This window comes from Glutamicibacter sp. MCAF14 (assembly GCF_052114325.1).
In the GTDB taxonomy this organism is placed as follows: Bacteria; Actinomycetota; Actinomycetes; order Actinomycetales; family Micrococcaceae; genus Glutamicibacter; species Glutamicibacter arilaitensis.
Map to the genome: position 1 here is coordinate 108,677 of NZ_JBFREO010000005.1, position 56,825 is coordinate 165,501.

Below are 56,825 nucleotides of genomic sequence, written 5' to 3' on the forward strand. Positions count from 1 at the left end.
ATTGCCCTTCTGGCACGGTGATGGCCTGGGCCGCCCGGTAGAACTCGGGGCGGCACTAGGCGAATTCACCACTAGCTTGCTGGCCAGCGAACGCGCCGAAGCGGCCGAAGTGCTGCACGGCAGCGGGCTGGATCCGTTCGCCGCGAACAATCTGCTGAACTACCTGGGCGAGCAGCGCCGGGCCACCGGCCAGGTGCCCAACCACCAGAATTTCGTGGTCGAGCGCTTCCACGACGAGCTGGGCGATTGGCGCGTGATCCTGCACTCCCCGTTCGGCTTGGCCGTGCACGCCCCGTGGGCGCTGGCCGTCGGCGCGCGGGTCCGCGAACGCTGGGGGCTGGACGCCTCGGCGATGGCCGCCGACGACGGGATCGTGCTGCGCATCCCCGCCATGGACGATGAGCCGCCCGGGGCGGATCTCTTCGCCTTCGAAGCCGACGAGATCATCGAGGTGGTCACCTCCCAGGTGGCCAATTCCGCGTTGTTCGCCTCCCGCTTCCGCGAATGCGCCGCCCGCGCGCTGCTGCTGCCGCGGATCAACCCGACCAAGCGCACCCCGCTATGGCAGCAGCGCCAGCGCGCCAGCCAGCTGCTGGACGTGGCCCGCAACTACCCGGATTTCCCGATCATCCTGGAAACCGTGCGCGAATGCCTGAACGATGTCTACGATCTGCCGGCACTGTCCCAGATCCTCTCCCAGATCTCCTCACGCGCCATCCGCCTGGTGGAAGTCACCACCGAACTGCCCTCGCCCTTCGCCCAGTCCCTGCTCTTCGGCTACGTCGCGCAGTTCCTCTACGAGTCCGATGCGCCGCTGGCCGAACGCCGCGCCGCCGCGCTGAGCCTGGATCCTGTGCTGCTCGGCGAGCTGCTGGGCCGCAACGATGTCCGCGAAGTCCTGGATCCCAAGGTCATTGCAACCTTGCAGGAGCAGCTGCAGCATCTGGCGCCGAACCGGCGTCTGGCCGGCATGGAAGGCTGCGCAGATCTGCTGCGCCTGCTCGGTCCCTTGAGCGCTGAACAACTGGCGCAAAGGCTGCGCGATCCCGCCGACGAGGAAACGGCACTGTATATCGACAGCGCCCGCGCACATGCCGAAGCCCTGGTCTCTACCCGCCGCGCTTTCACCCTGCGCCAATCAGGAGAACTGGCTTACGCGGCAATCGAAGATGCCGGCAAGCTGCGCGATGCGCTGGGCACGCCCCTGCCAACCGGCATCCCTGCGGCATTCCTGGAGCCAGCAGCCTCACCAATCCAAGATCTGGCCTCTCGATTCGCCCGCACCCATGGTCCCTTCACGATTGGTGAAATGGCCGCGCAGCTGGGACTCGGCGTGGCCGTCCTGCGCCCGGTGCTCGACCAGCTGGTAGCCGCTGGACGCTTGTCCTTGGGAGCGTTCCGTCCATTGGAGATCGTTCCCGCTGGCGTGAGCGGTGATGAATACTGCGATGTCCAAGTCCTGCGCACCATCCGCACCCGTTCGCTGGCCGCGCTGCGAGCCGAGGTGGAACCGGTGGACCAGGACACCTACGGGCGCTTCCTGCCAGCCTGGCAGCAGATCGGTTCTTCGCTGCAGGGCGCCGACGGCGCCTATGAAATCGTTGCCCAGCTCGCCGGCGCCGAGGTCCCCGCCTCCGCCCTGGAATCCTTCGTGCTCCCGGCAAGGATGAAGGGCTACCAGAATTCCTGGCTGGACGAGCTGTGCAGCTCCGGGGACATTCTTATCTGCGGAGCCGGGGCCGCGGGCGGCAAGGACGGCTGGCTGTCGCTGCACACAGCCGAGCATGCAGCGCTGAGCCTTCCCCACCCCGATGCCAGCACGCTGCAGGCTCTTGACCTGCGCGTACTCCAGGCCTTCGAGTCCACCGGCGCCTACTTCGCCGAGGAACTGGCCGGGCGCATCCACCGCAGCGATGAGCCGGCGGCCAGCAGCCACGAGGTCGCCGAATCCTGCTGGAGGCTGTTCTGGGCCGGGTACATTTCACCGGATACCATGGCGCCGATCCGCGGCTACCTGGCCGGCGGGTCAACCGCGCACAAGATCGCCAAGCCTGCACCACGGGCCCGCGCCGCACGATTGAACCGCCTGTCCGGACTGAACCGGCTGGCCCGGGAACAAGCCGGCGGGCCGGCGCGCGGCTCGCGCGGCGCGGCCCGCTGGTCGCTGCTGCCCGCACCGGTAGCGGACCCCACGATCAGCGCCCACGCCACCGCGGAAATCATGCTGGAACGCTACGGGGTGCTCACCCGCGGCTCGGTGGCCGCCGAGTCGGTGCCCGGCGGCTTCGGCCAGCTCTACCGGGTGCTCTCGAAGCTGGAAGAAGCTGGCCATGCCCGGCGCGGCTACTTCGTGGAGAAGCTCGGCGCCGCCCAGTTCTCCACCTCCACCACCATTGACCGGCTGCGCGGATTCCAGCTGGCCGATGACCCGCGGCGCCAGCCGGTGGCCACGGTGCTGGCTTCCACCGATCCGGCGAACCCCTATGGCGCGGCGCTGGCTTGGCCTGCCACCGAAACCGGGCACCGCCCCGGGCGCAAGGCCGGCGCAATCGTCGGGCTGCTCGATGGGGCCCTGAGCCTCTATCTGGAGCGTGGCGGACGCACCGTGCTGACTTTCGGCGAGCTTTCCGAACCGGCATGGAACATCATTGCCATGCAGCTGGTGGCCACGCTGCGCACCGCCCAGGTCGACAAGATAGCCATCGCCACGGTGGACGGACAGCCGGTGCAGGACCATCCGGTTGGCATCGCGCTGCAGGGAGCCGGGTTCTATTCCACACCCCAAGGCATCCGTTTCCGCCGCTGACCCACCGATCAAGGAGCGCTCCCCATGCCCGAAGGCGATTCCGTCTACCGTGCCACCGCCCGGCTGCACCAGGCCCTGGCCGGCGAGGTCCTGCTGGCCTCCGATTTCCGCGTCCCGGCCCTGGCTACCGTGGATGTTGCCGGGTATGAGGTGCGCGAGGTCATCCCCCGGGGCAAGCATCTGCTGATGCGGCTTCAGCCGCCAACTCGTGCGAATCCGGATTTCGCGCAGCCTGCGCTGACCTTGCATTCCCATCTGCTGATGGAAGGCCGCTGGGATCTCTACGCACCGGGCGAACGCTGGAAACGCCCAGCCCACACCGCCCGAGTCGTACTTCAAACAGCACGGATTACAGCAGTGGGCTTCGATATCGCCCAGGTGAAGCTGCTGCCCACAGAGCAGGAGGCCGATGTAGTGGGCCACCTGGGACCAGACCTGCTCGGAGTCGACTGGGATGCGCAAGTGGCGCTGGAAAACCTGCGGGCCGAACCGCAGCTGGGCATCGGCCAAGCACTGCTGGACCAGCGGATCATGGCCGGGGTGGGCAACGTCTACCGCAGCGAGATCCTGTTCTTGAGCCGAGTGCATCCGCTTACCGCGGTACGCGAGGTCCAGAATCTTCCTGCGCTGATCGATCTGGCCCATCGCTTGCTGGTGGTGAACAAGGACCGTCCACGACGGGTGACCACCGGGCAGCCAGGTACCCGCGACCCCTTGTGGGTGTACGGCCGGGCCGCAAAGCCCTGCCTGCGCTGCGGAACGCGCATTGAGCTGCTGCGCATCGCCTCGACGCCCACCGGGATCGAACGGGACTGCTATTTGTGCCCTTCCTGCCAGCCGGCAGGCTAAGCGGACGCCCCCATTCCAGAACTAGAGGTCCACCTCGCCTTGCACACAGCTGGACACATCGCCGCCCACCCAGATGCCACCGTTCTCGACGCGGATATGCACCCGGCCCTGGTAGCCGATAGCGGTGCCCTGTGCGGCGACGTAGCGCTCAGGGGCCATCCCGGAATCGGTGAGCCAGCGGGCCAGCCCCGCATTGAGGCTGCCGGTGACGGGATCTTCCCAGACCGGGTCCCCGCCGACAAAGGCACGCACCTCGAATTGGGTTTCAGCCCCCGGTTGATGCGGGCCTGTCACCCCGATGGCCAGCTCCCCCAGGGCGTTGGGGTCAGGGGCCAGCTCAAGCACCTGCTGTGCGCTGGCTAGGAGCACTCCGATCCATTCCGGGCCGTTGGCCAGCCACGAAGTGTCTTGGATCTGTTCCCGGGATACCCCCAAAATCTCGGCAATGCGCTGCACCAACGATTCGGCAACCGGTTCATAGCGGGTCAATCGCGGGGCAGCGAACCAAAGCCGCTGCTGCTCAACGCGCACTTCCACCAGCCCCGCACCGCATTCTTGGATGATGCGTCCCGGGTCCTTCGCCACGCCTCCGGCCTTCAGCCAGGCAAAGGCGGAACCCAGCGTCGGGTGCCCGGCAAAGGGGAATTCCTGGGTGGCCGAGAAGATCCTCACCCGGTAGTCGGCGGCGGGATTCTCCGGTTGCACCAGAAACGTCGTCTCGGCCAAGTTGGTCCACTTGGCGAAGCCCTGCATCTGCTCGCTGGTCAGCCCTTGTGCTTCGTGGACGACAGCCAAGGGGTTGCCCCGGTATGCAGTGGGGGAAAAGACATCGACTTCGCTGTAATTACGCAGAACCATTGAACCGACCTAGCAGGCGCAGTCCTGCACCCCTGCGGCGAAGATGGGAGAATAGCCCTTATGGCTATGCAATCCCCGCTTCCCGTTCGCAACGGCGTCAATGCAACTCGTCTGCGTCTTCCGCGGACCGGTTCGTGGGCAACTGTCGCCGAGTACTTACTGGAGCGCTTCGGCCACGTTGATCCAGAAGGCATCCTGCGCCGCTTCGATGATCAGCAAATCGTCGGCTTGGGCGGGGTTCCCCTCACCCGCCAGACGCCCTTGGGAGAGCACGAATTCATTTGGTACTACCGGTCTCTGCCGGTAGAAGCACCGATTCCCTTTGAAGCAAAAATCTTGCATCAAGATGAGCACCTCCTGGTCGTGGACAAGCCGCATTTCTTGCCAACCACTCCAGGTGGGCGCTTCATCCAGGAATCGGCGCTGGTTCGCTTGCGCAACCAGACCGGCATTGATGACTTGGTGCCGATGCACCGGCTGGACCGGGCCACGGCTGGAGTCATTCTGTTCGCGGTGAATCCGCAGACCCGCGGCGACTACCAGATGCTTTTCGAGCGCCGTGAAATTGCCAAGCGATACAAGGCGGTTGTCGCTTTGCAACCGGGCGAAGGCCTGGAAACCGGACGGGTGCTGCAACCCAACGGCGAGCATTCGCAGGTCAAGTCTCAGTCCGAGCTGCGAGAGCTGCTCGCTGGGATGCCACTGGCCTTTGAAAATCGGATGACCAAGGTCAAGGGCCAGCTGCGTTCGGTGGTCGAGGATGGCCACCCGAACGCCCAGACCTTGATCAATGTCGAAGCGATCGGCACAAGCAGCGGCTTCCATGCGGGCTTGGAAGTTGCGTTGATGGATCTGGAACCGCGATCAGGAAAGACCCATCAGCTGCGCGTCCACCTGGCTTCCTTGGGCCTGGGCATCATCAATGATGCTTTCTACCCACGTCTATGGGACTTGGCTCCCGACGATTACCAGCGTCCGCTGCAGTTGCTGGCGCACACGATTTCCTTCACTGACCCCTTGACCGGCATTGAGCGTAGTTTCAGCTCGGAACAGCAGTTGCTGGAATCTCCGCAACTATCCTCAGCGCTTCTCAACGGCGGTGAATTGCCATAGGCTGGAGCCTATTATCCGGTGACCTATAAGGACGGAAGAAAGATGGCCGAGCAACAGCCGACCCCGCAACTTAAATCACTCGTGGAGTCCGCTCAGGAGGCGCTGTCCGCCGGGTCCCGGCAACCGACCTTCGAATTGCCCTACGCGGCACCGGATCTTCGGCCCAACCCTGCGGTAGAACCCTTTGACAAGGTCCGCTCATACCTCTTTGGCGCTTCGTCGGTACTGCTGCTGTGCACCTCGCTGGCCTTTTCCTTCGGCCTGGATGGCCGCAGCCGGCAGAACCTGCTCGATCCCAGTTTGGTGCAATCGATTCTGTGGCCAGCAATAGCCATCGCACTGATTCTCAGCGCAGCGTTTTCGCTACGCCGCGACCAGCGCTCAGCTCGCAGGCAACGCAAGGTCGCCATCATCGCTACTGCTGCAGTTGCCCTGATGGCGTGCGCAATTACCCTGGCATTCAGCTTCCTCACCGCAGGTTCTGCAGTGCTGGCCACGATATCTGCCCTGTTGGCTTTATATTGCGTGCATCAGCTGAATCAGCACACCGCACGAACCAAGTTCGAGCGTTGGGCTACCGATGCGCCCTTGGGTTTCTTCGCTGGATTCAGCATGGTTTACGCTTTGCAGCTGTGGTTCGCCACAGCGGGGTGGACCGGCCGCGAACATGCCATGCAAGTTACGTTGGTGGCGGTGGGAGTATCCCTGATTGCTGCCGGTTTCGCCCATACCGAGCGTGGCCGCCATGCCCTGGCAAGCGGCTTCGGCATCAGCATGGTTGCCGCCGCCATCCAGGGGTGGTTCCATGAGTCGACCCCGCTTTGGGTTTCGGCGGTCTGGATCTTCATGGCCTTGCTGGTATTCCTCCTGGCTGAGAATCGCCGCTTCCAGATCAGCCATGCAGAACACCGCGCGCAGCGCGGCAAGCCCATCGAATTCTAGGCTCGCCGCACCGGCAGCTGGTGTCTAGCGCGGAGCCATGCGAATGGCGCCATCAAGGCGAATGGTCTCACCATTGAGCATCGGGTTAGCCACGATGTGCTCTACCAATGCCGCGTACTCCTCCGGACGTCCCAGACGCGATGGATGCGGCACCTGGGCACCCAGGGAATTCTGGGCAGCCTGCGGCAGGCCAGCCATCATCGGGGTGTGGAAGATGCCAGGAGCGATGGTCATGACGCGGATCTGGTGGCTTGCCAGCTCGCGTGCCAGCGGCAGGGTCATGGCAGCTACTGCGCCCTTGGACGCCGCATAGGCAGGCTGTCCGATCTGGCCGTCAAAGGCAGCCACGGATGCGGTATTGATAATGACACCACGCTCGGAAGTTCCGTGCTCATCGACTTCCGCCTCGCTGTGCGCCATGGCTTCAGCAGCCAAGCGGATGACGTTGAACGTTCCGTTGACGTTGATCTCCAGCACCTTCGAGAAGCGCTCCAACGGCAGCACGCCTTCACGTCCCAGCACCTTGCCCGGGGTTGCCACGCCGGCACAATTGACCAGCACCCGCAGAGTTCCTAGTTCCTTGGCGCGTTCAATGGCGGTGGCAACCTGCTGAGCGTCGGTGACGTCGGCTGGCACGAAACGGACATTCGCCCCGATCTGAGCGGCAATTTCATCGCCGTCATCCCGTGGCAAGTCCAGGACCAGTACATGTTTAGCCTGACTGGCTAATTTCTGTGCGGTGGCTCGGCCCAGACCTGACAGTCCACCGGTAACCAGGGCGACTGAATCCTGCAACTGCATGTGTACTCCCTTATAGAAAACAATCTTGTGACCTACATTACTGGCCAGTTGCCTTCTGCAGAAGTAACCGCTGGAGGCAAAGACGCCGTTGGATGCTCTGGGGAGCGTCCAACGGCGTCTTTGTTCTTCAGTGCCTAGCGGCTAGTGCCTAGTGGCTTGGAACCTTTGAAGGTTCAGCTTCTGCGGCCACAGCTTGCTTCCGGCCTCCGAGCAGGAAACCGATCACAACGATGCCGACACTGCAGGCAGCGCCAATCAGGAAGCCTGGCTGGAAGCCTTCAACCATGGCCGTGAGCTCATCGGTTCCCGCTGCAATCTTCGCGGCGGTAGCAGAAGCAACGACGCCAACGAGCAGCGCGGTGCCCATGGCTCCTGCCAACTGCTGCAAGGTGGACAGCAACGCCGAACCGTGCGAGTGCAGGTGGTGGGGCAGTGGATTCAGCGCGGTGGTGAAAGCAGGAGTGAAGATGAACGCCAATCCCAAGCTCATCACCAGATGCAGCACGACCAGCAGCCAGATCGGGGTGTCCGCGTCAAGGATCATCGCGTAGCCCAGCAACGAAGCCAGCAGCACCAAAGCGCCAGGGACGATCAGCGGGCGGGCACCGACCTTGTCGTAGAGCTTGCCGACCATTGGGGCCAAGATACCCATCAGCAGTCCGCCAGGAAGCATGATCAGGCCGGTGGTCAAAGTTTCAATACCCAGCACGTTGGTGAAGAACATCGGCAGCAAGATGATCACGCCGAACAAGGCGATCATCGAGAACATCATCAGCACCAGCGACAGGCTGAAGCTCTTGTAGCCCAGTGGACGCAGGTCCAGCAGAGCCTTGTCTTCCTTCTGCAGGTTCAGCTGCAGGAAGACGAATGCCAGCAGGCAGAGCACCGCGCCAATGAGGATGCCCAAGTTCAATGGGGTCACCCCGGCCGACAGGCCGCTCAGTGCGTACACCAGGCCGCCGAAGCCCGGGATTGCCAGAATCAAGGAAGGAACGGACAGCGGGGTCGACACGCCTTCGACGTCCCTAGGCAGGCGCGGTGAACCAACCAGCAGCGCCACGACAGCGATCGGAACGATCACGATGAACATGAAGCGCCACGACAGGTACTGCAGGATCAGGCCAGACAGGGTGGGGCCGATAGCCGGAGCAACAGAGATCACGATGGATACGTTGCCCATCAGCACGCCGCGGCGTGCTGGCGGCACCAGGTGCAAGATGGTGGTCATCAGCAGTGGCATCATGATGGCTGTGCCGCTGGCCTGGATAACTCGGGCGACCAGCAAAACGGTCAAGCCCGGAGCGGCCGCTGCCAGGATGGTGCCCACGGTAAACAGTCCCATGGCCAGGATAAAGACCTTGTGGATGCTCATTCGCTGCAGCAGGAAGCCAGTCATTGGAATAACGACGGCCATGGTCAGCATGAAGATAGTCGACAGCCACTGAATTGCATCAGCGGTGACATTGAATTCGTTCATCAAGACTGGCAAGGCCACGTTCATGATGGTTTCATTCAAGATCACTACAAAGCTGGAAACAATCAGCACCGCAATTGTGGTGAAGTTTTGCTTGCTCAATCGTTCTGGAGCGTTCGTCACGGCGGGAATCTGCTTCCATGAGGATTTGGGAAAAGGAAATGCTATCCGAATGCCCGCAGGATCTTGCCAGACAAAACTTGAAATAGCTCAACCAATTTTATCTCCTACGGCTGTTGCGCACTAGAGCCGCAGTTAGGCTGCGAGGTGAGTTCCGCAACACAGATTCAGCTTCATGGAATGTCGGAGGTTTGTGTACCAAGATAGAACCATGAACGTGCGCACTCCTGACCCATATCCTGGATGGCTCTCCGAAGAGGACCTCTACGAGGCACGACAGCGCCTGCCGATCCTTTACGTTGAAGCTATTCCCGTGCGCTTGGACCCGCTGGGCTATGTCAATGAAGTAGGGCTGCTGCTGACCGGCGATGATGACGGGCGGATGCTGCGGACCTTCGTCTCTGGCCGAGTCATGTACCGGGAAACCATTCGAGCTGCCTTGATCCGCCATATCGAAAAGGATCTGGGCACCATGGTGCTCCCGCAGCTGCCCGCGTCCCCAGTGCCTTTCACTGTGGCTGAATACTTCCCTGCGCCAAGCGAAACAGGTCTGACCGATGACCGCCAGCACGCCGTTTCCATGTGCTACATCGTGCCGGTGCGTGGCGAATCCAGCCCGCGTTCGGATGCTTTGGAACTGACCTGGCTCTCGCCAAGCGAGGCTTTGAGCTCAGACATCCAGGGCGAGTTCGCTGGCGGACGTGAAAATATTCTCCGACAGGCATTAGCCCATGTCGGAGTGAATATCTAAATTTCAGTTTCACGCTTTGGAACAATCCCCCGCCGACGTTTGAGGATCGTTCCGACCCAGCTTCCGAGCAGCACGCCGAGCATGCCCACCGCACAGCCGATCAACGTCTCGATGACGCGGTCGTACATGACGGCACCGCTGAGGCCCGTGACCAGCGAGACGCCGACCAACGCCATCGGGGTAATAAATATCTGCGCCAAGAAGTAATTGCGCATGACCAGCATCTCTGCCATGAATTGGCACAGTGCGATGAAGGCGAGCAAGACCCACACCTGCGGGTTCAGGAAGATCAAGATCGCCATCAAGATCATGCCTGCCAGTGTGCCCAGCATTCGATGCATGCCGCGGCGGATGCGCAAGGTCGTGGTGTGCCCGACCAGTGGCACTACCGCTGCCACCATGGCCCAGTAGTTGTGCCCTGCTTCCAAGCGGCTGCCCACGGTGTTGGCCAAGGCGCCTGCCACGCCGGCAGACAGGATGTAGAACAGCCCTTCCCACCAGATCGCTCTGCGGACGTTATCGGAAAGCGGCGGCAACGGGGTTCGTTTCCAAACGTTTGCCCACTGGCCTAGCGCTCCGGCAGCTCCAATCGCGATGGAAAGCAAGACTGTCAGCGCGGAAACCAACAAGGCCTCCCCGAAGGGAGCCGGTTCAGGGATCGAAGCGATCGCGGCAAAGGCGAAGATGTGGAACAGCGAGCCGCCAGGACGCAACCGCATGAAGCCCACCAGAACCGAGCATGCTCCGGCGACCAGCGTGGTGGCGCCAACGATCTGCCACTGCTTGACCTCGGGGTTTGCATGGTCAATCCACCAGTAGGAAGCAGCCAACGCCAGCGCGATCACTACGAAGAACAGGGCTCCGGAACGAACCTGCATGCGCAGTCGGTTCCAATAGCCATCCACACGGCCATAGACCCCGGTAAAAGCGCCGAAAACGGCGAAGACAACAAGGTCTAACCGGTCAACCGCGAATAGCGTGATCAGCGGTGCGAAGACACCAACACCGGTGCGCAGCCCAATCCAGTGGTCCTTGCGAGCCGGCCCCAGCGTAACCAGTGCCGCAACCGAGTCCTTCAGTTTTTCCAGGCCCACGTTTTCCTTTCGTCGCGTTGGACACAACACGTACTGTTCATTATTCGCGCTTTGCCTTGTGAAGCGTTAGGTTTCGGCGCACATTAGGGCTGTCGTTTTCCTCACCGAGCTGTTAATACGGCACACTTGGTACGTGCCCGAAAAGAACTTTGACCCCAGTGCCCCGCATGCCCGCCAGGATGAATTCGGTTTTGAAGTAGGAACCCGGCTCACCGCTACCGACGGTTCACCAATGCTAGGACGCACTGGCGTTATCCGAACTCCTCACGGAGAGATCAAGACTCCTGCGTTCATCGCCGTTGGCACCAAAGCAACGGTGAAGGCTGTCACCCCAGTGCAGGTAGAGCAGCTCGGTGCCCAAGCGGTACTTTCCAATGCTTATCACCTGTACCTTCAGCCAGGCGCCGATATCCTCGATGAGGCTGGTGGCTTGGGCAAGTTCATGGGCTGGCGGGGCCCTACCTTCACCGATTCCGGCGGATTCCAGGTCATGAGCTTGGGTTCAGGATTCAAGAAGGTCATCGACATGAAATCGGTTGACCAGTCCGGCCCCGATGATGCAGTTGCTCCGGGCAAGGAGCGTCTGGCTAATGTGGATGAAGACGGCGTTTGGTTCAAGTCCCATCTCGATGGCAACAAGCACCGTTTCTCCCCCGAAATCTCCATGGGCGTGCAGCACCAGATTGGCGCGGACGTCATGTTCGCCTTTGACGAGCTGACCACCTTGCAGAACTCGCGCGGCTACCAGGTCGAGTCCCTTGAACGTACTCGCCGTTGGGCTGAGCGGTGCATTGCCGAGCATTTCTCGCTGACTGATTCGCGCGTAGGCAAGGACTACCAGGCACTGTTCGGCGTCATCCAGGGTGCCCAGTATGAAGATCTGCGCCGCAAGGCCTGCCAGGATCTTGGTGCCATGGCGTTTGACGGTTTCGGTATTGGCGGTGCACTGGAAAAGGAAAACCTGGGCACCATCGTCGGCTGGTGCTCCGAGGAGTTGCCTGAGAACAAGCCACGTCACCTGCTAGGCATTTCCGAGCCAGACGATATCTTCACCGCAATTGAGAATGGCGCAGATACCTTTGACTGCGTTTCGCCTACCCGCGTGGCACGCAATTCGGCGTTCTACACCCCATGGGGCCGTTTCAACCTTTCTGGTGCACGCTACAAGCGCGACTTCACCCCGCTGGTGGAAGGTTGCCCGTGCTATGCCTGCGAGAACTTCAGCCGTGCCTACATTCACCACTTGTACAAGGCCAAAGAATTGCTCAGCCACACCCTGATCTCAATTCACAACGAACATTTCACTGTTTCGCTGGTTGAGTCGGCACGTCAGGCGATCGAAGACGGTACGTTCTTCGAACTCAAGGACAAGGTGCTTTCCAGCTACTACGCTGGCACGCCAGATCCACAGGGCAAGCCGGCAACCGCATAAGCTTCAGGGCATAAAGCGTTCAAGGCCTCGATTCGTCACCGCCAGGTGCAGAATCGAGGCCTTGCTTTGTCTTAGAGTGAGGCTTTTCCGCCGTCGCGAATCATCGGCAGATGCATGATCCCGTCATCGTCATAGTCGGCTCCGGAGCGCTGGAACCCAAATTTCCCGTACCAGCTTTCGAGCTGGGTCTGTGCGCTGAGCTGGATTTGAGCGTGGGGCTGGCAGAGCCCCACCGCTTGTTTCATCAATTCTCCGGCTAGCCCACGCCCCCTGGCACTGCTGGCTGTGGCAACTCGCCCAATCCGCGGACTCGGGCTGCCGATTTCCATGATCCGTACCGTGCACAGCACTTTTCCGTCTTCCAACGCGCACAGGTGGACCGTGTCCTCATCTAGATCATGCCCGTCGATGTCCGGATAGCAGGACTGCTGTTCCACAATGAAGACATCGGCACGTAATTTCAGCACGGCATAGAACAGCTGTTGCGGCAGCTCGGCGGGTTTGAATATGGAAATCGAGACGGTCATGTTCCAAGTCTACCTACCGTCGGACTCGTCAGTTCTTTCGGAATATCTGAAGCAGTGCGCTTCCTCCGAAGAGCAACGCGCAGGCCCACAACACCCATGAGATCGTTGCCGCCGGATTCAAAGCCAGAACGACGAGCGGCGAGAACGTAGCAGCCACTCGGATGTAGGTCACCGCTTCCAAGAAAAGTACGGTGGCAATCGTCATCTCATTGGATGCTGAGCCAAGCAATGTTCCCCAATCGCGTTCTCCACGCTGGGCATGTGCGCTGCTCGCTGCTGCACAGCCCAAGGATGCAATAGAAAGCGCGGCACCCCATTGCCAGGGATGGACTATCTGGATCATGTCCAGAATTCCCAGTCCGCCGGTGAGGAAGACAAGTGCTGTTGCTGCGAAGAGGAGCGCAAAACAGGTCGCTGCTCGCGCGAGTTGCGATTCAGAGAGTCCTAGCATCTGGGTTAGCTGCTGTTCGCCCAAAAGCGGTGCAACAATCCGGGAAATGCTCAGCGGCAGCACCACGCACAAAAGCAAGTAGAAAGCCGCGGCGCTGAGCGGGTTGGCGATTTGCTGGACCGCAGCGGCCAGGAGCAGCATCAGAGTCAGGCAAAGCGCCGTCGTTTGCCACCGGCCGCCGCGCAGCAACCGCAGTATAAGGATGCGCCAGGCGACCGGCAGTTTGGCCGTGAGCCTTGCTCCGTGTGGACGTCGTCGATGAATCGCAGTTTGCGCCGGCGCAGCTAGGCCTCGGGAATCCAACTGCATCAAGGTGCCCATGGCGAATTGCTGCTGATGGCCGGCAACGCGCAACGCTTGGCCTGTGATCTGCTCAAATTGGCGATAGGCCCAGTAGCTGCTCGCAACACAGAGCACTACAAGGACCAGAAGCACGTTGAGCCAAGCCTGCTGGTTCAAGGTCGCGGACGATAGTTCTTCGACCAGTGCCTGCGCCCATTGAACCTTTCCCATCATCAGCAGCCACAACACGACCAAGACCAGCGCAATAGTGGACATCGCCCAACCGCTGATTCGTCGAGCCGTAGCGTGCATATTCAGGCTTTGAATCACGGTAGCCACATTGGCAATGCCAATTCCCATCACCGCAAAGCTGCCCAGTGCCAAGCCCGCTACTGGCAATTGAAGAGAACCGGCCAAACCCAACATGATGATCAGCCACAGTGCTCCGAGAAAACTGCCGGCAAAAAGCCCTGCGAGCACCGCGTTGCGCCATGTTGACCTGCGGATGTTTCGCAGCCTAATCGGCAAAGGCAACCACCAGTGGGCTTTAGCGGCGCTGAGCCCGCATGGCCCGATGAACAGCATGACCCTGAATATCGCCAAGGCCGCAAGAACTAAGAGCACCAGCGACAGATCCCGCATGCCCCAAACAGCCGTCGGCAGCTCTTGGTGCGGCACCCCTTCGCCCAGAAGCACGAACAAGACACCAAAGAGTGCACTGAATAGATATGCGAGAGCAACCAGCGCGCTGAGCACCCAGATATAGGCGTCGGAAAAGCTGTCGAAGCGTTCGGAGAAATTCCTTCGGCTCCTAGCCCGAGCGAGCAGTTCCTTGGGGTTGAATTCAATGAGCTGGGGCATCTCCTTCTCAGCGTTCAAGCCACTGCGCTCCAGAGTCCGGATCAAGTAGCTGGCCCTCATCTTCATCCAGAAGTAGCACCTGCTCCATGCAGCTTCGCAGCATCAGCGGATCGTGGGTGACTGCAAAAACGCTTGTCCCGTTTGCGCGGATGGCAGCGAGCCGCTGATACAGCTTATTCCTGATACGCAGGTCCAGACGCTGTTCCGGTTCGTCTAAAATCACCAGTTCTGCTGGTCTGATCAGGCAGGCCGCCAGCAATACCTTGCGTCGTTGACCAGAGGACAACTCATTGGGCAGGTGGTCGGATACGGTAGAAAATTCGAAAAAGTCGAGTTCGTTTTGGACCGCTTGGCCCCATTCGGCAACACCATGTCCGCGGGCCACCATTTCGAGGTGTTCGTGCACGGTGAGTTCTTCAAAGAACGCGCCGTCGGTGACTTGTACTGCGACTGTACGTCGAAAATGTGCCGAGCTGTCATCCACCGGAAGCCCTTGGAATTCGACGGTGCCTTCAATCGGGGGAAGGTGTCCCAGGATCGTGCGCACCAAAGTCGACTTGCCGCTGCCGTTTGCACCAATAATTCCCAAACCGGTGCCCCGAGCCAGTTGCAGGTTTATCGGCCCGCAAATCACGCGGTTGGGATAGCCGATGGTCAAGCTGTGTACTTCTAATTGCCCTTTAGCGCGTTGACCCATCTGCATATCGCTAACTTTATTCGCTGGGTACAGCAGTGGGCATCGCCCTTACGGATGATGCCCACTGGAAAATTAGCTGGTGGCTACCGTTTCGCCATAGCTTGGTTCACGCTTTTTGAACCATCTGATGACTACTGACGTCACCGGCACAAATATAATCTCCACGGCTGTCTTATAAACAAAGCCCACCGCGACATAGTTAATGAAGCTGGGTGCATCGGCGATGCCGATTACCGGCGCAGCAATAGCGCAGAAAATCAGGGTGTCGAGGAATTCGCCCACGCCGCTGGATCCGATCAATCGGAGAATCAGTCCGCGCTCCCCCGAGCGTTCCTTGAGTTTAACCAGCACCCAGGAGTTGGCAAGCTGGCCCACCAGGAATCCGCAAGCGGAGGCAACGACAATTTGCCAGATTGGGCCAAGGGTCCGTTCCAGGGCTTCTTGCCCGTCATAGAACTCAGCCGAGGGCAGCTGGATCATGACCCAGAAACAGAACACGGCGAAGAACGCCAAAGCAAAAGTCACCAGAATTGAGCGACGCGCTGCCTTCAATCCATAGACTTCGGAAATGACGTCGCCCAGAATGTAGGCCAGCGGGAAGAGGAAGAACCCGCCGTCAGTAATGAGTGGTCCGAAGCTGACGCCTTTCGAAGCGCCAATATTCGAAAGAATCACGACCGCACCCATCATGGTGAGGACCGTGGAGAAGTAGGGAGAACCGGCAGAAGCGAATACCGCACTCTTGGTTCGGATCAGGTTGTTGTCGGCGTTGGAGTCGCCCATGAATTTTTCCTTGTCAAAGTGGTTCGCCAGAACGTCGCTAAAGGGGCACAACCCAGCCCAAGTTTTAAAAGGGGTGAGGGTGCTATGCCTACGCGCTGTCCCGCTGTATTAGCACTTACGCAACAAGTATCCCATGCATCACTATGTACACAGATCTCGCCTTTATCCGTCAACCATGTTTCAGAAATCAAATAATTGTTAAATTGGTATCTCACTTGTGAATCTTCGAACCATAAAATCGAGGAAACAAATAATGCAGTGACTGCTCTCCCATACTTCAGCATGAATTTTTTCATTTTTTGAACGCGTTCAAATTATTGCTAGAATCGAATTCAAGTTCTCCTGTCCAAAAGGCCACATGACCACGCAACCTCGCACCGAAAAAGGTCGTCAGACCCAAGCCAAGCTTTTAGCGACCGCTCTGGAGTGCTTCGCCCAGGACGGCTACAAAGCTTCGAGCATGCGCGCCATTGCCTCAAACGCAGGGGTTTCCCTGTCCCATGCGTACTACTACTTCAAGTCCAAAGAGGACATTGTGGCTCAGCTGCTGCTGAACCTGCGCAAGGAGCAATACGACCAATGCTCTGGAATCCTCGATGAGGGAAACACCCTGGAAACCAACATCCGCACAGTACTCGACGCCGGTGTACGAACACTTTCCGGCTACCACGATTTCGGCCCGCCATTCCTGCGCCTGTTGCTCTCACGCGATCTAAGCGATGACGAAATTTCAAGCATTGAATTAGAACTATGGGAGAAGGTTGTGTCCGGGTCCCGCCCGCTGCCCCCGTTGGGCATCCGCCGTGACTTGCCAAAGTTCTTGTTACTGGTCTCCCGCCAGGTCTTTTCAGCGTGGGCCTTCGACCAGTCCCCGCAGCAACGACGTTCCAGACTTCTCATGAAGAACATGGCTCCAGTGGTGGCCAAATTTGCGGTGCTCTGCCGCTTACCAGTAGTGCGTTCCCTTTTTGAAGATGTCCTGGCACTCATGGACCCTGGACCTGCAGAAATTGCTGAAGCTGCGGTCCCGAAACCGGTACCGCTGAGAAAGCAAAAAGCCTCTTAGGAATCAGTGCGTCCTGCTTACTGGCTGTCCCCCGGACACAGAGTTCCGTATCACAGTGTTTTAAGGCGTAAAGTCGAAGGTGCCGATAGCCACTAGAAGGTCACTTAGCGAACCAAAAGGAGAACGCAGCACTATGAGCCCAATGGCGCGAGAACTGCCTAGCTGGACCCACGACTACGCCACCGTGCGTGATCGTCTTGCTTCCTTTCCGAATCAATATGAGATTCGTTCGGTCAATCAGGACGGCGACGACGTGGAAATATTGCGCTACTGGCCTGAGGCGTCATGGACCGCACCGGCCGACGCCCAGCGGCTGATCTTCTTGGGCGCACCGAACGACAGTACCGCTGCGGCATTATCCGAGTCCGGCTGGCAGCCGGTGACCACCATGCATCTGCTGGCAGGAAAACCAGATGACGTTGAACAGGTCGTCAAGCTCGCAGATACATCCGGGCTCTTTGAAGCGCCGATGGATAATTATGACGTCGTTGAAGTCACTGACTTCGACCGCCCGGTAGCCCGAGGCCGCATGCATTACGGTGAAAACTACGCGCTACTCACCGACCCGGACCTTTTCGCTCCTGCCGACCCCGATACCGCACGCCGCGCAGTTCTCGCTAACTTCGCGGGTGCCGCTTTTGGCCACGGACTTCCTTGGCTACTGTTAGTAGCCAATGCCGAACATGCCGACCAGCTTCCTGAAGGCTGGTCCAAAGCAACCATGCTCAGCTTCTGGCAACATAGCTAACCCCGCCCCTTCCCCTACCCGCTCTATCCACAATTGAGACTATGACTAATACAAACACTGCCTCCCCAGCCATGACCTTGACTATCGCTGGGTCCGAAGCCACCGGTGGCGCAGGCGCCCAGGCCGACTTGAAGACATTCCAGGAACTGGGAACCTACGGCATCGTGGCCTTAACCTGCATCGTCTCCTTTGACCCTAAGGATTCGTGGAACCATCGCTTCGTCCCTGTTGAGCAGCAGGTCATCGCAGACCAGCTGGAAGCTATCCAGACCTGCTACGAAGACAAGTTGGGGACCGTAAAGTTGGGCATGATGGGCTCGCCCGCAACGATTAATACCGTTGCTACCGCACTGAAATCCCAGAAATGGGATAACGTCCTGCTCGATCCCGTGCTGATCTGCAAGGGCCAGGAACCAGGCCACGCACTGGATACCGACGAAGCGCTCAAGGCAAACCTGTTGCCGCTGGCTACCTTCGTCACCCCAAACCACTTCGAAGCGGAACAGCTTTCGGGAATCAAGATCACCACCGAAAGTGATCTGATCGAGGCTGCCAAGAAGATCCATGAGGTCTCCGGCGCAGCTGTCCTGGCCAAGGGCGGGGTTCGTATCGCGGGCGAAGATGCCATCGATGTCTTCTACGATGGCACCACCTTGGAAGTTCTGCGTGAAAAGAAGATCGGCGAAGTCGCGGTCTCAGGTGCAGGTTGTTCGCTAGCTGCTGCAGTAACTGCAGAGCTGGCCAAGGGAGCTACCCCATTGGCGGCTGCCCGCACTGCCAAGGCTTTTGTTACTGAAGGCATCCGAAATCGCGTTTCTGGCAATACCCCGTTTGATGCGCTCTGGCAGGGCGGACGCCGCTAAGCGTTCGCGGTTGCGCAGTTTGCTGGCCAATTTCGTTGGGAATTGGCCAGCAAACTGCTTTAACTGTGGGCTAAGCCATTGGTCTGGGCCAAGCGCACTTGTTATGGTTGTTCTGGAATTATCCAGAATTAATGCGTGGACATCCACGGGGAAGGGCGGTCGGCTATGCAAGCCACTTTGACGCTCTGCCCGTTCGTCTGCGTATCGAACGGGGTTGGCACCGGAATCTCGGCTTAGGGTCTGTACCCTGGGCAATTCTTCTGCACCCACTAATTCCTCGACTCACGGCAGACCTCATCTCTTTTTGAAAACTAATGATTCCGCGCGCCCGAAAGTTCGCGCGGACTATTTGAGGATTTTCCATGCAGCCATTAACCGAAAAAACCATTCGCTCTTCCTTCGTCAACGCCAGCCGTCAGGAAGCCAAGAAACTGACGTTGCCCGAAAACTTCGACTCCCTCGACTGGGACTCCTTGGAGTACCTGGGCTGGCGGGATCCGAAGATGGTCCAGCGCGGCTATCTTTTCCACACCGATGACTCGGGCCGAACCCGCGGCATCCTGCTGCGTCCCACCGATGGCGGCCGCAAGCCGACCAACGCCGCCATGTGCGAAATGTGCCGTGACGTGAACATCCCTTGCGCCGTAGGAATGTGGACGACTAAGCGCGCCGGCCAAGCCGGACGTGACGGCGACACGCTGGGAACGCTGATCTGCTTGAACTTCGAGTGCTCGCGAAATGTGCGCATTCCGCCTCCGAAGAATCCGATCTATCCGGATCCGATGGTGGTCGTTGCCCAGCGCATTGAGCTGCTCGACGAGCGAGTGCAGAGCTTCTTGAGCCGACTCTAAGCGGATAATTCGAGCAACCTGATTTCCTTGCGACCCGCCCAGCAAATAGTGAACTGGTGAGTAACAAAGTGTTTAATTTTTCTAAAAATTATGCACCCCCACCAGGCCTTGCTGGGCGGGTTTGTTGCGGTGGTGCGCGGAATTTATTGTGAAACACCCAAGCCAGCACGGTATCTAATCAAAGATAACTGTTCAATAACCCCTTGATATATGAGCTAGGTCACCTAAGATTCCAGCTAGAGGTATACGCACCAGCGGACGTTTACCCCGGACGATCTTCAAAGCTCGCACCGCTTTAATATCGGCCGCCCATGACGGGAGCAGTACCGCTATCCAGCCCAGCTAGGAGAATCATGGTCACTCGCCGCACGCAGAAGGTGCCGCACCTGATTTTGGGATCAGCCACTGCACTTGCATTGGCTGTTACCTTGTCAGGACCGGCAAGCGCAGCAGGAATCCCCCAACCAGGTGACGGTGAAAACGCCGCATCTTTGCCAATCACCAGCTCATCAGCACTTTCCAACCTGAAAGTCTCCGGACCGCTGGCCAAAGCCACCGGTGAAGTCTCTGTCTACGTCCAGCTCCAAGGCGATGGCGCCTTCGAGACTGTAGAGAAGTCAGGCAAGAAGAAGGACGCCGCCAAGGTCAAGAAGATCGGCAAGGAGGTCAAGGCCAAGGGCAAGCAGCTGGCGGCCGAGGCCAACTCCAAGGTCATCTACACCACGCACAATGCACTGAAGGGTGTAGCCCTGACCGGTGATGCCGCTGACCTGCGAAAGCTTGCACAGCGTAGCGACGTTGCCAAGATCAGCTCCATCGTTCCCAAGAAGCCTTCAAACCGCAGCTCGGTAGTTGATACCGGTGCTCTGGAATCATGGAAGTCCCTGGACAAGACCGGCGACGGCGTGAAGGTAGCTGTCTTGGATACCGGCGTGGACTACACCCACGCAAGCTTCGGCGGCCCAGGCACCTTGGAAGGCTACAAGGAAGCGCAGGCTTCTGAAGAACTGCCAAGCGCAGACTCCGGTCTGATCGATAGCAACAAGTTCATTGGCGGCTGGGACTTGGTTGGCGATGACTACAACGCTGATTCCTCCGCCGATACCTACCAGCCAATCCCTCATCCAGACCCTAACCCGCTGGACTGCCAGGCTGCCGGACACGGTTCCCACGTTGCCGGCACCACCGCAGGCTACGGCGTCAATGCCGATGGATCGACTTTCACCGGGGATTACTCCTCGCTGGATGCCGATGCATTGTCAGAGATGAAGGTCGGCCCGGGCTCGGCTCCTAACGCTCAGCTCATCGGCATCCGCGTCTTCGGTTGCGGCGGTTCTTCCTCGGTCGTGGGCCAGGCACTGGACTACGTGCTGGATCCAAACGGCGACGGCGATTTCTCCGACCGTGCAGACGTGGTCAACATGTCTCTTGGTTCCGATCATTCCCCTACGGAAGACCCTGAAAACGACATTGTCGATGCCTTGAGCGCGGCCGGCATCCTTTCGGTTGTCGCCTCCGGCAACGCCGGCGATGTCACCGATGTCGGCGGTTCGCCAGGCAACTCCCGTTCCTCGCTGACCGTGGCCAACTCCATTGGATCGCATGTCACCTTGGACAAGATCCAGATCGATGGTCCAGAAGACGTTGCCGGAGCGGCCTCGGGCCAGTACTCGGCTAACTTCAACTACACCAACGCGGATCCAGCTGCGCTGTCCGGCGAGGCCGTCATGGCCCCTGCCGATAACGCTTTCGGTTGCGACGCATTTGAACCAGGTTCATTGGAAGGCAAGTGGGTTTGGCTGCAGTGGAGCGAAAACGGCGAGTTCCCTTGTGGTTCCGGCGTTCGCTTCAACAATGCTGAAGCCGCCGGTGCCACCGGTGTCCTGCTGGATGCAGAATCAAACCTGTTCGATGCAGGTATCGCTGGCAACGCGACCATCCCAGGTGCGCAGTTCACCCTGGATGAGTCCAACAAGCTGCGTCCGGCAGCTGAAGCTGGCACCTTGAAGGTCACCTTGTCACCTGATTTCGTCGGTGGATCCTCCAGCGAATCAGGCGTTGCCGATACGCTGAATTCCTCGTCTTCACGTGGCGTCCACGGTTCCAATGGCGTGGTCAAGCCAGATGTGGCTGCTCCAGGCACCCAGATCGGTTCGGTTGGCGTTGGTACCGGTACGGGCACTGCCGTAATGACCGGTACGTCGATGGCAACCCCGCTGGTTGCAGGTATCGCGGCATTGGTTCTGGAGGACAGCGACTACAGCCCATACGAGGCTAAGAGCGTCATCATGAACACCGCCGCAACCGATATCAAGGATGCCAACGGGAACGCCTATGGCCCGAACCGTGTTGGTTCCGGCCGTGTCATGGCTGATGCAGCGCTTGAGACCCCTGCCTTCGCGTACGATTCTGAAGCAGCGGATCTGACCAGCGTGGTCTTCGGTGTCATCGAAGTCGATGGCAAGAAGAACTTCAGTGCCAAGCGTGAAATCACCGTCGAGAACACCAGCGACAAGGCGCAGACCTACGACGCCAACTACGTCGCTGCGACCACGATCCCAGGTGCGACTTTCACCCTGGATCGCAACAGCGTTACGGTTCCAGCTGGCGGTAGCGCCAAACTGAACGTCACTTTGAGCATCGACCCGCAGCAGTGGGCCAAGACCATCGATCCAACCATGGCTACCACCCAGTCGGGTCTGGCTCGCGCTTGGGTTGCCGACGTTAGCGGCCGCGTGGAACTGAGCGCAAGCGATGTTCCTACCCTGCGCATTCCAGTCCAGGCAGCACCAAAGCTGAGCGCAGACATGGAAGGCAAGCTCAAGAAGCTGAAGAAGGGCGCGGATACCACCACCCTGAGCCTGAAGGGCAATGACATCACCGCTGGTGAAGGCGCCACTTCGGTCACTTCCCTGCTCGGAGCATTCGAGCTGGGCGCTTCAAGCGAACGCGGCGATGATTCGCTGGACAACATCCCTGCTGCCCGTTCCATGGACCTGAAGCACGTTGGCGCATCGAGCACCGCTCCGCGAACCGGCATTGCTGACGGCCAGCTGAACATCGGCATTTCCACTTGGGACAATTGGGCCCACCTGGCTGGCGGTACCGAGCTGGATGTCGAGATCGATACCAATGGCGACGGCGAGGCTGACTTTGTCACCTTCAACGCGGCATTCGACGAAGTAGACCTCGATTTGGCTGCGACCTTCAACCTGGCTACCGGAGAACAGGTCGACCTGCAGCCGGTGAACGGTGTCCTCGGCGATGTCGATACCAACACCTACGACACCAACGTGGCGATCCTGCCAGTTTCTCTCTCGGCCCTGGGCCTGGATGAAGACTCCAAGGAAATCTCCTACCGTGTCCTTGGCTACTCCTGGTACAACACCGATGACAACGGTGCGATGATCCCAGTTGACCAGACCGACTGGATCGAGTTCAACGTGGCTGAGCCACAGGTTGATTTCGGCGCGGAAGGCAGCCTGTTCACTGATCTGAAGGGCACCAAGATTCCAGTAACCGTTGCTGATTCCAGCAAGGCCTCCAAGGCCCTGCTGCTTCACATGCACAACGCCAGTGGCGATCGTGCACAGGTGCTGGAAGTAACCGATGGAAAGGTGAAGGGCAAGAAGTAGGCCTCTCGACCTCTCAAGACCAGGCCCGGGACGCTTCCTAGCGAGTAAGGAAGCATCCCGGGTCTACTCTTTTAATTTGTCTCCGTGCGGCTTAGCGTGCGCTGAGCTTCTCCTCGAGGATCTTCACGGCGGCTTCTTTTACCTTGGCCGCGAATTTCCCATCTGCTTTAGCCTCGGCAGCCAGAGCCTTCGCCATGGTGATCGCCGGAGCTGATTCCACGCATAAAGGCAAGGTTCCGCCAGCGGCAACGAACTTCACTGCACGCTCGCCCACCTGAAGGTAACTCACCTGCTTGGCTTCACAGAGGTCATCAGAAATCACGATTCCCTCGTATCCCATTTGCTCGCGCAGCAAGCCGGTAATGATCTTCGATGAAAACGGTGCATCGTTTTTCGCATCTAATTTGGCATAGCGGGCGTTGGAAACCATGACCCACGATTTGTCCTGCTCGATAGCCCGTTCGAAGGGCTGCAGATCACTGGAGTTCGCATCAATTTTCGTATCGGCCACCCCGCTATTGGTATCGGTGTTTTTGGCGACACGGCCCAGCCCGGGGAAGTGCTTGACCACCGGCTGCACTCCTTGGGAATGAAGCGCTTCATTCACTGTTGCCATCGTTTTGGCAACCGCGGTGGCATCGTGGGCGTATTCGCGGCCAAAGTAGCCAATAGGTGCATTGCCGGTGCCGAGTTCGGCAGGAACCACATCAGCCACCGGAGCCAGGTTCACGTTGATGCCCGCCTCAACCAGCTGCTTTCCCACTGCGCCGAGCTCACGTTTCAGCTTCGAGGGGGACCAGCCTCCTTGCGTCAACGCGGTTGGCAGTTCGGTGAAACCCGGGCCCTGCAGCACCCGAACAAAACCACCTTCTTGGTCGGTAGCCACCCATACCGGCAAGTCCGCCGGCACGTTGGCTTCCAAGCTCTGCGTAATTTGCTGAACCTTGGCGGAAGTCTGCTTCACAGACAACTGCGAGCGCCCGCGCAGGAACACATTGGAAATTCCCTGTTTCTTCAGCGCAGAAATTTCAGCTGCACTCGCTCCCGTCGCCGGGACACCAGCCATCACGAGGCTGGAAGCCTGTTCGCTGACGCTTAGTTCGTTTGCCAATGCTTCGGCCTGCTCACGCGGTGAAGGTTGCTGGCTCTGCGTGGGCATCGTGTCGAGGTGGCTGCTAGATGCGCTGCTCTGGCTGGGAGCAGTTGGCTGCGCAGGAGCCGTCGGATCACTGGAGCTGTTGACACTGGTCGTTGGCGTGCTCGGAGCCGGTTTTCCTGCATTCGGCGCACTGCAGCTAGCGAGCATCAGCGTCATCAGCATTCCGGCTGACAAGAGCTGCTTGGCACGTGTTGTCATGCGATCATCTTCCCATCGAAATCTGCGAGGTTCCCGAAGAAGACTCGACGATGCGCTGTCCTTTGGCTGGCCCTAGGCCTGAACCACCAAGAGCTCGTCCCAGTCCGTGGTGCAACGCTGTGAAATGTGTTCACGTTTCATCGACCATTCAGGGCTCTTAGCCATTCCTGCATGCCCCAGGCCGATGGACTTGGCTCCGAAGCGAACGGAAATATCTTGAACTACCGAGGAGACATTTTCTTGTTCTTCGGCAGCCGGATCCGTGCTCTGTCCAAAGAGATCCAGCTGTTGTTCTCCGGGTGAATCACTAAGCCCTGAAAGGATCACTCCCCCGCGGACGTAGTCAATTCCCGGCTGCATCAGGTCGCGCATCGCAGCAATGGCCAGCTTGCTGAGCAGAATGGGATCCCGTGTCGGCCGGGGCAGGCGCACCTGTGCGCTCGGGAAGGACGCTTCTCCCCGGGCGAATCGGCTCGTTCCCGCGGTCACGGTGAGCAGTGCTGCATATCGGCCTTCGCGAGCCAGCCGGCTGGCGGCCTTTTGCGCATAGATCGACATGACTTCTTCCATTGCCTCATGGGTTCGTACCGGAGTGGAGAAGGAACGGGTGAACATGACTTGGCCGCGGTCCGCTCGTTCTTCCACCGGTCCGATGCAACGCTGCCCATTGAGTTCGAAGACCGTTCGCTGCAAGACGACCGAAAACTTCTTGCGGATCGCCAGCGGATCAGCTGCCTGCAGGTCCGCGATGGATTCAATACCCATCGCTGCCAGCTTGGCACCGGTCTTGCGGCCCACTCCCCAGACATCGGTCACCGGCACTCGGTGCAGAATATTCTCCAGCACTTCGGGGTCCATGAGCTGCTGGACGCAGACTCCGCCAAGTCCCGGATTGTGTTTGGCGATATGGTTGGCCAGCTTCGCCAGGGTCTTGGTTGATGAGACGCCAACACACACCGGCAAGCCAATGCTCTGGTCAATGGCAGCACGGATTTGGGCGGCAACACTGCGCACCTGTTCCAGATTGCCTTCCAGCCCGACGAAGGACTCGTCGATGGAGTACACCTCGTGCCAGGTTCCATAACGACCTAGCAATTCCATGACGCGGGCGGACATGTCGCCGTACAGCTCATAGTTGCTCGAACGCACCGCAAGGTTATGGGAGTCCATATAGCGCTGGACCTTGAAGAACGGCTCCCCCGTAGGAATACCCAGATCCTTGGCTTCCTGGGAACGAGCGACCACGCAGCCGTCATTGTTCGATAGCACCACAACCGGGCGATTGCGCAGCGAATAGTCGAAGGCCCGCTCGCAGGAGACGTAGAAGTTATTCACATCCACCAGGGCCACGTGATCAGCGGACATGATGCAGGCACCTGGTAATCACGCCGAAGACGTTGACTTCATCGCCTTCGGTCAGCACCACAGGCAGCGGCGATTCATCGCTGAGCAGCCCGACTTCTTGGCCATCGTTCTGCCAGCGGCGCACCAGCATCTGCCCGTTGAGGTTCACGATCACCACAGAGCCATGGCGCACGGAGAGCGAACGGTCCACGATTACTTCATCGCCGTCATGGATTCCTGCTGATTGCATGGCGTTGCCGGAGACGCGCATGATGAAGGTGGAAACCCGGTCACGCACCAGCAAACGGTTCAGATCCAGGCCGCCGTCGAAATAATCGCGGGCTGGCGAGGGGAATCCCATTGCAGAGACCGCTTGGACCGGTCCATGGCTGGCACCCGGAGGCATCATTTCTTGTTCGTCAGCCACACCCACCACTCCCTGCTGAAAGCTAGTACAAATATTCGAATACTTGATTGTATCGTGTTGCGGCGCAGCACTTCACCTCCAGCGGACTCCCCGTTTGGGTTCGGCAAGACAGTACTTCAACACCACGGGTCAGAGGTGGCAGAAATTATTGGAACCGTTGAAGGAAGGATCTCCTTTACCTGATGCCTGGCTCGCGCGCTGAGCCATGATTTCAGTGATCGGAGCTCGTTCAGGCAACAGCCCCGGAGTGAAATGCTGCGTAGCGGCGACTCATCGATTCGAGATAGGACTTTGTCCGTTCCTGCGCTTGAGCAATACAAGGCTCAAGGCGATAGCCAGTAGCGTCCCGGCACCGGAAAAGATGATAACCAGCTGGGCAGGCTCAACAAACAACCCCGGGGTCCCGACAAGATATCCCAGCGCAACCATGATGTTGATCATCATCCGAAGCTGGGCCCACGCCGCACCATGCCGGGATTCTGGCACGTAGTCGTAGATCGCCGTTCGCACCCCAGTATTATGCAGCCCGTTGCCCACTCCGCCCAGTAAGAAGACCACAGCCAGACCCGCAGGATTAGCCCAAAGCCCCTCAACCAGAATTGCGGCTCCGACTCCAGCACCACCGAGCAGGATCGGCAGCGCGTTGCGCGCGCCAAACCGCTGGTTGCCGCCAACCAGCGAACCGGCCACAGCTCCCAGCGACCAAGCCCCCAGCAGTACCGCGTACCCGGTGTCCGTGGCGGTCACTTCACGCAGATAGAACACCCCGGCCACCCCCTCGGCAGCCGTGAACAACACAATGGCCGCCATTGGAAGCAACAGCACACGCAGACGCCAGTCGTGCAGCAAGACCGCGGTGCTTCGTGCAGCAGCGGCCGCATGCGGCGCGGTAGGCGCGGCGGACGCAGCAGTTTCATCCGGATTCGAGCGCTGCGAAGAAAAGAGCAGCACCGCCGCCACGGCGAGGATCACGAAACCTAACGCCGCGCACCACAGCGCAACACCCAGGCCACGTGCTGCAAAAACGAAGGAAGCAACGGCAGGGGCAATGATGCCGGCCAGCGAGGTCGCCACCACAAGAAAGCTGCTGGCCCGGGCGACGCTGAATCCCCCGCGGATTCGTGGGATGAGTTTGAAGATCACTGCACCGTTGACGACAGCGCAAACGCTGGCCACGGACATCAGAGCCAAGCTGGCAATGATGCTTCCGGCCAGCGCCATGGCTGCAAATACCAGTACGTGCAGACCTAGATTGATGATCCATACGCGCCAAAGCGCAGAACCGTCCACCCAGCGCCCCACCCAAGGAGCAAAGACCACCGGAGGCACCAGCCCTGCCAAGAATAATGCGGTGACGCCCCATGACCCCAGTTCGTCTGCCGCTGCAAGGGTCAAAGCGAAAACGGCCATGCCCTCGCCGAGCATGGAGAAGAAGGCCACGGCAGCAAAGATCACGCAACGCGCTGACGCACCCATGCTCCTCCTGCCTTTGACCACTTGACGGTTGGCCAACTCGATCGACTCCCGCCAAAGTCCTAGTCTAGAGGCAGAAGAATTCACGCCACCTACTGCAACGCACCCAAGGAGTCTCGTGAAGGTATTACTGGTCAGCTGCGGAGATGTCGCTACCGAAGCCGGACTGCGTTTCCACGCCCATGGCCATGAGGTCACTGCCTGGCGCCGCCAGGCAGACAAGCTCCCTGGCCAATTCACAGGCCACAGCGTGGACTTGCTCGTGCCTGCTAAGTGGCCGGCCATCGACCCGGAAACCGACATCGTGGTACTGACCCCCGTTCCGGTCACGCGCGACGCTGAAGGCTACCAACGCAGCTACTTGAACGTGGCCAAGGAGCTGGCTACCCGCGTCGCGGCGGACTGCCCGAAGCTGCGACGTTTCATCTACGTCTCCTCCAGCGCCGTCATGGGCGGTGAAGCAGGTCAATGGGTCGATGAATCCGCGCCGTTGGCTCCAACCCGCGAGACTTCGAAGGTCTTGGCGCAGACCGAAATCGCGCTCGCCGGCAGCGGATTGCCAGTGACCATTTTGCGAGCCTCTGGAATTTACGGACCGGGACGCACCCGCCTGATCGACATGGTTCGCTCAGGCACTGCGCAGCTGCCAATACAGTCGCACTGGACCAATCGCATCCACCGCGATGATCTGGCCCAAGCCATAGTCCATGTCGCCGCTCTTGGCGAGCAGGCAGCGGAACTGTATCTGGCCAGCGACAGCGCCCCGGCTCAGCTCGGCGAGGTCTACGAGTTCCTTGCCAAGCAACTCGACCTACCCGTACCGCCAGGTGCCTCCGAAGCGCCGACACGTAGGGCTGCGGACCGGCGGCTGGATAATGCTCGACTGTTAGCTAGCGGATTACAGCTCGAATATCCCAGCTATGCCCAGGGATATCGCCACATCCTCGAAGGAACTTCCACTCGTCACCAGTAAATTGGCTGGTTGCCGATGAACTGAAATTCGGATCCGCACCGAGTATCTTAAGGGCACCCCAGCCATCAAGCCGGGATACCCCGTGGCGCTGCCCTTCGTTCACGACAGAGAGAGGCGCGAAAGCGCTTGTGCGAATTGTGGTCCTGAATCCCCAAAAGACAAACCGGCTTGCGGTGCATCGAAATGATGCACCGCAAGCCGGTTCTCTTTTCGTTCCGGGTGTGGACCGAAACGCCTAGAAACCCTTACGCAGCGGGTTGAAGTGCCGAGCAATGGAAGGGGCCTGCTGGCCGGTGATCTGGGCAGCGAGGATCTTGCCGGTCAATGGACCGAGCGCAACGCCCCACATGCCATGGCCGCCACCGACTGAGACGCGCGCAGAGCCAGTCTGGCCGACCAGTGGCATGCCATCGGCGGTGCATGGCCGTCCGCCAACCCACTCTTCCTTGCGGTTTTCCCAGTTGATGCCCTTGTAGACCGGGGTCGCAGCGGCGACGATGGCCTCAATACGCTTGGGCTCCAGCTTGTGGTTGACGTCGCGGAACTCCATGGTGCCAGCGATGCGGAAGCGATCACCCAGCGGGGTGCAGGCTACGCGCTGCGCCGGGAAGTAGATCGGGTGCGTTGGCATGTCCTCAGGCTCAACGGTGAACGAATAGCCGCGACCCGCCTGGACCACGACATTCACACCGAACTTGTTGGCCATGTCGGTCATCCATGCGCCGGTAGCCAGCACGACGTGATCAGCAGTGATCGAGCGTCCTTCAGATCCGATGATGGTTACCGATTTTCCGTTATCACGCACATCGGTGACGTTGAAGTTGCCGATGATGTCACCTCCGCGGGCGACTACGGATTCGGCCAGCGATTCCATGAACTTTGGTGGGTTGAGGTAGCGCTGGTTCTTGATGGCTACGCCGGCAGCAACCTTGTTGGATAAGGTCGGCTCAATGCCTCGCAGTTCATCACCGGTGAGCAATTCGTAGTCGACCTCGCCTCCGGTCTTCTCAATCATCTCGAACTCGTGCAGCAACCCGTCACGATCCTTCAAGGAGGTAAAGCCGGTCAAGAAAGGATCTGCTGGCTTGGTTAGCTCTTGCACACCCGGCCCTGCAGTGGTTGCCTGAGCAATTTCGTCAAAAGCGTCCAGTCCGGTTGCTCCGATTTCGGAGTAGACGCGCATGGCTTCTTCCCATTTCCTCGGGGTCGAGTGCCAGGCAAAGCCGATGAGGAAGCGCAGCAGCTTGGCGTCCGCCTTCAGCGGGATGTAGAGCGGAGATGCCGGGTCAAGCATCATCTTCAGGCCGTTCTTGAAAATTGCAGGCTCTGCGATAGGCAAAGTCAATGCCGGCGTCAGCCAGCCAGCATTGCCCCATGAAGAGCCGGCAGCTACACCACCACGGTCCACGACGGTGACTTTAATACCAGCTTCCTGCAGGTACCAAGCGGTTGACAAGCCAACAAAGCCAGCACCAACAACAACGACATGATCTGGCACGGTTACTCCAGCCACAATCCAACCTCCAAGCATTTTGACGGCCTCTCCACACGAGCCCGTATGTGATCACTGTCGCGCGATCTGCGTCGAAAATCAACGCGTTCTGATGATTCCACGGTGAGCGCCACCACACCACCGGAACTTTCGTGTTTTCTGCAGAAAATATCCAATCCCACCGAACTTCCAACAGATACTTTGAGATACATGGGAACTTTCCCCATAGGTGGCGTCACTATTCTTGGAAGCTATCAACCCGATATGCGCGTCCTGCGTAAACTGGAAGGAAGCAAATTGCCAAACCCAGCGATCAGTCATTCTAAGGAACTGCCTCACTCATATGGCCTCACGTAAACCAGCCAAGAAGAAGCCAGCCCAGGGCCACCCAGCCCGCCGTTCAGGCGCCAGTAACGTGCCCTTCGAATCCGAAGTACGCCAAGCTCTTCAGCCTTTCAAGTCCTCGCTTTTCCGCCATTTCCACGAAGAAGGACAAGCAGCCAGCGAGACCCGCGCAGCACTTGAGGGACTGACTACTTTGCTGACGGTACATGCCCAGCTGCGCAAGAGCGTTGACGTCAAAACCTTGGACCCCAGCATTTTGGGCGAACAGCTTGGCCACCTGACTTCACTGGGTAAAGAGGTTTCGGAAGCCAGCGCCGCGATCCTCAAGCATTACTTGACTTTCCTGGGGACCACCGCCAATTTCGGCGGCAGCGTAGATGACTTCAAGCAGACCTTCGAATTCCTCTCGCGTATGGCCGGAGATTCACCCATCGTCGCGCCGTACCTCGAAGATGAAGAGGCCAATGGCATCTTGGAATCGATGCCATTCGTTTTCGCCGCTCGCGAATTGATCAGCTGGGTTGGCGACGGAAAGCCAACTACCCCGGCTGGCGTTCTGACCGGCGCAACGTTGCAAGACGCTGCCGGCGCACTCGGACTATTCGTCAAGGTGGATGAATCCGCGGAGGTTCCACAGGAATCTGAGTGGGAGCCAGAAGACGGTACCGTTGTTCCTTCCTTGGCAGATATCCCCCGTCTCTCGGCTTACTGGGATGCGCTGATTGGCACGGCCATGCTGCGCTACCAAGCACCGAATGCGACCCCAACCGAGTCGCTCAGTGATGCCTTGCTGGCTTCCAGCGGCCAAGGAGCACGCTTGGTCAAGGAATTGATCGCGGAGGTTCTCTACTCGCACATTCTGATTAATACTCTTCAGAAGCCAGGCAAGGCACAGATTGCCGAGATGGTTGCCGGGGTATTGAGCAATGCAGCATCTTCGACTCCTCCACGTACCGAGTTTGCACTGCAGGTTCCTAGCGAGGATGATCTGCCCGCAGAACAGCATCACCTGATTGCCGGTCTTGAAGAGGTGGTCCCTCAGGTTGAATCACTGCTACGCGTCTTTGAACGCGAAGGCCTTGTCGAGATCAACGAAGAAATCACCGTCCCGGTCGCACTGCGCTCCTCGCTGGAGCGTGCGCTGACCAAGGTTTCGGATCACGTCCTGAACGATTCCCAGCAAGACAGCGACTCCGACGCTTAACGCTTAACGCTTCAAAAACGCCATGAGCGCGAGAACTATTAAAGTTATCGCGCTCATGGCGTTTTTGCTGATGGATTAGACGCTGCGTGTGGCCAAAGATGCATCGTGCCGTGGCAGGCGATCATGCCACGCGTTCTCCCCTGGCTTGCCAACATTCACGATCAAGAATGATTTGTGGTTGTTCTCAGCATTAATCGCTGCGTCAACGACGGTGCTGTCGAAGCCACCCATCGGGCCAGCTGCCAGACCGGCGGCACGCACACCCATGATGAAGTACCCCGCCTGCAGCCACGCGTTATTGTTGCCAACAGCGGTGCGCATTGCGAGGTCCTGGAACATTTCCTTGCGTTCCGGTGCATGAGGGAAGAAATTCTCGAACTCTTCATGCCATTCGGTGTCGAAAGACAGAACGGCCAGAGCCGGGGCCGAAAGAGCCTTCTCAGCGTTGCGGCCGGCCATGGATCCTGCGATGGCCTGACGCGCCTGCTCACTCTTAATCCAGGTGATGCGCAACGGCTGGTTATTCATCATCGTCGGACCCATCTTCGTTGCTTCGTAGATGGCATCGAGCACTTCGTCAGAAACCGGTTCATCGCTGAATGAGTTCGCACTACGAGCATCGAAGAACAGCTGGTCCGCAGCATCCTGAGAAATTGTCAACGACTCATAGTGATTAGTTTCTACCTGGATGCTCATGCTCGCTCGCTTTCAAGACGGGAAATTCTCTCTCTAGGCTCAACGCCTCGCCATTCAAGCTCATTCCGACCCCAGGCGAGAGACAGCTCTCAGTAGAGTCAGTGGAAGTTAAGATATAAAAGGTACGTTGCATTGCTGACGGACAACGGCGTGCGATGGGGGCACAGCGCCGATGAAAGATCAGTCCGTTCTCATAATGCAACGTACCTTTTAATCACCTTTGGGATCCTTCGTGATGCCACTCGCAAAACACCACCAAGTACCTTCCTTGGTGATCGGTCTTCACCGATACATGTCTAACTTATCCTGTCCTGCGAAAATCCGAAATCATACTTTAGTAGGAGGGCAAGGGCTAGAACGGGATGCTTGCCCGCAGCTTCCAAATCCCATCTTCGGCGTTAGTTGCAAACTTTCCACCAAACGCACTCATCCTGTCGCCCATGCCAATCAGGCCCGTGCCGCCACTTGGAAGGTCACCGGACTTCTTCCTTGAATTCCCCATCTGATTAGTAATTTCAAGAACTGCTTCCGAGCCGCTGACCATGAGATTGAAAGTACAAACCCCGCCAGGCAGACCATGCTTTATCACATTCGTTGTACCTTCTTGCATAACTCGATAAATCGCGGTCTGCGCAGAACGAGGCAAGTCAGAAATTTTTTCGTCCGTGGCGGAGGTCACCTTGAAATTAGCATCTCTAAGACGCTGGACGAACAGTTCAGCCCCTTGCAGTGCATAAACAGTCGTGGCGGCTGGTTTATCAACATTCTGCGTCAGGGAGTCCGCCATGGTCCCGTCAGCACGAAGGACATTGAGCATCAGGCGGAGGTCATGCAAGGTCTCGGTACTCAACTTGGCGATGACATCGAGGGCTTCAAGGGCCTTTTGGCCGTCATTAGCGAATTTCGCAGCTTTCGACTGCATGGCCACAACAGTAATGTCATGCGCGACGATATCGTGCAGGTCCCGTGCGATATTCTTGCGCTCCCGGTCGACTGCAAGGCGCGTCTGCTCCCTGACTGCTTGCATTTGATGCACGGCAACAGCATTCTTCTCGCGCAGCAAGTAAATATTCCTCGTGAGGAAAAAAGCCAACGCCGTCAACGGGGCAAGCGCCACGAGCAAGACCGCATCTTGCCCTGACTGGATACCGAATTGCACCATCCAGGCTGCAGACAAGGTCAGAAACAGGGCTCTAACGCTTATTGCCTTTGCTGTTGCCGCCAGGGACGAAAACATCATGAACGAAACGAAGGTCCAGAAGAACAGGGAACTGTCGGTGAGGAAGAAATAGGCAACAGCCACAAACAATCCGATGGACACGGCTGGCCATCGCAGGCCCAGCGCAAGAATCACGCAGAGTCCCAGCCCAAGCAGCGCGCCTCGAACCGAGACATCGGACGAACCGCCGAATCCCTCTTCCAAGAGGGTCACGAACTCACTACTGGAAACAGCAACCAGAACAGCAATACCTGACCAAACGATGACACCCCGACCAGCTAAGAGCTTGGTCAGGGTGCCATTCAATCGTCCATTCATATGCCGAATAATCCCCCGGCGCGGATGATCAAGTCAAATACACTGCTTTACGGGCAGCCGATACCATAGCGATTGCAGAACCATTCCGAGAAAGCAGATCCAAAACCAGCCGGCGTCGCCACGGCGCCGCTGCTCTGAGCGGATGAGGTCGCAGCAGATGCAGGAGCTGCCACAGCGGTCAATGGTGCCAGTACTAATGCGGCTACTGCCAGCATTTTCAAACCCTTCATAACAAACCCCAGTTCAGATCAACTTATATACTTTCAGGTGAGCGGGCCGATTGTTGGCCTACAAGGCATCGAAACAAAGGAATCAGATGGAAAAAATAAAGGTCCTTATTGTCGATGATGAACCTCTAATTCGGCACGCGTTGGGGACAATCCTAGCAACAGCTCACGGAATTGCAATGGTTAATTCTGTAGAAAATGGCCAGGCCGCAGTCGACTATTGCAAGGACAATCATGTGGACGTTGTTCTCATGGATTTGCAGATGCCAATCATGGACGGAGTTAGTGCAACCAAGATAATCAAATCCGCACAAGACAGCCCGTCGGTTCTTGCTATTACTGCTTTTTCTTCTGATGAATATTTGGTCCCGGTATTAACCGCGGGAGCCAGTGGATATCTGGTGAAGGACTCTGAACCAGACGAAATTATTCGTGCTATCCATGCCGTCCACCAGGGAACCGCGGCCATTTCGCCGTCAGTCTCTTCCGATTTAATTTCTGCTGTTCGTGAAGCGTATCGGGATAATTCTGGAGATATTCAGGAACTCGTATACGACTTGGGAATCACTAATCGTGAATTTGAGATTCTAAAGCTACTAGCCAAGGGGCTTAATAACCCGGAGATTTCCAAAACGTTGGCCATTTCAGAGACAACGGTTAAAACGCATATGGCGAAGATCTTCGTAAAGCTGGATGTTCGCGACCGAGTCCAAGCACTGGTCGCAGCTACGCGCATGGGACTTATTGAAATCCCAAGAGACTAGCCATCGAATCCCACCCCACCGTGTGAAGTCAGCCTCTTCCACACATCAGCGCGCATGATGCGGGAATAATTGCGCGCCATATGCGTTGAACATGAGCATAAACCGCTCAAGTTTCTACAAGGAGGCTCACTTGCCAGCATTTTTCGGCGCACCGTCAGATGGCTCGTTCGAGGAATTCCTCTCTCGGTTCCTATCTACTCGGGCCCAGGCAGCACGTCCCATCGACATTACCCGCCTGCTTTCGGCTCGAACCCACGAAGCCGTAGCCACCGCGGCCGCAATCTCCCATGAGCACGGCCATGACGAGATTGATTCCCTGCACCTGCTCATGGCACTGTTGCGCACCGAACCAATCGGCGAACACCTCGGTGCCATGGGCGTGGACATCGATGCTCTGGGCGCAGATGCCATCGCGCGCATGCCCAAGTCCCAGGAAAAGGCCGAGAAGCCAACCCGCCTTTCCTCTGCTGCCCAGCGCAGCCTCTTCGACGCATACCAAGTGGCACGAAACTACGGCTCGACCTACATCGACCCGGATCACCTCTTCCTTGCGTTTGTCTTCAACCCGGAGTCACCGGTCAGACAGTTGCTCGCGCAACACGGAATTACCGGCCAGTCCCTGCAGCAAGCTGCCATGGAGCAGGCGCAGCGGGCCCAAAATGGCGGGCAGGAACAGGGCTCGGAGGAGTCAGATGTTTCCATGCTCGAACGCTACGGAACTGATTTGACCGCGCTTGCCGCTGATGGGCAGATCGATCCGGTCATCGGCCGTGACGACGAGCTGGATCAGGTTGTCGAAATCCTGGCCCGCCGCACCAAGAACAATCCGGTACTGATCGGCGAGGCCGGCGTAGGCAAGACAGCCATCGCCGAAGGCCTGGCCCGCGCCATCGTGGATGACCAGGTCCCGGAACAGATCCGCGGATCCCGCCTGATCTCCATCGACCTCCCGGGCATGCTGGCCGGAACCCGCTACCGCGGTGACTTTGAACAGCGCCTGACCGGGCTGCTGGAGGAAATCGCAGACGCAGAGGGCCAAGTCCTGGTGTTCATCGACGAAATGCACCTGCTAGTTGGCGCCGGCTCCGGAGAATCCGGAAATATGGATGCCGCTAACATCCTCAAGCCGCGCTTGGCTCGTGGAGAGCTGCACCTGATCGGCGCCACCACGCTGGATGAATTCCGCAAGGTGGAGAAGGACAGCGCTCTGGCCCGCCGCTTCGGCAAGGTCACCGTTGCCGAACCGTCCGAGGAAGTCAGCTTGGCCATCTTGGAAGGCCTGCGCGAATCCTACGAAGACCACCACCAGGTGCAGTACACCCCTGCGGCTCTGAAGGCCGCCGTGGCGCTCTCGGCCCGATACCTCACCGACCGCCAGCTGCCCGACAAGGCGATCGACCTGATCGACATTGCTGGTGCACGGCGCTCGATTGCCGCTGGCGATACCGAAGACGTGCAGTCCCTGCGCGCGGAGCTGGTGGATGCTGAACGCGAGAAGTCCCGGGCCATCGGGGAAGAACGCTATGAGGATGCCAGCGCCTGGCGCGACCACATCACCGAGCTGACCGCACGGATCACGGCCGCCGAGGAAGCCGGCGACGCGGGAATCACCCGCGTGGTGGATGAAGCCCAGATCTCTGAGGTCATCTCCCGCTCCACCGGCATCCCGACCTCGCGGATCACCGGTGATGACAAGACCCGGCTGGCTTCGCTGGAAGAGTCCTTGCATACCTCGGTGATCGGCCAGAAGGATGCAGTGTCTGCCGTGGCCCGCGCGGTACGCCGCAACCGCACCGGCATGTCCCCTACCGGCCGTCCGATCGGCTCGTTCCTCTTCCTGGGCCCCACCGGTGTCGGCAAGACCGAGCTGGCCAAGGCCCTGGCCACCAACCTGTTCGGTTCAGCCGACTCGCTGCTTCGCGTCGACATGAGCGAATACGGAGAAAAGCACACGGTCGCACGCCTGATCGGTGCCCCTCCGGGATACATCGGCCACGATGAGCCCGGCCAGCTGACCGAGAAGGTTCGCCGCAACCCGTACTCGGTGATCCTGCTTGATGAAATCGAGAAGGCGCACCCGGATGTCTTCAACGTGCTGCTGCAGGTACTCGATGACGGCCGGTTAACCGACTCGGCCGGACGAACCGTGGACTTCTCCAACACGCTGATTCTGATGACCAGTAACCTCGGCGGCGAATATTTGGCGAATAAGGCCGGAAACTTCGGTTTCACCTCCGCCAATGCCACTAGCGAGGCCGACGAGGTCCGCGCCAAGGTCATGGGCAAGGTACGCGAGTTCATGCGTCCCGAGTTCCTGAACCGTTTGGATGAGGTACTGCTCTTCTCCAAGCTCTCGCAGTCCGAGATTAGCCAGATCGTCAAATTGGTCATCGCTGAAACCGAGGCCCGGTTGAATGATCAGGAACTGCAGCTGGAAATCAGCGACGCTGCCGTGCAGTTCCTGGCCAGCGAAGGATACGATCCCGAGTTCGGTGCCCGCCCGCTGCGCCGTTTGGTGCAGCGCAAGGTGCAAGATGCCATCGCCGATCTGCTGATCGATGATTCGCTGGCTGCCGGCGACACCGTTTTGGTGGACTACGCCGCTAACAAGCTGAGCGTGCAGAAGAAGGCCGAAATGCCGACTCCGCCTGCGCACAGCGAGCAGGTGCCGAGCTACTTCGGCAACTGATCCAGAAGAACTGGGAAACGGGCTTGCCCGGCTTGGACTGCCGTCCGGGCCGGGCAAGCCCGTTTTTTGCACCTATTGAGCCTCCGGCGAGCGCGATGGTAGGTTGTTGCCATGTTCCGTTCATAGCGCTTCTTGCTTTCCCTTTTTCGAAGAACCATGAACGGAATTGCCATGCCTTCAGACCTTTTGCAGGCTCACCTGCAGCACACTGCCATCTCCTCCCCCGAGTGCTCCTACGCCCAGCTTCTCCCGCTGGATTCTGCCCGCGCACTGGATCTGGCGGACGCCTACTTCACCGCTTATCCGCCCGGTATGGCCGCAGCTTCACGTGCCGAGGCACGCGAAGAAATGGCATCCACTTTCACCCAGGAATACGGCAAGGTCCTGGAAAACGCATCATTCATGGCCGTGCGAAAAGGGAAAGCGGTAGGCGCAATCATGGCGGTTACTGAATCAATCTGAGAGGAACAGCTCTCCGGCCCGTTCATCATCGATCTGTTTACCGCACCTGCGCACCAGGGCCATCAGCTGGGCCGGTCGTTGATCTCCGCTGCGATGCTCGCCTGCAAAGAGCAGGGTGCGCGTACGCTGAGCCTGCGCGTCGGTGAGGGGACCTCGCCCGCGGCCCACCGCCTCTATGCACAGGCCGGCTTCCTCCCGATTCCCTAGGTTCGCCTCGTGATCCGTCCATCCCTGTCGGCCGCATTTTGCCGGTGACCTCTAGCTAAGCCTGAGAACTCCCGGTAGCTTTGGTGCATGGCTCAAATCGGCATGATTACCCTCGATACAGTTGACGAGCAATCCGCGGCCGCATGGTGGCGCGCGGTGCTGGGCGGAAAGTACGCGGGACAGTACCCGGGGTTCACCATGATCCGCGTTCCCGGATTCAGCGCGATGCTGGGTTTCCAGAAGGTGCCGGAAGTGACCGCAGGAAAGAATCGGGTCCATCTGGATTTGTCGGCCACCAGCGATCGTGCCCGGGAAGTCGAGATCTTCGTCAAGGCCGGTGCCACCCGGCTCGAAGAGCACTGCGATGATCCAGACTTCGGGTGGAGCGTGCTGCGCGATCCCTACGGTATTGTCTTCTGCATTTCCGACCCGCATAATCAATAGCCCTCACTTGTTTTGCAAAAGGAACGCATTTGGAACTGTCCACCACCAAGCTCCCGCCTGGAGAACAGATCCTTTCGCTGTATGACTCCGTTGGATGGAGCGCGTACACCGATGATCCAGAAGTACTGATCCAGGCATTGGCGAACTCCACCTTCGCCGTTTACGCCTACGACCAACAGCAACAGCTCGCTGGGCTGATCCGCGTCATCTCTGATAACGCAACCATCTGCTACGTTCAGGACATCTTGGTCTGCCCCTCCGCACAGCGCAGCGGGATCGGCCGTGCCCTGTTCGAGGCCGTGCTGCAAAAATTCCAGCACGTGCGCCAGCTGGTGCTGATCACCGATGACATGCCGCAGCAGCGGGCTTTCTACGAGTCGATGGGGCTGACCGAAGGAGCAGAATTCGAGCATGGCGTGATCCGGGTCTTCGCCAGATTCGCGCAGTAGCCCCAAACCGTCACTTCACTTGTATAGACTGGCCGTTCATGACAAGTTAGGGAGTTCTCTTGCGCGTTCGGTCGGTCCTTGCCATCTGTGCACTTACTGTGTTCCTTGCCGGCTGTTCCGCAGCCGGATCTTCGCACGAGCCATCCACGCCGACGCCCACCAAATCCATCAGTGCGGCAGCTGTCTCCTCCACGCTGGCTGAAGAAGCTGCGACCCCTGCCGCGCCGGAGAGCTCCCCAGTTGCTGCCTCGCCGAGTTCCGGCCAAGCATGGGCCGATTCGAAGATTGAAATGTGGAAAGAGGACTCTGGCATCAAATCGACCAAGGGATTCTTGTACCCCTACAACTTGATGACTTCGTGGGAATCGCCGGAGCCCGGTGCCCTCAACATCTACTTGGACAACAGCATGGAGTTCGGCGTTCAATCACCTGAGCCTCACCAAACCCGTGAAGATGAGCTGCGCTTCATGGGTCGAATCATGTTTGAAAGCGTGGGCGAAGCCTCCCCGGAGCTGGAATCGGTGACGTTCTCCACTGACGATGGGAAGAATTCGGGAACCTACTCCCGAGCCAGGACCGGGGCTGATCCCAAGGACCGCGAAGCCTGGGCGGATGAGAAATACACGCAGTGGATTACGGCCATGAACGATACCTACGAATCATTCTGCGGTGCCGAAATCACCAAGCTGGAGATCTACCGCAGCTGCATACCCGATGACCCCCACGCCTACATCTCGAAGGTCCATTCACCGGCATTCGGGGAACTGGTGGTCACTATCGACGACGGCCCCTGGATGGACGGGACCTACGATATGCCTGCCTCCAGCTTTGTCTCCTCGAACATGATGATCAAGATCAACAGCAAGGCAGCAACCGGCGAAAAAGTCCAGAAGCTCAAGGTCGTTGCCCGGGACGGGGAAGACGTGGATGTCGCACTGCGCAAAGACTGGGAAATGTAGTACTTCTCCTGTCATGGGCAGCCCCCGCCCCTTCGGCCCCCTAGGCTGGAAAGCATGACCCAAGAACTTTCAATTCCATTCGAAGAGCTGGAACTCAGCGCCCTCTGGGACCCCGCCGAAAACGCGAAAGCCGTAGTGGTGCTCGCCCACGGTTCGGGCGCCGGCAAGGACCATGAATTCATGGCCGGTTTTGCGCTGGCCCTGGCAAATCTCGACGCCAGCGTCCTGCGCTTTAATTTTCCGTATATGGATGCTGGAAAGAAGTTCCCGGACAAGGCGCCCACAGCCATAGCCGTGTGGCGCCAAGTCCGCGACTGGGTTGAAGAAAACATGGCTGAAGGCCTGCCGATCTTCGCTGCAGGAAAATCCTTCGGCGGGCGCATGGCTTCGCTAGCCGTTGCCGAGGGCATGCCCGCGCAAGGGCTGATCTTCTTGGGCTACCCGTTGCATGCGCCTAAGAAGGAAGAGAACCTGCGCGATGAGCACCTGTATCCACTGGATCTGCCGATGCTCTTCCTGGAAGGTACCCGCGATCCTTTTGCCACCCCCGAAAAGATGGAAGAAGTTGCCAGCAAGCTGAACCAGCACAGCGAACTTTCCTGGTTTGAAGGCGGCAACCACTCATTCAAGGTGGCCCGCTCAGGACGCAGCGCTGCCCAGGATGGCGCGTGGCTGGCTGATGCGGCTACCGCCTTTATTGCCAAGCACACCGACTAGCTCTGCGGCTCTAGCCCATCTGCTTTTGCAAGAAGCGGTAGACCTCGGTTTCGTCAACGCCAGGGAACGCACCAGTTGGCATGGCCGCCAACAGGTGGGTATTGGCGCGCGTAGCTGGCCACGCATTGCCAAACCACTGGTTGGACAGGTCAGCCGGTGGACGGCGGCAGCAATTCTCATCTGGGCAGGTGGACTGGCAACGCTCCTTGGTGTCGCGCCCGCGGAACCACTTCACGTGTTCGAAGGGCACCCCGATGGACAATGAATACAGCCCCGAGGAATGGCGTTCGGTACGCGCCGTGCACCAGAAGGTCCCGTTGACGGTATCGGTGTACTGCTCGAAGGAGCGGAACTTATCCATCTGCTCGAAGACGACACGGCTGGTCCAATACCGGCAGATGCTCTGGCCCTCGATGGCACCGGTATGGTCGGCAGGAAAGTTCACCCGATCGTTCTCATAGGCCTTGTGCAAGATGCCTGATTCATGGACCTTCTGGAAGTGGCAAGTCATTCCCAAATGCTCGGTGGCTAGATTGGTGAACCGGTGAGCCGCCGATTCATAGGACACAGCGAATGCATCGCGCAAATCCTCGACGGCCAGTTCACGGTTGTTCTTGGCGCGCTGCAGGTATTCCACGGTAGATTTTTCGGGCATCATCAACGCCGCGGCGAAGTAGTTCGTCGCCACTCGCTGCGAGAGGAAATCAAAATAATCGGTTGGGGTCTTATGCCCCAGCACATGATGCCCCAGCGCCTGCAATAACACTGATCGCGGGTCGTGTTCCGAGCGGTTCGCCTGCGTGAGATAGATGCGCTTGTTCTTCTGATCAGTGACCGAACGCGTGGAATGCGGAAGATTCCCCACGAAGCGCAGGCTGAACCCCAGATGCTCGGCGATGTCCGCTGCACGGTGATGCGAGAGCGGTCCCGAATCGTGGCCAACAGCCGTGAGGACCTTGGTGGCTTCCTGCTCAATGTCCTTGTAGTAGTTGTTGCGTTGGCGCATCTCATGGCGCAACGCTGTGTTGGCCCGACGTGCTTCCTCAGGGGTAGCGGCCTGCTCATTTAGGCGGCGTTCCAATTCATGCTGAAGTCCCACCAAGGATTCCAGAACGTCCATCGGCAGCCGTGTTCCCACACGAACGGTAGGCAACCCCAAGGACTCGTACAGCGGACCGCGTTGGGCGCGTTCCAGCTCAATTTCCAAAGCGGCGCGACGCGAAGGCGGTTCAGTGCCCAGCAGATCATCGACTCCCACGCCCAAGGCCCCGGCCAAGGACTTGAGCAGCGATAGCTTTGGTTCGCGCTTGCCATTTTCGATCAACGACAGCTGGCTCGGCGCGGTATCAACCAGCGTCGAGACATCATCCAAGGTCAGTTGCTTGCTCTTGCGCAGAAAACGGATTCTCCGCCCCAGAGCAATGGCATCAAGTTCTGTATCCTCGCTGCCAGTGCCGTTGCCGGAAAAATTCACTGAGCGATTCCATGTGGTTGCAGTCACACGACAAGGCTACGCCAAGAATCAGGAAAATTTCTAGATCTTCATCCTCAAATCAGCCAGTCCGCCGTTTTTCAAAGCTTCAGAGTCAAATAATTCCGATTCTTCGCTGTTCTCTCGCTGCGCTTCTCCCATCAAACGCACAGCGACCGAGCGGAATCTTCACCGCAACCCATACGTTGAAAGGACAACGACCTTAAAGAAGGAGCACCATGCACGCAATTTCCACCCGTCCGCTACCGGCCACAAGCCATGGCCACGATCCACCCCAGACTTTGGTAATCCTCGGCCCAGATGGTGCAGGCAAAAGTACCCTCATCGAAGCCCTGACACGGCAACTGCTCAACGAACGCATTCGCGCGCGAAGGCTTGCCAATGCCGCCGCCCGCAGCTGGCTTACCAAATTTTCCCGCAGATTGGGAATCACGTTCCCGACTTTCACCCAAGATTTTTTCGAAACTTCCATCCGTGGCTTCAACGTTGCACGCAACATGGTTTCCGCTGCCCACTCTGGCGGGCTCAGCGTGATGGACCGGCACCTGTACTGCCAATTGGTGCTTCGGCGCTTGCGCGGCCATCCATCGGGACTACTCCTGCCCTGGTTGGCGGCCAAAAGTACCGAGCGCGCGCGAATTATCCTTCTCGATATTGATCCGCACCTTGCCTATGAGCGAATCGTTTCCCGGGGCAAGGACCACGAAACTCTGGAGTATCTCAGCGAAAGCCGAGATGAATACCTCCGCCTGGCGCAAGTGCACGGCTGGATAATCCTCGATGCCTCCCTGCCCACCTCCCACCTGGTGGAACAACTTCGCCTGGTCATCGGCAAGTAGACTCTTCCTATGAGCGAAGCACAGGCATCTTTTGCACCAGGTTCCATTTTCGAGTTGGCGCAGAGCACCAAGAAGCAGTGGGAGCTGGGACAGGTCCGGCTCATTGCCAGCGGCGTTCTCGCGCAAGATGGTACGTTGCAGCCTAGCGAACCCCGCGAAGCCACCTGGCAGCTTTCAATTCGCTCCATCGAGAAGGCCGCAAGTTTCACTCCGGCACCTTCGGCCCAAGTCTTCACCCTGATCGCCGGTGACTTCGTGCAGCTGGATGTCGACGGGCAGCAGCACGGTTTGGAACCTCTGCGTCCGCTGAAATTTGAAACCGCAAATCCTGTCGAGGCGAGCCAGCCCACCGAGGAACTGCTCATCGTGCACGTAGCTGCCATTCCACAGCAGGTACGGCCCACCGTTCGCATTGTCGAGCTGTCCAAAAAGCGCGAACAGCATCTCTTTGATGGACAGCTAGGCGTATTGGTCCAAGGCTCCGCCAAGCTCTTACTCGGCGAGAATGAGCAGTCGCTGAATCTGCGCGACACCGTCGTTGGTTCCGACGCCGGCGACCCCCGCATCACAGGCCGCGGCTTCATGGCCGTGGTTTCTTTCGACCTCCCCTAGCCCGTCGCAGCTCAATCAGCTGATTTCGCAAGATCCGTAAATCTTCGCGCCCAGAATCAGCTCCAATGAACACCATCAGCCATTGGCCGCAACGGATTTTCACATCCGCCTGGCACCGCCCGCTAATCCCCCCCCCCAGACTCGGAAACTTCACGTTTTCCACTGGATCCATACCGGCACAAATGGCGCATGCGGACTTGACTTCTTCCAGGAAAAGCCAACCCACTAGCCATTCAGGGATTATCACAGAATCCCTGAATGGCCATATTCCTTGCTCACCCCGGCGAGAAGACTGTTAAGTTTCATTCTTCTTCTCAGGGATTTCGGCTAATTTCAACGTTTTTCGATGCTTTGACTCACTTTTGCCGCAAGAAGTGCAAAATTGCCGCTACTGCGAAGAAGTGCAAATCTTAATCCTTGAGAACTCTGTTGAACCCCTTGCACCTGCGGAAAAGTAGTTGTCACGAAGAAGTTCACAAGATCACCAACCGATCAGCATGAACCCGCAGCTTGTGCGAAGGAGCCAAGGCAATGACTACCGAGAACACCAACGAAACCTCGATCGACAACCGCATCGCAGCCATCGAGACCGACTGGGAAAACAACCCTCGATGGAACAGCGTAACTCGCGATTACACTGCTGCCGACGTCGTGAAGCTGCAGGGCCGGGTCCAGGAAGAGCACACCCTGGCCAAGCGCGGATCCGAGAAGCTGTGGAAGCAGCTCACCGAGGAAACCCCGACCGGCGGCTACACCAACGCACTGGGCGCCCTGACCGGCAACCAGGCAGTCCAGCAGGTCAAGGCCGGACTGCGAGCCATCTACCTTTCAGGCTGGCAGGTTGCAGCAGATGCCAACCTCTCAGGCCAGACCTACCCGGATCAGTCGCTCTACCCGGCCAACTCGGTTCCGCAGGTCGTGCGCCGCATCAACAACGCACTGCAGCGTGCCGACCAGATCGAGTTCTCCGAAGGCATCCACAGCGTCGAGGACTGGATGGTCCCCATCGTCGCTGACGCAGAAGCCGGCTTCGGCGGCCCGCTGAACGCGTACGAGCTGATGAAGTCCATGATCACCGCCGGCGCTTCGGGTGTCCACTGGGAAGACCAGCTGGCCAGCGAGAAAAAGTGCGGCCACCTCGGTGGCAAGGTGCTGATTCCGACCCAGCAGCACATCCGCACCCTGAACGCGGCCCGCCTGGCCGCCGACGTGGCAGGCACCCCTTCGGTGGTCATCGCCCGCACCGACGCCGAGGCAGCCACCCTGATCACCTCGGATGTCGATGAACGAGATCAGCAGTTCATCACCGGCGAGCGCACCCCCGAAGGCTTCTACAAGGTCCGCAACGGCATCGAGCCATGCATCGCCCGCGCCAAGGCCTACGCCCCGTATTCGGATCTGATCTGGATGGAAACCGGCACCCCGGACCTGGAACTGGCCCGCAAGTTCGCCGAAGCGGTCAAGAAGGACTTCCCTGACCAGATGCTCTCCTACAACTGCTCGCCATCGTTCAACTGGAAGAAGCACTTGGATGATGCCACCATCGCCAAGTTCCAACGCGAACTGGGCGCCATGGGCTTCAGCTTCCAGTTCATCACCCTGGCCGGTTTCCACGCATTGAACCACTCGATGTTCGATCTGGCCCAGGGCTACGCGAAGGACGGCATGAGCGCCTACGTCGAATTGCAGGAACGCGAATTCGCGTCCGAAGCTGCCGGCTACACCGCCACAAAGCACCAGCGCGAAGTCGGCACCGGCTACTTCGACGCAATCTCCACGGCGTTGAACCCGAACGCCTCCACCTTGGCTTTGGTGGGATCCACCGAAGAAGGCCAATTCCATTAGACCCTGACGGGTCGATGGTGCCAGCCGGCAACGGCGCTGGCTGGCACCAACACCACTTTCAAGTTTTTAAGGACGCTGCCATGAACTCCCCAATCACCCTGAACAACATCACCATTACCGCTACCCCCGTTCGCTACCAGGAGCAGATCCTGACCAGCGAAGCCCTGGACTTCCTTTCGGCTCTGCACACCGCGTTTGAACCGCGCCGCGCCGAATTGATGCAGCGCCGCCAGGTCAACCGGGCCCGCATTGCCAATGGACGCGATCCGAAGTTCTTGGACGAGACCCGGGCAATTCGCGAAGATGATTCATGGCAGGTCGCTCCGATCGCTCCGGGGCTGGAAGATCGCCGCGTGGAAATCACCGGTCCGGTCGAACGCAAGATGGCGATCAACGCGCTGAACTCCGGTGCCAAGGTGTGGCTGGCTGACATGGAGGATGCTTCCTCGCCGTCCTGGCAGAACGTCATCAAGAACCAGGTGAACCTGATCCGCATCCTGGACAAGGAACTGGACTTCACCGCACCCGATGGCCGCGAATACAAGCTGAACAGCTACGAGCTGACCGAGCTTCCTACCATCGTGGTCCGTCCCCGCGGCTGGCACCTGCCAGAGAAGCACCTGCTGGTAGCCGGCACCCCGATGTCCGGGGCACTGGTGGACTTCGGACTGCACTTCTTCCACAACGCCAAGCGCCTGCTGGCAGCCGGCCGCGGTCCGTACTACTACCTGCCGAAGCTGGAGAACCACCTGGAAGCACGGCTGTGGAACGAGGTCTTCAACATGGCCCAGGACCTGCTGGATATCGAACGCGGAACCATTCGCGCGACCGTGCTGATCGAGACCATCACCGCTGCTTTCGAGATGGAAGAGATCCTGTACGAGCTGCGCGAGCACTCCTCGGGCTTGAATGCAGGTCGCTGGGACTACATCTTCTCGATCATCAAGAACTTCCGTTCCCGCGGCCCGCGATTCGTCTTCCCCGATCGCGACACCGTGACCATGACCGCTCCGTTCATGCGGGCTTACACCGAGCAGCTGGTGCGGGCTTGCCACCGACGCGGCGCATCGGCCATCGGCGGCATGAGCGCTTTCGTTCCCAACCGGAAGGACGCTTCGATCAACGAGATTGCCTTCGGCAAGGTCCGCGAGGACAAGGCCCGCGAAGCCGCTGACGGGTTCGACGGTTCATGGGTGGCCCACCCGGACCTGGTTTCGGTGGCCCGCGAGGTCTACGACGAAGTGCTCGGCGAGAACCCGAACCAGCTGCAGCGCACCCGTGAAGATGTTCAGGTGTCCGGCCCGGCCCTGCTGAACGTTGAAAGCGTCACCGGCAAGATCACCGAACGCGGCATCCGCGACAATATCGACATCGGCATCCGCTACATCGAGTCATGGCTGCGCGGCAATGGAGCTGTGGCGCTGCGCAACCTGATGGAAGATGCTGCTACCGCTGAGATCTCCCGTTCGCAGCTGTGGCAGTGGATCCACCAGTCGGCCATCACCGATGAGGGCGAGATCATCACCCGCCGCTGGGTGCAGGAGCTGACCGAAGAGACCATGGATAACCTGGAGCGTTTCGAAGGCGATCGCTTCGAGGAAGCCGTGGAGATCTTCGAAGCGTGCGCACTGCGCGATGACTTCCCGAGCTTCCTGACCAAGAACGCCTACCTGCGCTACCTGGATGCGCCGGCACGCACCTTGGAAATGGCAGGCTAGGTGGTAAAGACCCGGCCGGCAGAAAACAGTCGTCCCTGAACGCCGGCCACGAGAAGCGGCATTCGCCAGTTGGTAACCACTCCAACTGGAGGATGCCGTTTTTTGTGCCCGGAAATGGATACCCTGTAGTCATGGCCTTCCAGTTCAAGAACCCGGCCGAAGATCTTTGGCAGCCCGACCTGCTTGGCGAGCAGTTCTCGCAGCGTCCGCTGCCGATGTCCGACGGGTCCACCGCGACGCTGATCCGGCACCGCGCACGCAAATCGCTGCGCCTGCCACCGCCTTTGCGCGGCATCGCGGTGCTCTACGTGCATGGTTGGTCGGACTACTTCTTCCAAAAAGAGCTCGCTGAATTCCTCACCGATGCCGGAGCCGATTTCTACGCCCTGGACCTGCGCCACTATGGTCGGAACCTGCCGGTGGACCGGGCAACCGGAATCGCCGAGCTCAGCAGCCCCGGGTTCACCACCGACCTGGAGGAGTACTTCGAGGAATTCGACGCGGCCCACCGCATCATTTCCAGCGCGCACCCGGGCACCCGCTTTGTCCTGCTCGCCCATTCCACCGGAGGGTTGAGCGCTTCGCTGTACGCGGCAGCCAACCCGCAGAAAGTTGATGCGCTGGCATTGAACAGCCCCTGGCTGGAATTCCAGGCCAGCGAAATCGGGCGCACGGCCTTGGCCCGGATCATGCAGGCGGCCAGCACCCGCAACCCGCACCGCTTCTTGCCCAGCGTGGATCCCGGGTTCTATACCCGTACGGTCTCCAGCCAGTTTTCCGGCGAGTGGGATTACGATCTGGGTTGGCGTCCGGTCAACGGCTTCAAGCTCACGGCCGGGTTCATTTCCGCGGTCTTCAATGCCCAGGCCAAGGTGAAGAAGGGGCTGGACTTGCAGATGCCTACCCTGGTGATGCTCTCGGCAGAAGACTATTTGCTGCCGCGCTGGAACGATTCCGCCACCCGTGCCGATGTGGCATTGAATGTCCAGGCCGTGGCCCAGCGGAGCATCGACTTGGGCCGGGAATTGCATCTGGTGCGCCTTCCCGGCGCGCTGCACGATGTGTTCCTCTCCTCGCCGAAGATCCGTTCCAAGGCCTATATGGCCTTGGGCTCCTGGCTTGCGGTGGTCAAGAACAGGCAGCGCGATTCGCAGCTGGCTTCCAGTGTGCGCCGGATCGTGCCCGCAAGCAGCTAATGCTGCTTAGCGCGCGAGTAGTTCAGGCACCTGGTCGTTGACCAATTCGAGCTGCCATTTGCCGGTTTCATTGCCGATGATGGCCACCGAGCCATTGCGGATGGTGTCCAGCTTGTAGCCGGCGAAATGCGATAGCGTGTAGCGGATGATGGTGCCATGGCAGATCACCGCAACGTTCTTGCCCGGGAAGTCGGACGCAATCTGTGCCATGGCGCGCAGCCCGCGGTCGACCACGGATTCCAGCGGTTCGATTCCGCCGCCGTGCTTATCTGGCCACAGGGCCAGCGCTTCGGTTTCCACCATGCCCTCGCCCTGCGCGTAGTTGCGCTCGATGAGCAGGTCATAGCTCGGGCCCAGTTCAAGGCCCAGCCCTTCGGCGATGATCTGTGCCGTCTCGCGGGCACGCGATAGGGGCGAGGAAACGATCGCATCCCACTGGCCGCCATCGAGTACGCCCACAGCTTCGCGGGCCTGGGACCTGCCGGTGTCATTCAACGGAATATCGCTGGAGCCCTGCAGTCGGCCTTCGAGGTTCCATTGCGTCTGTCCGTGGCGGACGAATCCAAGTTTCATACGGCCATTGTCCCACCGGAACCAATGCGGAAGATACAAGCTGGTGGCCAAACTCACCATAGATCTGTGACACTTTAGTGCATCTTAAAACCCTAAAGCACATAAGATTCTTCACGGCTGTGCCCTGCCCGAGATGCGGGGCATCCCAATCCAACGCACCCCATCTAAGATCCGAGCTTTACTATCGTGAACGAAATAAAGGCGTCTCTCGCCCGCGGGCTGACCGCCCGCCACATCCGCTTCATGGCTCTCGGCTCAGCTATCGGAACGGGCCTTTTCTACGGTTCCTCCTCCGCTATCCAGGCTGCCGGCCCTGCCGTTCTCTTCGCATACATCATCGGCGGCGCTGCCGTCTTCATCGTGATGCGTGCCATGGGCGAGATGGCTGTCAAGCATCCGGTTTCCGGATCTTTCGCTCACTACGCTTCGCGGTACCTGGGTCGCTTCGCCGGCTTTGTCACCGGTTGGACCTTCGCCTTTGAAATGGCGATCGTTGCCATCGCCGATGTCACCGCCTTCGGCATCTACATGGGCTTCTGGTTCCCTCAGGTCGCACAATGGATCTGGGTTCTGGCCGTCGTCTTGCTGATCGCCTCGATCAACCTGATGAAGGTCAAGGTCTTCGGTGAAACCGAATTCTGGCTGGCCGCCATCAAGGTGACCGCGATTATCGCCATGATCATTGGCGGCGCCGCCCTGATCATTTTCGGATTCAACGCACCCGATACCGAGACGGCTACCGGTCTGGCTACCCTGATGAGTGCCGGCACGCTGTTCCCTAACGGCTTCGTTGGCCTGCTGCTGTCGTTCGCTGTGGTGATGTTCGCCTTCGGCGGCATTGAAACCATCGGCATCACCGCTGGTGAAGCCGCTGATCCCGCCAAGGCGGTACCGGCGGCCATCAATACCGTGCCATGGCGCATCCTGCTCTTCTACGTAGCTTCGCTGGCCGTAGTCATGATGCTCTTCGACTGGCGCCAGATCGACGGTTCGGCCTCGCCATTCGTGCAGATCTTCGACGGCTTGGGGATCCCTGCCGCTGCCCACGTGCTCAATGCCGTGGTCATTACAGCAGCTGTTTCCGCGATCAACGCGGACACCTTCGGTGCTGGACGCATGCTTTACGCAATGTCTGAAATTGGCCACGCGCCGAAGTCCTTCGGACGCATCTCGCGCAATGGCGTGCCTTGGATGACTGTAGTCATCATGGCCGTCGTGCTGCTGGTGGGCGTGGTGCTCAACGCCCTGTTGCCAGAGGCGCTGTTCACCATCATCGCGTCTATTGCCACCTTCGCTACCGTATGGGTCTGGATCATGATTCTGACCTCGTACCTGGCGATGCGCCGCAAGGAAGCCGCGGCGGGCCGCGGACCGGCAGTCGCCCGGGAATACGCTGTGCCAGGTGGCACCGTGGCCGCATGGATCGCGTTGGTCTTCATGGTCTTCGTTGTAGTGCTGCTGGCACTGAGCCCAGCCACGCGCGTAGCCCTGTACACCGGCATCGCATGGCTGGTGCTGCTCGCCCTGCTCTTCAAGCTGCTGGTTCGTCCAGCTGCACCGGTCAAGCAGGACAGCGACTCGCTGCTGGGCTGATCGCCCACGAATAAAATATGCCTGGCTTCGCATAAAGCTAAGCCAGGCATACTTTTATGTTCATTTAGCTGATCTCGGTCAAGGTACCGGCACGTGGCCCCGAAGGTTCGTCCGGATCATCCGGCGTGCGTAGCTCTTGGATCATGGCCAGGCTGGCCCAGATGAGCATGCCGGCCGCGACGATCCACAAGCTGCCCAGTCCCAAGCGCAAGTAGGCCAGCACTCCACCCAAGGACCCGAGGGTGATCATCAGCCACAGCAAGGCGTAGCGCGTCCACAGCAGCCGGTAGACGCCGCGATCCGATCCTGTAGCCAGACCGATGATAGCTCCGCCCAGTGCTTGCCCCAGCTTGACCAGCGTGCCGGTCATATAAGTCAGGCCCAAAGACACCTCGCCCGAACGCGAATAGGAAACGTTGACTACGCCCATGGCAGCGGCCAGCAGCAAAGCCGTCAGCTGCGGCAGGAAGTATCCCGAGATGGCTGCGGCAAGCAGCAGCATCGCGCTGAAGTACATGGCCACCGGGCGGCGCATCTTTTTCAGGCGGTAGGTAATCAAGGTTGCCAGGATTACGCCGCCAACAAAGCAACCCACCAGGGACATCGCCATGCCCCATTCGGCGAAGTCTCCAGTCATCAGCGCCGCAGAGGAACGGGTGGAGTTACCGGACATGAAGGACAGGAAGTACCCGCCGAAGTGGACGAACCCGACGCCGTCGACGAAGCCCGCCATTGCCGTAATCGTCCCGGCGAAGAGGATTCCACGCCACCGAAGGTTCTTTGCCACCTGTACCGCTTTCTCTCGATCATCAACACCAGCAGTGCCCTGCAAGGCCACTTCCATTATCCGCCTCGAACCGGGTAGCCGAGAATGCGGAATGCAAGGGGAGCAAAAGTTGTTATCCCAGCATGAGCGAAAATACAGCTGCCCCATCCGCGCAGGACAAGCGAATCCGCGTTGACATCTTCTCTGACATTGCCTGCCCGTGGTGCTTCATCGGCAAGCGCCGCTTCGAAAAGGGTGTCGAGTCTTTCGAGTACTCGCAGAACGTGGATGTCTACTGGCATTCATACCAGCTGGACCCGAGCCTGCCCGATAACTACGACGGCAGCGAGGCCGAATACCTTTCCAAGATGAAGGGGTTGGGACAGGAACAGGTCATGCAAATGCTTGATCATGTCACCGCCCAGGCTGCCGGCGAAGGCTTGAACTACGACTTCGAGAATCTGAAGGTCGCGAACTCTTTCACCGCACTGCGCGTCTTGGAATACGCCAAGCAGCATGGTGCTGGGAACGAAATGAAGGAAGCACTGCTTTCTGCGCATTTCGAAAAGGGCCTGAACACCGGAGATGAAGAAACCTTGCTCCAGCTCGCTGGCCAGCTAGGACTGGATACCGGTGAGCTGCGCACGAACTTGGCTTCCGGCGCCTACGCCGAGGAAGTCAACGCGGATATCGCTCAGGCACGAGAACTGGGCATCAGCGGAGTACCGTTCTTCATCATTGACGGAAAGTACGGCATCTCCGGCGCACAGCCTGCCGAGGTGTTCGCAAATGCGCTCACGCAAGTGCATTCAGGAAACGTGCAAGGCGCCTAACCGGCTACTTGGCGCAAACCAACTTGCCGTCTGAAGTATCGAGCTTGCGTTCCTTTTCCAAGCCTTCGTACTTCTCGCCCAGTGCCAGGTCCACTCGGCTTCCCCACTTCTTCTCGTCATAGATGAAGACGGTGCCGGGGACCTGGCGCTGCACGGTGAATGCCTGAGCATAGCCATCAGGTCCGGCAATGACCGCCCCGGTGGTACCGGCAAGCGATTTCCAACCGGAAGTCAGCGAGGAAATCTTGAAGCCGCGTTCTTCCAGTGCTTTCGCGGTATCGCTGGCCAGTCCTGAAATGTCGGTCGTGTTCAGGACCCGTATTTCAACATCTCCAGGTTTCTGATATTTGAAATTGACCGCCGGGCACTTGGCGTTTTCGATTTTTGTTTCACTGGGAGTCGGGCTTTGGGCAGCAGTGGGCTCGCCGCCGAGCTTCAAGGTTCCATTGAAAACGAGGACCGCTCCGGTCAATACTGCGATGACCAGCAGGGCCATCACGGTGAAAACAATGTTCTGGCGTTTGCGAGCACGCTTCTTAGCCTGGTCATCCGAGCTGAAGCTCAGTTCCTGCTCGTCAACAATATGCGCCCCGTGCCACTGCCCCGGGTCTTCGCGATCACGCATCATTCCACCTTGCTCTGGTCAGTCTTCGGCAGCCACTGGCCCGAAGGCAACCTCGTCGTCGTCCTCGTGGCGCTAGCTTATCTAACTAGCGTCCAGATCCAATATGCGTGCATGTATTACTGAGCGATGATGAAGCGCCGAACGCAACGCACGGTGCATTCCGTCTTCCAGGTACAGGACGTCCCGATAGCGCACGACATGCGGAAACAAGTCACCGTAGAAAGTGGAATCCTCTGAGAGCAATGTTTCAAGATCCAGAGTGGATTTGGTGGTGACAAGATCCGCTAGCTTCACCTGCTGAGGAGGCAGCTCGCTCCAATCACGGGTCGAGGAATAGCCATGGTCAGGATAGGGGCGGCCATCGCCTACGGCTCGAAAGATCACTATTCAAGCATACGGATAAACTCTCCGCTTCTCCCAGAAATACAGATCAAACAACAATTTCAGTTGCAACGCCGGTGAATTTCGCCTCCGGCTTCGGATTGGTGCCAGCGGCAATATTCTCTACCACTGGACATTCGGGCAGATGCTACACCTCGGTTGCGTATTTTCAAACGAAGAACGCGAAAAAGCAAGGATTGTTACGCCAAGGGAAACTTGGGGGAACGGGGCGTAACTTTAGCTAGTAACAATCGCGTCACAAGGTGCACTCTAGGTTTATGAATAACGTAGTCACCAAGATCCCACTGCTCGATATTTCTACCTCGCGCAACGCTGACGGCTCGTTCAACGAGGAATTCGTTGCCGCGCTTCGCGACGCTGCGCACCGCGTCGGCTTCTTCCAGATCGTGGGCTACAGCTCCCAGCTTGGACAGGATCAGGAACTGCTGGACACGATTGCAGAATTCTTCAGCAAGCCAGTTGAGCAGAAGATCAAGCTCGACAACCGCAATAGCGCCCAGTTCCGCGGCTACACCCGCATGGGCACTGAAATCACCCGAGGCCGTGCCGATGCCCGCGAGCAGATCGACTACGGACCACAACGCGAGACCCTGGCGGTTGTCCCGAAGGACAAGCCGTACTTGAACCTGCAGGGCCCCAATCAGTTCCCCGAGGACTTCCCTCAGCTGGAACAGCGCGCCATGGCGTGGGCCGAGCTGATGAACAAGACCGGCCACGAACTGCTGTCGGCCATCGCTGTGGGGCTGGGCTTGCCGGAGGATCACTTCGATGAGCCATTCGCCAACACACCATCATGGATGGGCAAGCTGGTGCATTACGTTTCCGGCGATGTCGTTCCAGAATCGGGTAACCAGGGCGTTGGCCTGCACGCCGACTACGGCTTCGTCACCCTGTTGCTGCAGGACCAGGTCGGCGGGCTGCAGGTGCAGCCCTACGGCCAGGAAGAGTGGATCGAGGTGCCACCTACTCCAGGGGCCTTGGTAGTGAACCTGGGCGAGATGCTCGAAGTCGCCACCAACGGCTACCTGATGGCCACCATCCACCGCGTGATCGCACCACCAGCTGGTGTTGACCGGTACTCGGTACCGTTCTTCTACTCCCCTCGTCTGGATGCAGTAATCGACAAGGTCGAACTGCCAGCCGACTTGGCGGCCGAAGCTCGCGGTGTCTCCGATGATCCGGAGAATCCGATGCTGGCTTCCTATGGCGCGAATGTGCTCAAGGGCTGGTTGCGTGCGCATCCGCAGACCGCGGCCATCCACTATCCGGAACTGGCAAAGAACCGCAAAAGCGCTTAGATGTTCTGCTCCTGCAGGGATCAGGAGCTAGCACCATCAAGATTCGTGGCGTCGAGCCGGCAGAAAATTCCGGTTCGACGCCACCGGTCTTTTAACCCGCAGCGCTTCAGTCGTTCGCGGCTAGGACGCAGAATTCATTGCCTTCAGGATCAGCCATCACGATCCAGCCCTCGTCTTCGTGCTGCCCCACATCGGCATAGCTCGCGCCCAGAGACAGCAGCCGGTCGGCTTCATCGGCCTGAGCGGTACTGTGCGGACGCAGATCCAAATGGAGGCGATTCTTGATGCTTTTGGTTTCAGGCACCTGCGCGAAGGTCAGTGTCAGTCCCCCATCACCTTGGGATTTGGACCCGATACTGACTAGTCCAGCTTCTTCCATCAGCACTTCATAATTCAGCGCGTCGCACCAAAACCGCGCCAAGAGCATCGGATTGTTGCAATCGAGGCAGATTTCGCCCAATACACTCGACATGGCCATACCTTCTTGAAAATTGCAGAACAGTTGCCACGGATACTACTCGTCAGATTCGGCCAGCACTTGGGCAAGGGCAAAAAAATAATGTCCCGGCCCGCCGTTTTCACGACGAACCGGAACATTATCAATGGCGGAGGATAGGGGATTTGAACCCCTGAGGGCGTTAACCCAACACGCGTTCCAGGCGTGCGCCATAGGCCGCTAGGCGAATCCTCCTCAGTTTGCTCCGTGGAGCAGGATCCAGCATATCTAAATTCTCGCTCAATCACGAATCGGGCGTTACCTTGCCGTTTCCCTAGGCGCCACCAAGGCGCACATCCCCTGAAATTCGGTGATTTTGACGCTTTTCACCAGCTCGTATTTTTCTTCAAACTCGGCCAGCCGGACGAATCAATACTATAAACATGAGCAAAAGAGAGGTATTTCACAGCAGCGATGATCCTCGCCGCCTGCCAATTAGTCCTCCGGGGACAAGGAACATCCCCGGAGTCGATGGCCTCTGGGCCGCGAATCTCGATAAGGATAATCTCTTCACCCAAATCGCAGCCACTGCAACCAGGCTCTACGAACAATCCCCGGTGACCAGTTCAGCCCAGGGGCTGGACAGGCTGAAAGCGATCGCACGGTTGCGCAGCATGCTGGATGCGGCCGAGGCAGCTGTGCTGGCTGACAGCTACGAGTACGCTGTCGCCGATGCAGTGAGCCAAGGAACCCAAGAGTCTCTGCTGGGGGAACCCGAGGAAAGCGATGAAGGCCGATCCGCTTACTACTACGGCGTGAATCGATCAGACGAGTCATTGATCCGGTCATCTTTCGTTGCCGAGGTGGCTGCTGCAATGCGCACCACGGAGAAGAAGGCACAGGACAAGCTGTTCTTCGCCGAGGGACTGCGTCACCTTTGCACAGAGACTTTGGAGGCACTGAGCATCGGTGAGATAACCACCAAATCCGCGCAGGAAATCGTCAAGCACTGCCAGGATCTTGCACCTGAGGACGTGAAGCTGCTGCAGCACACGCTGTTGCCAATAGCCCGGCATGCCACCGACTCCGCGATTATCCAACGTGCCCGGAAGATGCGTGAAAGGCTCCATCCAAAGCCGATCGAGGAACGGCACAAGAAGGGCGCGGAGGATCGAAAGGTCACCTACTGGCATGAAGCTAACGGAATGAGCGTCATCCAGCTCTACATGCCGGTAGAGAAAGCGCTAAGCATCATCAACACGGTCAATTGGCATGCAGTGCGCAATCTCGATTCGGCCGATGAGCGGACCGAACAGCAACGTCGGCTGGACATCATTTGCGACGCGCTGCTTGATGGCTGGCCAGCTACCGAAGGTACTGCGTTGAAAGCACGCGTTGCCGTCACGATTCCCGCATTGGAAATGCTGGCTGATCCAAAACGAGCGTTGGCTGATCTGGAAGGCTATGGGCCAATTCCAATGGGCACCGCTCTGTTGATTGCTAAAGACGCCCCGTCATTCATTAAGGTGCTCACCGACCCTTGGTCAGGGGCAGCCATAGACGTCGGTCGCGAAAAGTACCGCCCCTCTAAAGCTCTTCGCGATCTGTTGCGCAATCGAGATGTTGTCTGCCGTTTCCCGGGGTGCAATCGTCCTGCAGAGACTTCGGAGATCGACCATATCGATGCTTGGGGCAACGGCGGGCACACCACGCGGAGCAATACGCATTTGCTGTGCAAGCGCCACCAGATGTTCAAGCACGTGATGGGCTGGCAGGCCACCTACCTTCCCGATGGGTCCGTTAATTGGCGTTCCCCCAATGGCGTGA

51 protein-coding genes and 1 tRNA gene (2 of these 52 running past the window's edge) are annotated in these 56,825 nt (G+C 58.8%); 30 read left to right on the plus strand and 22 right to left on the minus strand.

The genetic code is table 11. From position 1 onward, the window contains the following. Window positions 1-2,806, plus strand: the 3' portion of a protein-coding gene (locus AB4Y71_RS12545; protein ID WP_441720784.1) for an ATP-dependent helicase. Its footprint begins 1,859 nt before the window's first position; the window shows 2,806 of its 4,665 coding nt (coding positions 1,860-4,665); its start codon lies beyond the left edge, outside the window; it ends in the stop codon at window positions 2,804-2,806. Between the two features lie 24 nt (window positions 2,807-2,830). Continuing rightward, a complete protein-coding gene (locus AB4Y71_RS12550; protein WP_134781113.1) occupies window positions 2,831-3,655 on the plus strand; it encodes a DNA-formamidopyrimidine glycosylase family protein in 825 nt (274 codons plus the stop codon). Window positions 3,656-3,676: 21 nt separating this feature from the next. On the opposite strand, the gene AB4Y71_RS12555 is transcribed toward AB4Y71_RS12550, so the two are convergent. Then, window positions 3,677-4,513 carry a PhzF family phenazine biosynthesis protein gene (locus tag AB4Y71_RS12555; RefSeq protein WP_441720786.1) on the minus strand — a complete coding sequence of 279 codons (837 nt, stop codon included), beginning with the start codon at window positions 4,511-4,513 and terminating at the stop codon, window positions 3,677-3,679. A 66-nt stretch (window positions 4,514-4,579) separates the two neighbouring features. Here AB4Y71_RS12555 and AB4Y71_RS12560 point away from each other — a divergent pair, with 66 nt between their 5' ends. Together AB4Y71_RS12560 and AB4Y71_RS12565 are read left to right on the plus strand one after the other, a co-directional pair. After that, window positions 4,580-5,626, plus strand: coding sequence for a pseudouridine synthase (locus tag AB4Y71_RS12560; protein WP_417364624.1), 1,047 nt, complete (start codon window positions 4,580-4,582; stop codon window positions 5,624-5,626). 42 nt (window positions 5,627-5,668) lie between these two features. Next, complete coding sequence (locus tag AB4Y71_RS12565) at window positions 5,669-6,568, plus strand: hypothetical protein (protein ID WP_441720787.1); 900 nt, start codon at window positions 5,669-5,671, stop codon at window positions 6,566-6,568. Between the two features lie 24 nt (window positions 6,569-6,592). Here AB4Y71_RS12565 and AB4Y71_RS12570 read toward each other — a convergent pair whose 3' ends face one another. After that, window positions 6,593-7,369 (minus strand): 3-hydroxyacyl-CoA dehydrogenase, encoded by a 777-nt coding sequence (locus tag AB4Y71_RS12570; protein WP_441720788.1) that lies wholly within the window; start codon window positions 7,367-7,369, stop codon window positions 6,593-6,595. A 148-nt stretch (window positions 7,370-7,517) separates the two neighbouring features. Then, the gene (locus AB4Y71_RS12575; RefSeq protein ID WP_013347754.1) at window positions 7,518-8,966 is read right to left on the minus strand and encodes an MDR family MFS transporter; all 1,449 of its coding nucleotides are present in this window, start codon (window positions 8,964-8,966) and stop codon (window positions 7,518-7,520) included. 208 nt (window positions 8,967-9,174) lie between these two features. Between AB4Y71_RS12575 and AB4Y71_RS12580 the strand changes: the two genes are divergently transcribed. Continuing rightward, window positions 9,175-9,714, plus strand: coding sequence for an NUDIX hydrolase family protein (locus AB4Y71_RS12580; protein ID WP_441720789.1), 540 nt, complete (start codon window positions 9,175-9,177; stop codon window positions 9,712-9,714). On the opposite strand, the gene AB4Y71_RS12585 is transcribed toward AB4Y71_RS12580, so the two are convergent. After that, window positions 9,711-10,808, minus strand: a complete 1,098-nt coding sequence (locus AB4Y71_RS12585; RefSeq protein WP_223261625.1) for an FUSC family protein — start codon at window positions 10,806-10,808, stop codon at window positions 9,711-9,713. The two genes, AB4Y71_RS12580 and AB4Y71_RS12585, sit on opposite strands and share 4 nt — an antisense overlap. Before the next feature lie 133 nt (window positions 10,809-10,941). Here AB4Y71_RS12585 and tgt point away from each other — a divergent pair, with 133 nt between their 5' ends. Continuing rightward, window positions 10,942-12,240, plus strand: coding sequence for a tRNA guanosine(34) transglycosylase Tgt (tgt, locus tag AB4Y71_RS12590; RefSeq protein ID WP_013347751.1), 1,299 nt, complete (start codon window positions 10,942-10,944; stop codon window positions 12,238-12,240). 71 nt (window positions 12,241-12,311) lie between these two features. Here the strand turns inward: tgt and AB4Y71_RS12595 are convergent, their stop codons facing one another. The 4 genes from AB4Y71_RS12595 to AB4Y71_RS12610 all read right to left on the minus strand — a co-directional run bounded on the left by AB4Y71_RS12595 (window position 12,312) and on the right by AB4Y71_RS12610 (window position 15,841). Continuing rightward, the gene (locus tag AB4Y71_RS12595; RefSeq protein ID WP_134781118.1) at window positions 12,312-12,767 is read right to left on the minus strand and encodes a GNAT family N-acetyltransferase; all 456 of its coding nucleotides are present in this window, start codon (window positions 12,765-12,767) and stop codon (window positions 12,312-12,314) included. 28 nt (window positions 12,768-12,795) lie between these two features. Then, window positions 12,796-14,361: a hypothetical protein gene (locus AB4Y71_RS12600; RefSeq protein WP_441720791.1), complete on the minus strand. Its 1,566-nt coding sequence runs from the start codon at window positions 14,359-14,361 to the stop codon at window positions 12,796-12,798. Between the two features lie 7 nt (window positions 14,362-14,368). Beyond that, the gene (locus AB4Y71_RS12605; RefSeq protein WP_441720792.1) at window positions 14,369-15,064 is read right to left on the minus strand and encodes an ABC transporter ATP-binding protein; all 696 of its coding nucleotides are present in this window, start codon (window positions 15,062-15,064) and stop codon (window positions 14,369-14,371) included. A gap of 66 nt (window positions 15,065-15,130) precedes the next feature. Beyond that, window positions 15,131-15,841 carry a queuosine precursor transporter gene (locus AB4Y71_RS12610; protein ID WP_134781121.1) on the minus strand — a complete coding sequence of 237 codons (711 nt, stop codon included), beginning with the start codon at window positions 15,839-15,841 and terminating at the stop codon, window positions 15,131-15,133. 358 nt (window positions 15,842-16,199) lie between these two features. Between AB4Y71_RS12610 and AB4Y71_RS12615 the strand changes: the two genes are divergently transcribed. From AB4Y71_RS12615 to AB4Y71_RS12635, 5 genes are all read left to right on the plus strand, one after another. Beyond that, window positions 16,200-16,907: a TetR/AcrR family transcriptional regulator gene (locus AB4Y71_RS12615; RefSeq protein ID WP_134781122.1), complete on the plus strand. Its 708-nt coding sequence runs from the start codon at window positions 16,200-16,202 to the stop codon at window positions 16,905-16,907. Between the two features lie 133 nt (window positions 16,908-17,040). Next, the gene (locus tag AB4Y71_RS12620) at window positions 17,041-17,655 is read left to right on the plus strand and encodes a hypothetical protein (protein ID WP_134781123.1); all 615 of its coding nucleotides are present in this window, start codon (window positions 17,041-17,043) and stop codon (window positions 17,653-17,655) included. A 41-nt stretch (window positions 17,656-17,696) separates the two neighbouring features. Further along, entirely contained in the window at window positions 17,697-18,518 is an 822-nt protein-coding gene (locus tag AB4Y71_RS12625; RefSeq protein ID WP_441720793.1) for a hydroxymethylpyrimidine/phosphomethylpyrimidine kinase, read from the plus strand. 362 nt (window positions 18,519-18,880) lie between these two features. After that, window positions 18,881-19,369, plus strand: a complete 489-nt coding sequence (locus tag AB4Y71_RS12630; RefSeq protein WP_441720795.1) for an FBP domain-containing protein — start codon at window positions 18,881-18,883, stop codon at window positions 19,367-19,369. A gap of 353 nt (window positions 19,370-19,722) precedes the next feature. After that, entirely contained in the window at window positions 19,723-23,004 is a 3,282-nt protein-coding gene (locus AB4Y71_RS12635) for a S8 family serine peptidase (RefSeq protein ID WP_441720796.1), read from the plus strand. A gap of 91 nt (window positions 23,005-23,095) precedes the next feature. Here AB4Y71_RS12635 and AB4Y71_RS12640 read toward each other — a convergent pair whose 3' ends face one another. The 4 genes from AB4Y71_RS12640 to AB4Y71_RS12655 all read right to left on the minus strand — a co-directional run bounded on the left by AB4Y71_RS12640 (window position 23,096) and on the right by AB4Y71_RS12655 (window position 27,608). After that, window positions 23,096-24,361, minus strand: a complete 1,266-nt coding sequence (locus tag AB4Y71_RS12640; RefSeq protein WP_441720798.1) for a glycoside hydrolase family 3 N-terminal domain-containing protein — start codon at window positions 24,359-24,361, stop codon at window positions 23,096-23,098. A gap of 72 nt (window positions 24,362-24,433) precedes the next feature. Further along, window positions 24,434-25,726 carry a Y-family DNA polymerase gene (locus tag AB4Y71_RS12645; protein WP_102598654.1) on the minus strand — a complete coding sequence of 431 codons (1,293 nt, stop codon included), beginning with the start codon at window positions 25,724-25,726 and terminating at the stop codon, window positions 24,434-24,436. Continuing rightward, window positions 25,716-26,132: a LexA family protein gene (locus tag AB4Y71_RS12650; RefSeq protein ID WP_441720799.1), complete on the minus strand. Its 417-nt coding sequence runs from the start codon at window positions 26,130-26,132 to the stop codon at window positions 25,716-25,718. Before AB4Y71_RS12650 ends, AB4Y71_RS12645 begins: the two co-directional genes overlap by 11 nt. 270 nt (window positions 26,133-26,402) lie before the next feature. Then, window positions 26,403-27,608, minus strand: a complete 1,206-nt coding sequence (locus tag AB4Y71_RS12655) for an MFS transporter (RefSeq protein WP_441720801.1) — start codon at window positions 27,606-27,608, stop codon at window positions 26,403-26,405. Window positions 27,609-27,723: 115 nt separating this feature from the next. On the opposite strand from AB4Y71_RS12655, the gene AB4Y71_RS12660 reads away from it, so the two are divergent. Then, window positions 27,724-28,578, plus strand: a complete 855-nt coding sequence (locus AB4Y71_RS12660; RefSeq protein ID WP_180993117.1) for an NAD-dependent epimerase/dehydratase family protein — start codon at window positions 27,724-27,726, stop codon at window positions 28,576-28,578. Between the two features lie 235 nt (window positions 28,579-28,813). Here AB4Y71_RS12660 and AB4Y71_RS12665 read toward each other — a convergent pair whose 3' ends face one another. Continuing rightward, a complete protein-coding gene (locus AB4Y71_RS12665; RefSeq protein ID WP_441720803.1) occupies window positions 28,814-30,109 on the minus strand; it encodes an NAD(P)/FAD-dependent oxidoreductase in 1,296 nt (431 codons plus the stop codon). A gap of 304 nt (window positions 30,110-30,413) precedes the next feature. Here AB4Y71_RS12665 and AB4Y71_RS12670 point away from each other — a divergent pair, with 304 nt between their 5' ends. Further along, window positions 30,414-31,619: a hypothetical protein gene (locus AB4Y71_RS12670; RefSeq protein ID WP_441720805.1), complete on the plus strand. Its 1,206-nt coding sequence runs from the start codon at window positions 30,414-30,416 to the stop codon at window positions 31,617-31,619. Between the two features lie 75 nt (window positions 31,620-31,694). Here the strand turns inward: AB4Y71_RS12670 and AB4Y71_RS12675 are convergent, their stop codons facing one another. Further along, window positions 31,695-32,315, minus strand: coding sequence for a malonic semialdehyde reductase (locus AB4Y71_RS12675; protein ID WP_134781131.1), 621 nt, complete (start codon window positions 32,313-32,315; stop codon window positions 31,695-31,697). 352 nt (window positions 32,316-32,667) lie between these two features. Further along, window positions 32,668-33,852, minus strand: coding sequence for a sensor histidine kinase (locus tag AB4Y71_RS12680; protein ID WP_441720807.1), 1,185 nt, complete (start codon window positions 33,850-33,852; stop codon window positions 32,668-32,670). A gap of 316 nt (window positions 33,853-34,168) precedes the next feature. Here AB4Y71_RS12680 and AB4Y71_RS12685 point away from each other — a divergent pair, with 316 nt between their 5' ends. From AB4Y71_RS12685 to AB4Y71_RS12720, 8 genes are all read left to right on the plus strand, one after another. Next, the gene (locus tag AB4Y71_RS12685) at window positions 34,169-34,843 is read left to right on the plus strand and encodes a response regulator (RefSeq protein WP_441720809.1); all 675 of its coding nucleotides are present in this window, start codon (window positions 34,169-34,171) and stop codon (window positions 34,841-34,843) included. Window positions 34,844-34,973: 130 nt separating this feature from the next. Further along, window positions 34,974-37,532: an ATP-dependent Clp protease ATP-binding subunit gene (locus AB4Y71_RS12690; RefSeq protein WP_441720811.1), complete on the plus strand. Its 2,559-nt coding sequence runs from the start codon at window positions 34,974-34,976 to the stop codon at window positions 37,530-37,532. 171 nt (window positions 37,533-37,703) lie between these two features. Beyond that, the gene (locus tag AB4Y71_RS12695; protein WP_441720813.1) at window positions 37,704-37,994 is read left to right on the plus strand and encodes a hypothetical protein; all 291 of its coding nucleotides are present in this window, start codon (window positions 37,704-37,706) and stop codon (window positions 37,992-37,994) included. A gap of 78 nt (window positions 37,995-38,072) precedes the next feature. Further along, entirely contained in the window at window positions 38,073-38,201 is a 129-nt protein-coding gene (locus tag AB4Y71_RS12700; protein ID WP_441720815.1) for a hypothetical protein, read from the plus strand. 87 nt (window positions 38,202-38,288) lie between these two features. Further along, window positions 38,289-38,645 (plus strand): VOC family protein, encoded by a 357-nt coding sequence (locus AB4Y71_RS12705; RefSeq protein WP_441720817.1) that lies wholly within the window; start codon window positions 38,289-38,291, stop codon window positions 38,643-38,645. A 29-nt stretch (window positions 38,646-38,674) separates the two neighbouring features. Then, window positions 38,675-39,094, plus strand: a complete 420-nt coding sequence (locus AB4Y71_RS12710; RefSeq protein ID WP_441720819.1) for a GNAT family N-acetyltransferase — start codon at window positions 38,675-38,677, stop codon at window positions 39,092-39,094. Between the two features lie 59 nt (window positions 39,095-39,153). After that, window positions 39,154-40,053, plus strand: a complete 900-nt coding sequence (locus tag AB4Y71_RS12715) for a hypothetical protein (protein ID WP_441720820.1) — start codon at window positions 39,154-39,156, stop codon at window positions 40,051-40,053. A 54-nt stretch (window positions 40,054-40,107) separates the two neighbouring features. Next, the gene (locus tag AB4Y71_RS12720) at window positions 40,108-40,770 is read left to right on the plus strand and encodes an alpha/beta hydrolase family protein (RefSeq protein ID WP_441720822.1); all 663 of its coding nucleotides are present in this window, start codon (window positions 40,108-40,110) and stop codon (window positions 40,768-40,770) included. 10 nt (window positions 40,771-40,780) lie between these two features. Here AB4Y71_RS12720 and AB4Y71_RS12725 read toward each other — a convergent pair whose 3' ends face one another. Then, on the minus strand, window positions 40,781-42,271 hold the full coding sequence (locus AB4Y71_RS12725) for a helix-turn-helix domain-containing protein (protein WP_441720824.1): 1,491 nt from the start codon (window positions 42,269-42,271) through the stop codon (window positions 40,781-40,783). 209 nt (window positions 42,272-42,480) lie between these two features. Here AB4Y71_RS12725 and AB4Y71_RS12730 point away from each other — a divergent pair, with 209 nt between their 5' ends. The 5 genes from AB4Y71_RS12730 to AB4Y71_RS12750 all read left to right on the plus strand — a co-directional run bounded on the left by AB4Y71_RS12730 (window position 42,481) and on the right by AB4Y71_RS12750 (window position 48,472). Beyond that, window positions 42,481-43,101 (plus strand): AAA family ATPase, encoded by a 621-nt coding sequence (locus AB4Y71_RS12730; RefSeq protein WP_134781140.1) that lies wholly within the window; start codon window positions 42,481-42,483, stop codon window positions 43,099-43,101. Window positions 43,102-43,110: 9 nt separating this feature from the next. Further along, on the plus strand, window positions 43,111-43,713 hold the full coding sequence (locus AB4Y71_RS12735; RefSeq protein ID WP_441720826.1) for a HutD family protein: 603 nt from the start codon (window positions 43,111-43,113) through the stop codon (window positions 43,711-43,713). Window positions 43,714-44,244: 531 nt separating this feature from the next. Next, complete coding sequence (gene aceA / locus AB4Y71_RS12740) at window positions 44,245-45,558, plus strand: isocitrate lyase (RefSeq protein ID WP_013347718.1); 1,314 nt, start codon at window positions 44,245-44,247, stop codon at window positions 45,556-45,558. A gap of 80 nt (window positions 45,559-45,638) precedes the next feature. After that, on the plus strand, window positions 45,639-47,276 hold the full coding sequence (gene aceB, locus AB4Y71_RS12745; protein WP_441720828.1) for a malate synthase A: 1,638 nt from the start codon (window positions 45,639-45,641) through the stop codon (window positions 47,274-47,276). A gap of 131 nt (window positions 47,277-47,407) precedes the next feature. After that, the gene (locus tag AB4Y71_RS12750; RefSeq protein WP_134781143.1) at window positions 47,408-48,472 is read left to right on the plus strand and encodes an alpha/beta hydrolase; all 1,065 of its coding nucleotides are present in this window, start codon (window positions 47,408-47,410) and stop codon (window positions 48,470-48,472) included. A gap of 6 nt (window positions 48,473-48,478) precedes the next feature. Here the strand turns inward: AB4Y71_RS12750 and AB4Y71_RS12755 are convergent, their stop codons facing one another. Next, window positions 48,479-49,045 (minus strand): histidine phosphatase family protein, encoded by a 567-nt coding sequence (locus AB4Y71_RS12755; RefSeq protein WP_441720830.1) that lies wholly within the window; start codon window positions 49,043-49,045, stop codon window positions 48,479-48,481. Window positions 49,046-49,231: 186 nt separating this feature from the next. On the opposite strand from AB4Y71_RS12755, the gene AB4Y71_RS12760 reads away from it, so the two are divergent. Then, window positions 49,232-50,638, plus strand: coding sequence for an amino acid permease (locus AB4Y71_RS12760; protein WP_441720831.1), 1,407 nt, complete (start codon window positions 49,232-49,234; stop codon window positions 50,636-50,638). A gap of 64 nt (window positions 50,639-50,702) precedes the next feature. Here the strand turns inward: AB4Y71_RS12760 and AB4Y71_RS12765 are convergent, their stop codons facing one another. Continuing rightward, the gene (locus AB4Y71_RS12765; protein WP_441720833.1) at window positions 50,703-51,482 is read right to left on the minus strand and encodes a YoaK family protein; all 780 of its coding nucleotides are present in this window, start codon (window positions 51,480-51,482) and stop codon (window positions 50,703-50,705) included. A 65-nt stretch (window positions 51,483-51,547) separates the two neighbouring features. On the opposite strand from AB4Y71_RS12765, the gene AB4Y71_RS12770 reads away from it, so the two are divergent. Then, entirely contained in the window at window positions 51,548-52,237 is a 690-nt protein-coding gene (locus AB4Y71_RS12770; protein WP_441720835.1) for a DsbA family oxidoreductase, read from the plus strand. Between the two features lie 4 nt (window positions 52,238-52,241). On the opposite strand, the gene AB4Y71_RS12775 is transcribed toward AB4Y71_RS12770, so the two are convergent. After that, complete coding sequence (locus AB4Y71_RS12775) at window positions 52,242-52,865, minus strand: LytR C-terminal domain-containing protein (RefSeq protein ID WP_441720837.1); 624 nt, start codon at window positions 52,863-52,865, stop codon at window positions 52,242-52,244. Window positions 52,866-52,943: 78 nt separating this feature from the next. Continuing rightward, window positions 52,944-53,246, minus strand: coding sequence for a type II toxin-antitoxin system VapB family antitoxin (locus AB4Y71_RS12780; protein ID WP_013347710.1), 303 nt, complete (start codon window positions 53,244-53,246; stop codon window positions 52,944-52,946). Window positions 53,247-53,521: 275 nt separating this feature from the next. On the opposite strand from AB4Y71_RS12780, the gene AB4Y71_RS12785 reads away from it, so the two are divergent. Continuing rightward, the gene (locus AB4Y71_RS12785; RefSeq protein ID WP_013347709.1) at window positions 53,522-54,562 is read left to right on the plus strand and encodes an isopenicillin N synthase family dioxygenase; all 1,041 of its coding nucleotides are present in this window, start codon (window positions 53,522-53,524) and stop codon (window positions 54,560-54,562) included. 106 nt (window positions 54,563-54,668) lie between these two features. Here AB4Y71_RS12785 and AB4Y71_RS12790 read toward each other — a convergent pair whose 3' ends face one another. Both AB4Y71_RS12790 and AB4Y71_RS12795 read right to left on the minus strand, forming a co-directional pair. Next, window positions 54,669-55,034 (minus strand): VOC family protein, encoded by a 366-nt coding sequence (locus AB4Y71_RS12790; protein ID WP_134781149.1) that lies wholly within the window; start codon window positions 55,032-55,034, stop codon window positions 54,669-54,671. 131 nt (window positions 55,035-55,165) lie between these two features. Then, a tRNA-Ser gene (locus tag AB4Y71_RS12795) sits at window positions 55,166-55,253 on the minus strand. A gap of 188 nt (window positions 55,254-55,441) precedes the next feature. Between AB4Y71_RS12795 and AB4Y71_RS12800 the strand changes: the two genes are divergently transcribed. Next, window positions 55,442-56,825: the 5' portion of a DUF222 domain-containing protein gene (locus AB4Y71_RS12800; RefSeq protein WP_441720839.1), read on the plus strand. It continues 149 nt past the right edge of the window; only the first 1,384 of its 1,533 coding nucleotides appear in the window; it begins with the start codon at window positions 55,442-55,444; its stop codon lies beyond the right edge, outside the window.

What these genes read in the sequence shown, in the direction of transcription:
- AB4Y71_RS12750 (WP_134781143.1), top strand. Translation starts at nt 47,408, where the DNA reads ATGGCCTTCCAGTTCAAGAACCCGGCCGAAGATCTTTGGCAGCCCGAC.
- AB4Y71_RS12600 (WP_441720791.1), bottom strand. Translation starts at nt 14,361, where the DNA reads ATGCCCCAGCTCATTGAATTCAACCCCAAGGAACTGCTCGCTCGGGCT.
- AB4Y71_RS12675 (WP_134781131.1), bottom strand. Translation starts at nt 32,315, where the DNA reads ATGAGCATCCAGGTAGAAACTAATCACTATGAGTCGTTGACAATTTCT.
- AB4Y71_RS12680 (WP_441720807.1), bottom strand. Translation starts at nt 33,852, where the DNA reads ATGAATGGACGATTGAATGGCACCCTGACCAAGCTCTTAGCTGGTCGG.
- AB4Y71_RS12565 (WP_441720787.1), top strand. Translation starts at nt 5,669, where the DNA reads ATGGCCGAGCAACAGCCGACCCCGCAACTTAAATCACTCGTGGAGTCC.
- AB4Y71_RS12620 (WP_134781123.1), top strand. Translation starts at nt 17,041, where the DNA reads ATGAGCCCAATGGCGCGAGAACTGCCTAGCTGGACCCACGACTACGCC.
- AB4Y71_RS12790 (WP_134781149.1), bottom strand. Translation starts at nt 55,034, where the DNA reads ATGTCGAGTGTATTGGGCGAAATCTGCCTCGATTGCAACAATCCGATG.
- AB4Y71_RS12605 (WP_441720792.1), bottom strand. Translation starts at nt 15,064, where the DNA reads ATGCAGATGGGTCAACGCGCTAAAGGGCAATTAGAAGTACACAGCTTG.
- AB4Y71_RS12685 (WP_441720809.1), top strand. Translation starts at nt 34,169, where the DNA reads ATGGAAAAAATAAAGGTCCTTATTGTCGATGATGAACCTCTAATTCGG.
- AB4Y71_RS12630 (WP_441720795.1), top strand. Translation starts at nt 18,881, where the DNA reads ATGCAGCCATTAACCGAAAAAACCATTCGCTCTTCCTTCGTCAACGCC.
- AB4Y71_RS12570 (WP_441720788.1), bottom strand. Translation starts at nt 7,369, where the DNA reads ATGCAGTTGCAGGATTCAGTCGCCCTGGTTACCGGTGGACTGTCAGGT.
- AB4Y71_RS12785 (WP_013347709.1), top strand. Translation starts at nt 53,522, where the DNA reads ATGAATAACGTAGTCACCAAGATCCCACTGCTCGATATTTCTACCTCG.
- AB4Y71_RS12670 (WP_441720805.1), top strand. Translation starts at nt 30,414, where the DNA reads ATGGCCTCACGTAAACCAGCCAAGAAGAAGCCAGCCCAGGGCCACCCA.
- AB4Y71_RS12735 (WP_441720826.1), top strand. Translation starts at nt 43,111, where the DNA reads ATGAGCGAAGCACAGGCATCTTTTGCACCAGGTTCCATTTTCGAGTTG.
- AB4Y71_RS12610 (WP_134781121.1), bottom strand. Translation starts at nt 15,841, where the DNA reads ATGGGCGACTCCAACGCCGACAACAACCTGATCCGAACCAAGAGTGCG.
- AB4Y71_RS12765 (WP_441720833.1), bottom strand. Translation starts at nt 51,482, where the DNA reads ATGGAAGTGGCCTTGCAGGGCACTGCTGGTGTTGATGATCGAGAGAAA.
- AB4Y71_RS12695 (WP_441720813.1), top strand. Translation starts at nt 37,704, where the DNA reads ATGCCTTCAGACCTTTTGCAGGCTCACCTGCAGCACACTGCCATCTCC.
- AB4Y71_RS12635 (WP_441720796.1), top strand. Translation starts at nt 19,723, where the DNA reads ATGGTCACTCGCCGCACGCAGAAGGTGCCGCACCTGATTTTGGGATCA.
- AB4Y71_RS12665 (WP_441720803.1), bottom strand. Translation starts at nt 30,109, where the DNA reads ATGCTTGGAGGTTGGATTGTGGCTGGAGTAACCGTGCCAGATCATGTC.
- AB4Y71_RS12655 (WP_441720801.1), bottom strand. Translation starts at nt 27,608, where the DNA reads ATGGGTGCGTCAGCGCGTTGCGTGATCTTTGCTGCCGTGGCCTTCTTC.
- AB4Y71_RS12775 (WP_441720837.1), bottom strand. Translation starts at nt 52,865, where the DNA reads ATGATGCGTGATCGCGAAGACCCGGGGCAGTGGCACGGGGCGCATATT.
- AB4Y71_RS12640 (WP_441720798.1), bottom strand. Translation starts at nt 24,361, where the DNA reads ATGACAACACGTGCCAAGCAGCTCTTGTCAGCCGGAATGCTGATGACG.
- AB4Y71_RS12615 (WP_134781122.1), top strand. Translation starts at nt 16,200, where the DNA reads ATGACCACGCAACCTCGCACCGAAAAAGGTCGTCAGACCCAAGCCAAG.
- AB4Y71_RS12555 (WP_441720786.1), bottom strand. Translation starts at nt 4,513, where the DNA reads ATGGTTCTGCGTAATTACAGCGAAGTCGATGTCTTTTCCCCCACTGCA.
- AB4Y71_RS12755 (WP_441720830.1), bottom strand. Translation starts at nt 49,045, where the DNA reads ATGAAACTTGGATTCGTCCGCCACGGACAGACGCAATGGAACCTCGAA.
- AB4Y71_RS12705 (WP_441720817.1), top strand. Translation starts at nt 38,289, where the DNA reads ATGGCTCAAATCGGCATGATTACCCTCGATACAGTTGACGAGCAATCC.
- AB4Y71_RS12645 (WP_102598654.1), bottom strand. Translation starts at nt 25,726, where the DNA reads ATGTCCGCTGATCACGTGGCCCTGGTGGATGTGAATAACTTCTACGTC.
- AB4Y71_RS12720 (WP_441720822.1), top strand. Translation starts at nt 40,108, where the DNA reads ATGACCCAAGAACTTTCAATTCCATTCGAAGAGCTGGAACTCAGCGCC.
- aceB (WP_441720828.1), top strand. Translation starts at nt 45,639, where the DNA reads ATGAACTCCCCAATCACCCTGAACAACATCACCATTACCGCTACCCCC.
- AB4Y71_RS12560 (WP_417364624.1), top strand. Translation starts at nt 4,580, where the DNA reads ATGCAATCCCCGCTTCCCGTTCGCAACGGCGTCAATGCAACTCGTCTG.
- AB4Y71_RS12550 (WP_134781113.1), top strand. Translation starts at nt 2,831, where the DNA reads ATGCCCGAAGGCGATTCCGTCTACCGTGCCACCGCCCGGCTGCACCAG.
- AB4Y71_RS12730 (WP_134781140.1), top strand. Translation starts at nt 42,481, where the DNA reads ATGCACGCAATTTCCACCCGTCCGCTACCGGCCACAAGCCATGGCCAC.
- AB4Y71_RS12580 (WP_441720789.1), top strand. Translation starts at nt 9,175, where the DNA reads ATGAACGTGCGCACTCCTGACCCATATCCTGGATGGCTCTCCGAAGAG.
- AB4Y71_RS12625 (WP_441720793.1), top strand. Translation starts at nt 17,697, where the DNA reads ATGACTAATACAAACACTGCCTCCCCAGCCATGACCTTGACTATCGCT.
- aceA (WP_013347718.1), top strand. Translation starts at nt 44,245, where the DNA reads ATGACTACCGAGAACACCAACGAAACCTCGATCGACAACCGCATCGCA.
- AB4Y71_RS12595 (WP_134781118.1), bottom strand. Translation starts at nt 12,767, where the DNA reads ATGACCGTCTCGATTTCCATATTCAAACCCGCCGAGCTGCCGCAACAG.
- AB4Y71_RS12770 (WP_441720835.1), top strand. Translation starts at nt 51,548, where the DNA reads ATGAGCGAAAATACAGCTGCCCCATCCGCGCAGGACAAGCGAATCCGC.